The sequence below is a fragment of the Microbacterium sp. 2FI genome (assembly GCF_005502885.1).
Lineage (GTDB): Bacteria > Actinomycetota > Actinomycetes > Actinomycetales > Microbacteriaceae > Microbacterium.
Window position 1 is genome coordinate 1 of the sequence record NZ_SCMR01000007.1, and the last position, 56759, is coordinate 56759.

Consider the following 56759-nt stretch of genomic DNA (forward strand, 5'->3'; position numbering starts at 1 on the left):
CAGCTGGGTGCCGCCGAGGATGGAGTCCTCGCCGTTGGTCCAGCCTGCGGTGGTGCCGCCGGGTGTGCTCGCCGGGGCGGTGGCCGCGGCATCCGTCGACTCGCTGTCGCCGATGACTGAGATGGCGTTCCCGGTGATGGTGACGGGTGCGGTGACGGGTGCGATCAGCTGGGTGCCGCCGAGGATGGAGTCCTCGCCGTTGGTCCAGCCTGCGGTGGTGCCGCCGGGTGTGCTCGCCGGGGCGGTGGCCGCGGCATCCGTCGACTCGCTGTCGCCGACGACCGAGATGGCGTTCCCGGTGATGGTGACGGGTGCCGTGACCGGCGCGATCACCTGCGTTCCCGAGGCGACGCCGTCTTCGCCCGACGTCTCGGCCGCAGTCGCCGGTGCGGAAGCGGGCGCGGGTGCCGTGGCTGCGGCTCCCGTCGACTCGCTGTCGCCGACGACCGACACGGCGTTCCCGGTGACCGTGATCGGCACGTTCACCGTGACGATCGCCTGTGTGCCCGAGCCGACGGCGTCGTCTCCACTGGTGGCAACCGGGGCGGGCGCCGGCGCAGGCGCAGCGGCGGGCGCCGTGGCCTGCTCGCTCGTGGCGTCGCCGAGGACCGACAGTGCGTTGCCCGTGATCGTGATCGGAAGGTCGACGTCGAGGAGTGCCTGGGTGCCCGAGAGCAGCCCGTCCTCCCCGGATGTCTCGGCCGCGTTCGCGACCGTTGCGCCGAGCAGCGTGATGCCGCCGGCGAGAAGCGTGCCCAACAGGGCGCGCGTGACGAAAGTGCGCATGATCGTTCTCCTTGCTGACTGATGGATTCGAAACGCGCCGGAGCGCGGGGAAGCTCTGCCGCCTCGCGGGCGGCGTCGAGCCGATCAGTCGGGAGAGACGTCGGTGGACTGCGCGGGCGCCGGTGGCGCGTCGTCGTCCTCGGACTTCGCGCGACGCACCCAGGCACGGTGTGCGACGAGCGGACCGAGGGCGAGGAACGCCCAGGCGCCGGGACCCGCACCACCGGGTCCGGCTGTCGATGCGGCCGGAAGGCAGAGCCCGCCGGCCGGAATCGGGCCTCCGCCCGCGGAGCGCGGGTCGGAGGACACGATCGACGTCGGCGCGGAGGCGGGCTCCGATGCGCCGGAGGAAGACAGGAGATCGGATGCTGCCGCCCACGCGTCCGCATGTGCGGACGCGGAGTCTGCGGCAGTCTCGGCCTGAACGGGCTCAGCACGCGGCAGTGGCGCGAGTGCAACCGCAGGATTCTGCGGTGCTGCGGGCGGCAGCACGGCGGCGCCGCCTGTGTCGACCACAGCGTCGACGACATCGTCCAACGTGTCGTCGACCGTTTCGGAGACCTCATCGACGGTCTCGTCGAGACCGACGGCGGCCACGACGTCTCCGACGACGGGCACCTCTGCGACCACTGCGACGATCGGCTGCGTCATGCCGCCGACGGGACCGCCTGAGAAGACCTCTGCGATGGGCTCGACGACGGGTTCCGCGAGGGGCTCGACGACTGCGACGATCACCTCCACCGCGGGATCGGTTGTCGATGTGACCGCGGCGGTAACGGCACCCGCCGTGTCGTCGACCAGGTCTGTGACGGCACCCAGCAGCCCGCCATCGTCGCTCTCCTGCGCGTGTGCGTGCCCCGATCCGAGGCCGAGCAGCAGCGAGAGGACGATCCAGGCGAACGCGGTCGCGGCCCCGACAAGGGCCAGTCGCGCGATCCTCGACAGCGACTCCGAGGGTGCGTTCTCCACGTTCACCTCCAACGACGAACAGCGTCACGCGCTCCGAACGGATCGCGCTTGAGGGTGCCTGGATTTCCGACCGTAGCGCGCTCGCGGCCGACGGTCAAGGCCACGACGTGTCAAGCCTGCGGGAAGGCTGGTTGCGGCATCCCGGTGTGACATCGCCGGGATTACGCGCTTTCCGAGTCGCGGAATTGTGCACAGGTCGCGCGACGGAGCGCAACCTTCAACGCGGACTTCAAGCACATCGCCGTCCACAACCTGTGGGCGGAGGAAAACCTGGTAATTCAGTAAATCCGTCGATGTTCGGTGCATGAAGTCCCGAGTTGTCCACAGGGGTTGTGCACAGCTCTTGCGGCGTTTCTCGCAGTCTCTCCACAGAGTTATCCACAGGGTCTGTTGCAGGTGTCGGACCCCATGCCTAGCGTGGGGTGCGGCCACCCGGACGACGAGGAGATCCTGCACCAATGTCGATCGCAGACATCTCCGACGAAAGACTCGGGGGCGCACCGCGCCAGTACGAGCGCACCCCTCCCCACGACATCCTCGCCGAGCAGAGCGCCCTCGGCGGCATGCTGCTGTCGAAGGATGCCGTGGCCGATGTCATCGAGTCGCTGCGCGGGTCCGACTTCTACATCCCCAAGCACGAGCTCATCTTCGAGGCGATCCTCACGCTGTATTCGCACGGAGAGCCGACCGACGTCGTGGCGGTCACCGACGAGCTGATCAAGTCGGGAGAGCTGCAGCGCGCAGGCGGCGCCGACTACCTGCACACGCTCACCTCGATCGTGCCGACGGCTGCCAACGCGGGGTACTACGCGTCGATCGTTTCCGAGCGCGCGCTGCTGCGCCGACTCGTCGAGGCGGGCACCCGGATCGTGCAGATGGGGTACGCCGGCCAGGGCGACGCAGTCGACCTGGTCAACAATGCGCAGGCCGAGATCTACAGCGTCACGGGCGCCGAGACTGCCGAAGACTACGTTCCGCTCACGCAGGCGGTCGATGCGGCGGTCGACGAGATCGAGGCGGCTCGCGGGCGCGACGGCCAGATGACCGGCATCCCGACCGGCTTCCAGCAGTTCGACGAGCTCACCAACGGGCTGCACGGCGGGCAGATGATCGTGATCGCCGCGCGACCCGCCATGGGCAAGTCGACGTTGGCGCTCGACTTCGCGCGCTCCGCGGCGATCAAGCACAACATGCCCACGATCTTCTTCTCGCTCGAGATGGGTCGCAGTGAGATCGCGATGCGCCTCATGAGCGCCGAGGGCTCGGTGCCGCTGCAGAACATGCGCAAGGGCACGCTCGACTCGCGCGACTGGACGACGATCGCATCGACGCGCGGGCGCATCAACGACGCGCCCCTGTACATCGACGACAGCCCCAACATGACGCTCGTCGAGATCCGCGCGAAGTGCCGGCGCCTCAAGCAGCGTGTCGGACTCAAGATGGTGATCATCGACTACCTGCAGCTGATGACGAGCGGCAAGAAGGTCGAATCGCGTCAGCAAGAGGTCAGCGAGTTCTCGCGTGCCCTCAAGCTGCTCGCGAAGGAGCTGCAGGTTCCGGTGGTCGCTCTGTCGCAGCTGAACCGTGGCGCCGAGCAGCGTACCGACAAGCGCCCCCAGGTGAGCGATCTGCGCGAATCCGGCTCGATCGAGCAGGACGCCGACATGGTGGTGCTGCTGCACCGCGACTCGGTCTACGACCGCGAGACACGTCCGGGCGAGGCCGACCTCATCGTCGCCAAGCACCGCAACGGCCCGACGGCGACGCTCGAGATCGCCTTCCAGGGCCACTTCTCGCGCTTCGCCGACATGGCGCCGAACGACTTCGGGTAGTAGCAGGGGTTCGCCGGCCGCATCGGCGAGCCCGTGACCGCTCCGCAGCGGTGACATCTGTCACGACCAGGTCGTGACGTAGAGCCGAGGCAGCGAGGCATGGCCGGCGCGAGGCTGGGGACATGTCAAACACACACCCCTCGAAGCTCGCGCGGCCCACTCGCGCGGCATCCGAATCCCCGGGTCCTTTCGCCGCCGTCGAGGTGACGAACCTCGCCAAGTCGTACGGTGCCGTTCGCGCCGTCGACGACCTCACTCTGCGCATCGAGCCCGGTGAGATCGTCGCGGTTCTCGGCCCGAACGGCGCCGGCAAATCGACTCTCAATGAGATGATCCTCGGGCTGGCGAAGCCTGACACCGGATCCGTCTCCGTCTTCGGTCTCGACCCGCTCGCCGCCGTTCGTGCGGGACGGATCGGGGCGATGCTGCAGGGCGGCGCACTGCTTGCCGATGCCCGGGTGATCGACGTCCTGCAGCTGATGGCGGGTCTCCACTCCCGGCCGCTCGCTGTGGGAGAGGTCATCGAACGGGCCGACGTCGGCGGGTTCCTCAAGACGAAGACCGACCGACTCTCGGGCGGCCAGGCCCAGCGGCTGCGGTACGCACTCGCGCTCCTGCCCGACCCCGACCTGCTGATCCTCGACGAGCCCACCGTGGGTATGGACGTCGAGGCGCGCCGCGGCTTCTGGCGTTCGATGCGGGAGTTCGCCGATGCGGGGCGCACCGTGATGTTCGCGACCCACTACCTCGAAGAGGCCGACGACGTCGCCCACCGGATCATCGTGCTCTCCGCCGGCCGGGTCGTGGCGGAGGGGACAGGCGACCAGATCCGATCCCGCGTCGCCGGGCGCACGATCACCCTCCTCGCTGATCACCTCGACCCCGAAGGCCTCGGCCGTCTGCCCGGTGTCGTCGCGGTCGTGCGTGTGGGTGCGCGATTGCACCTGCACACCACCGACTCCGATCTCACACTGCGGGCGCTCCTCCGCGACGAGCGCGTCCACGATGTCGAGGTCACCGCAGCCACGCTCGAGGACGCCTTCCTCGCCCTCACCACGGCTCCCGCCCTCACCACTCCCGCCCTCACGCAAGGAACGCTCCGATGACCACCTTCACTGCCCCGCGGCCGACGCCCCGCTCGACCGGGCTTCCGCCGACCCTCCACTACGCGCTGAAGAGCGCGGCGCTCACGGCCAAGAACGTCAGCTTCGTGGTGTTCACCGTCGTCATGCCGGTGACCCTCTACCTCGTCTTCTCCGCCATTTACGGAGGCGAGTCCGATGACGGACTCGCCTCGGCGATGATCATGGTCTCGATGGCCGCGTACGGCAGCCTCGGAGCGGCGATGAGCGGAGGCGCTCAGCTGGCCCTCGAGCGCCGGTCGGGCTGGTTCCGCCAGCTGATGATCACGAGCGTGCCCCCGCGCGTGTTCCTGTGGGCGCGCGCAGCGGTGACCATGACCCTCGTCCTGCCTGCGTTGATCCTCGTCTTCGTCGCGGGCGCCTTCCTCGGCGGGGTCACCGCCACCGCCGGCCAGTGGCTCGCCTCGCTGGGGCTCCTCTGGATCGGGCTGCTGCCCATGACGGTGCTCGGCATGGTCGTCGGCGTGTGGGTGAAGGCCGAGGCGGTCCAGGGTGTCACCACCATGCTGCTGCTCGCCCTCTCGCTGCTCGGAGGCTTGTGGTTCCCGGTCGACAACATGCCTCCCGTCATGGCGACGATCGCCCCCGTCCTTCCCACGTACTGGCTGGGTGAGCTCGGCCGGTTCCCGTTCCTGCCCGGCGCGGATTTCCCCTGGGGTGGCATCGGGGTGCTGCTCGCCTGGTCTGTGGGCCTGACAGTCCTCGGTGCGCTCGGCTATCGTCGAGCCGCGGCCACCAGCAAGCGCTGAGCACGAGGAGGCACCATGACGCGATCACGCCTCGGGGGCCCGCTGCGCCCCGCGCCGTTCGGGCCGGGCGACGATCCCGCCGGCGCGCCGTGGGCAGCTCCCGGCAGCCCCACCGACCTGCCGTTCCGCTGGCGGGGGGTGCGGCCGAACCTGTTCCTCACCTACCTCGTCGGCCTCGTCTTCCTCGTCTTCGCGATCCCGACGATCGCCGAGGAGGTCGGCCCCGGCATCCTCGGTCTGCGGATCGCCTACCTGGTCGTGCTCGCTGCGGCATACGTCGGCGCGGCCTGGACAGCCGACGCGTCGCTCGGGGTGCGCTGGGGGTACGTCGCCGGCTTCACAGGTCTGGTGACCGGCGGGGCAGTGCTGTGGGGGTGGGAGTTCGCGAACTTCGGTGTGTACCCCGCCGTCCTGATGGCCAGCCTCATCCCGTGGCATCAGGCCCGCCTCGCGCTCGTCGGCTGGGCGCTGGTGCTCGCTGCGGCGGGCCTCCTCGGCGGCAACTGGATGCCGGTCCTCATCGCGGCGCTCTCGCTCGGCATCGGGCTGGGGCTCGCGGGCTGGATGGAGAGCAGCCGGATCAGGCGCATGCTCGAGCGCAGTCAGACGCGGGTCGAGGCGCTCACGGTGGCCGCTGAGCGGGCGCGGATCAGCCGCGACCTGCACGACATCCTCGGCCACTCGCTCACCGCCATCACGATCAAGTCGTCGCTCGCCGCGCGCCTCGTCGACACCGAGCCCGCTGCGGCGAAAGACGAGATGGCGGCGGTCGAGGCGATCGCGCGCCAGGCTCTGGCCGATGTCCGGGCGACCGTCTCGGGGTTGACCGAGATCCGGCTCGCCACCGAGATCGCGAGTGCCCGCTCGGTGCTCCTCGCTGCCGGCGTCGATGCTCGTACGCCGTCCGCGCTGCCGACCCTGCCCGACAGCGTCAGCGAGCTGTTCGGCTATGTGGTCCGCGAATCGGTGACCAATGTCGTCCGGCACGCGGAAGCCTCGACGTGCGTGATCGAGGTCGATGAGAACGCGGTCGTGGTGCGCGACGACGGCGTCGGTGTGGATGCCGACCGGCCGGGCCACGGACTGACAGGTCTCCGCGAACGCGTCGCCGCGGTCGGCGGGGTGCTCGAGGTCGCGGCCGTCCCCGGCGGCGGCACGTCGGTCCGCGCCGTCCTCGCCCCTTCGTCCCAGCCGACCCGGACTCGGCCATGATCCGGGTGCTCGTCGCCGACGATCAGGCGATCATCGCCGAGGCGCTTGCGGCACTGCTGCGCACCGAGTCCGACCTCGAGGTCGTCGCATTGGCAGGCACCGCGCCCGATGCGGTCCGCCAGGCCGCCGACGTCCTCCCCGACGTCGTGCTGATGGACGTGCAGATGCCCGGCACGGCCGACTGCAAGGACGGCATCCAAGCCGCCGCGGCGATCGTCACCGCTCGACCCGCCACGAAGGTCATCGTCTTGACGACCTTCGGGCGCCCCGGTTACCTGCGACGCGCCATGGAGGCGGGAGCGGCCGGGTTCATGGTGAAGGACGCCTCGGCAGATCGGCTGGTGGATGCCGTGCGGCGCGTTTCCGCGGGCTTCCGCGTGGTCGACCCGGAGCTTGCCGCCGCGAGCCTCAGCATCGGACCCTCCCCACTCTCGGAGCGGGAGACCGAGGTGCTGGCGGCCGCCGCCGGCGGAGGATCGACCACCGCCATCGCGGCGATGACCTTTTTGAGCGAGGGCACGGTACGCAACCACCTGTCCGCCGCGATCGGCAAGGTCGGGGCAGGTTCGCGGGCCGAGGCCGTGCGGATCGCCACCGAGAACGGGTGGCTGTGAGCCTTGGCGTGCCCCTGCTCGTTGCTAGCATTCGGGGATGACGAAACCGGCTCCGATCGAGGACGTCCCGATCGGCGGCGACATGATCCGTCTCGGTCAGTTCATGAAGTTCGCCGGCCTTCTCGACTCCGGTGGAGACGTGAAAGAGGCCATCATCGACGGCTTCGTGACCGTGAACGGCGAGGTCGATCGCCGCCGCGGACGGCAGCTGCAGATCGGCGACATCATCGCCTTCGAGGGGCGCCGCGTGCGCGTACGTCCGTGAGTTTCGCCGATGACCGACGCAGCATCCCCTGACCGCGCCGTCCCGAACCTGCCCGCGCGAGACCTCGGTGCCACCGAGGACTTCTATGCGCGCATCGGCTTCGTCACGGCGTTCCGCGATGGCGGATGGATGATTCTGCGGCGCGGCGACCTGCAGCTCGAGTTCTTCCCGTGGCCGGATCTCGACCCGGCGACGAGCTCGAGCCGGTGCACGATCCGCGTCGCTGACGTCGACGAACTGGTGGCGACGATCCGTGCGGCGGGAGTGCCGATCGCGGATCGGGGCTTCCCGCGCCTCCATGAGGTGCGGGAGCAGGACTGGGGGCTTCGGGCCGGCCATCTCGTCGATCCCGACGGCAACCTGCTCACGCTGATCGAGGAGCGGTAGGGCGTTCGCTGTGCCGGGTCAGGTGCTTGTCTCGAAGGTGGCCAACGCGCTGATGGAGGACGTCTCGGCGCCGACCATCGGCGCGATGCCGATCATCGGGTCGGTCCTCGGCATGTTTCGCGCGGCGCTGGGCGGGCTCTGGGTCGGCGGGCGAGTCACGCTCACAACCACCACGGTCGACTTCTCGCCCAACGCGCTGAACCGATCCGTGCAGTCGGGCAGTCTCGACGTCAGCATCCCGCTCGCAGCGATCGAAGACCTCCGGGTTGTTCCGGGGCTTGTCACGAACATCGTGGTGATCACGACGGCTGACTCGGTGTTCAAGGTGCGCTGCTACGGTGCCCGACGCTTTGCGGCCGCGATCGACAGCGCGCGTCGCGCGGCTGCTTAGGCCGGCGGTCAACCGGCCGCGCTGTTTCGCTCTGCGGGCATGGCGCGGCGCCCGATGGCGAGCCAGGCGACAGGCCCCGCGACCGGAACGAAGAGGATGACGAGCGTCCAGACGAGCGCGTGCGTCGCCGTGAGGCGCTTCGCGCTCCGGGCGAGGCTCACGAGCGCTGCGACGGCCAGCGCGATGACGAGCACCGCGACGATCGACCACGCGATGTCGTAGCCGGCCGGGATCAGGGGATTGCCTGCATCGATCACCCCTACAGCGTAGTGAGCGGCGAGCGGATGCCGACCTCACTCCATCCGGCGATAGCGAATGTGGGTCGCGAGCAGCGAATGCAGCACCTCGACGGGTTCGAACCCGAAGGCTTCGCCGCCGTCGAAGATCCCCTCGCCCGACCCGAGGAGCACTGGGGCGATGTCGAGGGTGAGTTCGTCGATCACTCCGGCAGCGAGTGCCTGGCGCACGGTCGAGGCGCCTCCGGCGATGTCGACGCCGCGGTCGCCGGCTGCCTCGCGTGCCCGTGCGTAGGCGGAGTCGAAGCCGTCGGTGATGAAGTGGAAGGTCGTGCCGCCCTCCATCTCGATCGGCTCGTGGGAGTGATGCGTGAGGACGAACACCGGTGCGTGGTACGGCGGCTCGGGCCCCCACCACCCGCGCCAGTCGTCGTCCCACTCGCCGCGGATCGGGCCGAACATGTTGCGGCCCATCACATACGCGCCGCGCGGGCGCATCAGCCAGCTCGCCGCGACCTCGTCGGCCTCGTTGGCGCGCGGGTCGCCGATGTGCCAGCGATGAACCTCGATGCCGCGCTTGCCGAGGGGGTCGTCGAGGCTCTGATCCGCTCCGGCGACGAAGCCGTCGAGCGAGATCGACATGTGGCAGGTGGTGTCGGGCATCCGCTGACCCCTTCGACGGTGGGTGGCAAGGCAGGCAGTGCCCGCAATCTACCCGAGGGTGGAGGATGGAGCGCGGCCGGCACCGCCCGGGTGCCCGCCGAACCCATCGCCGGAGAGCGAGCATCACCATGATCAGCAGGTTCGAAGAGCTCGACTGGCAGGAGACGCCGATGGGCGAGTTGACGCTCCGGCGGCGCGCCGACCCCGCGACGGGCGAGCTCATCTACGAGGTGAAGCTCAAGGACGAGTACCTCATGTCGAGCCTGTTCACCGTCGCCGAGGAGGCTCTCGCGACCCTGGGCCTCGCCGCAGCACCGGGCGATGCTCTCGACGTGGTCGTCGGAGGCTTGGGCCTCGGCTATACGGCAGTGACCGCGCTCCGAGACGACCGGGTTCGACGGCTCGACGTGATCGATGCCCTGCCCGCGGTGATCGGGTGGCATGAGCGAGAGCTGCTTCCGGTGTCGGCCGAGCTGGTGCGTGACACGCGCACGACCCTGATCCACGACGACTTCTTCGCCGTGATGCGGCGGGCACCGGCATCCGACCACGAGCGATATGACGCCATCCTGCTCGACGTCGATCACTCTCCGCGCCACACCCTCGATCCGAGCCACGCCGACCTGTATACGGTGGCCGGCCTCGAATCCCTCACACGGCATATGTCCGACCGTGGCGTCTTCGCGCTGTGGTCGGACGACCCGCCCGACGCCGAGTTCATGACCACGCTCGCTGCCGTCTTCACCGACACCACCGCGCACGTGGTCGACTTCGACAATCGCCTCACCGGCGGCACGTCGTCGAACACGGTGTACGTCGCGACGGGTTTGCCGGCGACACGGTGACCGCCGTGCGTGGATCGCGGCACACAGCGTCTCCGCAGTGAGTACCGCTACCGTCGTAATCGGTGCGCCTGGGGGTTGCACCCCTCCGATGCGGAGCACGCATCATTCCCAGCCTGGAGCGACGCTTGTCCACATCTCTTCGAGCGCGCATCGGCGCGCTCATTTCTGCCACCATCTTGGTCGGACTTTTCGCGCCGATGATCGTTGCGGCACCTGCGAATGCCGATGAGACCGAACTGGCCACGGGCGGAATCACCGGTAGCGTCAGCGACGTCATTGCAACGCCGCTCGCAGATGCCGAGGTCGAACTCTTCGTCCTGGTCGACGGCGCTTGGGCACCCGAGCCGACCGCCGAGGTCACGACCGATGCACACGGCGACTTCGTCTTCGCGGCCGTCGCCGACGGCACCTACGCGGTGCGCGCCGCCGAGGCCGACGAGTTCTCCGCCTTCGTTCCGACGTGGTACCCGTCCAGCGATGTGATGCCGGACGTGGACGCAGCCAGTCTCGTCGTCGTCGAGTCCGCGCCGGTCGACGGTATCGACATCGTGCTCGTTCCGAGCATGATCGAGGCGACGAGCGCCCCACAGGTCACCGGCTCAGCCCGGGTGGGCTCGAAACTGACCCACACCGACGGTGAGTGGAGCGTGACCGGCCTGTCGTTCACGCGGCAATGGTTCCGCGGCGCCGAGGTCATCGGCGGCGCGACCGGAGTCGACTATTCCATCGTCGCCGACGACCTCGGCCGTACCATCTCCGTTGCCGTCACTGCACACCGCGAAGGCTTCAGCTCAACCACCGCGTCATCCGCAGCCACGAGCGAAGTCGCCGTGGGCGAGATCGCAACCGCGGTCCCGACCATCAGCGGAACTCTCGCAGTGGGTGCGACTCTGACCGCGAAGCTCGGCATCTGGACCAGTGGCACGACGATTGCCTACGAGTGGCTGCGTGATGGCTCAGCGATCAGTGGCGCGACCGCCAGCGTGTACAAGCTCACCACATCCGACGTCGGCAAGGCGATCTCTGTCCGCGTGCGCGGAACGAAGGCCGGCTACGCCCCTGTGGTGAAGACCTCTGCGCCGTCTGCGAAGGTGGCGATCGCCGCGACTCCTAAGGTGACGGGAACGTACGCCGTCGGAGAGACGCTGACGGCGGCCGCCGGCACCTGGACGAGCGGGACCACGTTCAGGTACCAGTGGCTGCGCGATGGCAGCGCAATCGCCGGTGCCACGACGAGCACGTACCAGCTTGCATCCGCCGACAACGGCAAGACGATCACGGTTCAGGTCACCGGATCCAAGAGCGGTTACGCGACGATCGCGCGCGCATCCGCCGCGTCGGCCAAGGCGGTCACCGCCGCCACGCCGAAGGTCTCGGGAGTCGTCGCCGTCGGTCAGACGCTGACCGCAACATCAGGCACCTGGACCGCGGGCACGACGCTCGCCTACCAGTGGCTGCGCGATGGGCGGGCCATCTCGAGCGCGACGAAGAGCACCTACGCGATCGCGGCCACCGACGCCGGCACAGCGATCAGCGTGAAGGTCACTGGCACCCAACCGGGTTTCGCGACGATCACCAAGACATCCATCGCCACCGGCAAGGTGCAGATTGCACCGACGCCTACGATCTCGGGCTCGATGGTGGTCGGTACGACGCTCACGGCAAAGGCCGGCGCGTGGACTAGTGGCGCGACGCTCTCCTACGCCTGGCTGCGCGACGGCGCCGCAATCTCCGGGGCGACGAGCAGCACCTACGCATTGACGACGAGTGACTCGGGCAAGCTCATCACCGTCAAAGTCACGGGCAGGAAGTCGGGGTTCGCGACAGTCTGGCGAATCTCGGCGAACACGACGAAGACGATGCGCGCGTCGACACCGACCATCTCGGGTGTGGTCAAGGTCGCTTCGACTTTGACCGCGAATCCCGGCACGTGGACTACAGGCACGGAGTTCAGCTACACATGGCTGCGGAACGGAACCTCGATCACCGGCGCGACCGGCGCCACGTACAAGCTCACCGCGAGTGACCGCGGCGCGCAGATCACCGTCAAGGTCACGGGGAGGAAGTCCGGCCACACACCGGTGACCCGCACGTCCGCCAAGACGGCGGCTGTTGCGGCCGGCACCTTGACCGCCGCCACGCCGACCATCTCCGGCACGAAGCGAGTCGGAAACACCCTCACGGCGATTCCCGGCACTTGGGGACCATCAGTCGTCACGCTGAAGTACCAGTGGTATCGCAGCGGCGCAGCCATCAGTGGCGCCACGAGCACGACGCACAAGCTCGTCTCCGCTGATATCGGCAAGACGATGAGCGTGAAGGTCACGGGATCGAAGACCGGCTACACGACCACGAGCAAGACCAGCGCGGCAACCGGCCCGATCGCCGACGCCAGTTGGTACGCGAAGAAGTTCGGCACATTCACCGCCAAGACGTTCTCGGGCTACGGCGACGATGTCATCACTGTTCCGGCAAACATGTCGACGGGGATCATGTCGGCGAGCTTCGTGGGCGACGGCAACTTCATCGTGTGGTCCCTCGACGCCTCCTACGACAGCCAGAACCTGTTGTTCAACGAGATCTCCTATGGAACCGAGTTCACTGGCGCAACCGTCTACGGGAAGGCGGACGGGTACTACGGCGAGGCGACCTCGTACTTCGAGATCACCGCGGACGGTGCATGGACCGTGACCCTCTCGTCGATCGACTCGGCCGCACAGCTCCCTGCATCAGGGTCCGGATCTGGCGTATACAAGTACGACGGTGCTGCGACAAGCATCGAGCTCGGGTATTTCGGGGACAGCAACTTCATCGTTTGGCAGTACTTCGACGGCACCTACGGCTATGACGCGGACCTCATCGTGAACGAGATCGGCGCCGTGTCCGGCAGGTATGCGTTCAACCGCGGACCGTCGCTCGTCGTGATCACGGCTGACGGCGGTTGGTACGCCGTCCGCTGACGCATCGCTCGGGCGGATGCCGGGCGTAGACCCGGCGTCCGCTCCTTCGATCGCCACCGCATCACGGCTCGTTTAGTCTGTCGGCGTGAGTCAACCACTCGACGAGGGTCCCTTCTTTCACGGCACGAAGGCCGATCTGCGGGTCGGTGACCTGTTGAGGGCGGGGTTCAGGTCGAACTACCGTCCCGAAGTGGTGATGAACCACATTTATTTCACCGCCCTGCCCGACGGCGCCGGTCTGGCGGCCGAACTCGCGCCGGGCGACGCCGAGCCGCGGGTCTACCTGGTCGAGCCGACCGGTCCGTTCGAGAACGACCCCAACGTGACTGACAAGAAGTTCCCCGGCAACCCCACGCGCTCATACCGCAGCACGGCCCCGATCCGTGTCGTCGGAGAGAAGACCGACTGGACGCGACTGACGCCGGAGGCGCTGCAGGTGTGGCAGGACCGCCTGGCGGAACTCCGCGCCGATGACCGCGGCGAGATCATCAACTGAGTCAGTCGTCGGTTGGCGTCGACCGCTCCGCTGACCAGCCTGACCAGTCGCGCGCGTCGACGACACAGAAGCGATTGCCCTCGGGATCCTCCATGATCACGTAGTCGGCGTCCGCCGGCTGTTTGTCCCAGTGCACTTCGCGGGCGCCGAGCGCCGTGAGGCGGCTCACTTCTGCGGCCTGGTCGTCGGCGTACAGATCGAGGTGGATGCGCGGGGGCAGCATGCGCGGCGACGGGACCGCGTCGAGCGAGACCTGGGGCCCGACACCGTTGCGGGGCCGGAGCATCACGAAGTCGTCGCTGCCCGAAGGCCGGACGTCGTACCGGAGCGCCGCAGTCCAGAAGTCCGCCTGCCGCTGAAGGTCGTCGACGCGGATCACGATCGAGCCCACGATGAGCATGGCTGGACTCTACGTCGGCGGTGCCGCGCACACAATCGGTGCAGCTCAGAAGGGCGGCGGATCGCCGCCGTAGTCGGCAGGTGGGCGCGGCGTCGCGGACTCATATGCGTCCGACGGCACGAATTGCACGGCGGCGGGTGGCTTGTCGACATAGGGGCGCCCGGTTGGACTCGTCCATTCGAGGATGCCGTTCTCGAGCTGCCGCACCGTCCACGCGGTCGCGTGCTTGACGGTGTGATGGCGGCGGCAGAGGTGGGCGAGATTCTCGTGGCACGTGGGTCCGCCGTACGCGGCGTCGACCGTGTGATCGACGTCGCAGCGCCACGGGCGCTGGATGCACCCGGGGAATCGGCAGCGCTCGTCGCGCACTCCCAGGAACCGGCGCAGCTCGGCGCTCGGGTGGTAGCGGTCGACGGCGAGCGGCACCCCGGTGTGCGGGTGGGTCATCACGCGATCCCATCCGGGGGCGTCAGCAGCGAGTCGGGCGGCGGTCTCGCGATCGATCGGGCCGTAGCCGGCGAGCAATGCGGGCTCATCGCCGATGCCCGCCGCGGTGAGCACGGGCACGGTGATCTGCACGCGCCCCTGAATCGCGCCCAGCGCGTCGGCTCTGCCGTGACCGGTCGGAGCCGCCGTGAGAAGCATGTCGACCAGGATGTCGGCGCGGAGCTCGGCCAGCGTCCGCGGATCCTCGAGCCGCTCGGCTTCGGCGTCGGCATCCTGCTCATCGCCGCCATCGCGAACTTCGTACGCCATCTGGGTGAGGCGATCCAGGATCGCGTAGGCGTGAGCGGCCGGCACGTCGGCGAGAAGGCGCCCCATGCTGTCGCCCAGATCGATGACGCGCACCTGACGGCCGTCACGCGCCCGGCGCTGCAGCTCTGCGACGGTCTCGGGATCGAGGCGCGCCGCGACGATGCGCGCGATCGCGCGCAGCCGCGTAGGGGTCTCGAATCCGGCGGCCTCGAGCACCACATGCTCGTACTGCGCGCGCACGTCGGGGTCGCCGATGCTGATGCCGGCGTCGATGATCGCCGAGACGTGCGCGGCGTCGATCCGCCCGCCCTCGAACGCGGCGAGAGTCGCCGGAAACGATCGGGTGAGGGAGGATGCCGAGGCCATCCGGGCCTGCACGCTGCGATCGCTCAGCCGCATCGCAGCGCCGAGCTCGCTCGTGACCTCGCGCAGCGCGAGGTCGGTGTCCCACCGCTTACCCGATGCTCGTCGTGACGCGGTGCGCTCCAGCACCAGTTCGCCGGCCTCGGCGAGGAGCGCCGCTTCCTGCGCCTGCAGGCGGGCGATCTGAGCGCGCGTGTCGACGACACCGGTCACGACGCGATCGAGCGCGCTCCAGGTTCCTGGTGAGTCGATCGGCATGTGCCCCATGAGTGCTCCTGAGAGAACGACACCACGACGGGCGTCGACCGGTCTCGCGTGGGCACGTACGCGGGATCTGCTGAGGACTTCAGTCTAGCATGAACTAACGACACTGGAGTCATCAATCGCGCCGAGAACGGCATTCAGTTTAGAAACTAAATCCGCACCCGACCGACCGAAGAAGCGGAGAACTCGTCAACCCGCCGCCTTCTCGACGAGCTCGGTGATCCGCTTCTTCGTCGCCGGGGTGAACGCGACCAGCGCGAACGCGGTGCTCCACATGTCGCCGTCGTCGAGGGCAGCGGCGCCTTCGAACCCGAGCGTCGAATAGCGGGCCTTGAACTTCGTCGCGGGCTGGAAGAACAGCACGATCTTGCCGTCGGCGTTCGCCCACGCAGGCATGCTGTAGTAGGTCTTCGGGAAGAGTTCGGGGGCGACCTCGGAGACGATCGCGTGGATTCCCTCGGCCAGCTCCTTCTCGTCCGGAGTCATCGCGGCGATGGCCTCGAGGAGGGCCTTCTCGCCCGCTGCGCGACTCTTGCCGGCTTTCGCCTCGGCCCGCAGCTCCTTCGCGCGCTCCTTCACGGCATTCCGTTCGTCCTGAGACAGACCTTCGGATGCCGGGCTCTTCTTCGATTCGGTGCTCATGGTTCTCCTTCGACGTGTGGCGCGCGCCCGGAACCGGCCCGCTGCCCTCAACGCTACGCATCCATTCACGCCGATACTTCTCCGATCCTGACCGATCCGGCGGCTCTCCGACAGGGCTCATGCCACCTCGCGAATGCTCTTGTGCGGGTCGCGGGGCAGGTCTACAGTGACGCTCGCAAGTGGCTCGTTGTCCGCGCCGTTCGGGGGCGCGTCGAGCCACGAGGGGGACCGGTATGTCCGCGTCGAAGCAGGGTTTCAAGCTGGGGATCGTCGCTCTTCTCACCGGAGGGCTGTTGGCATCGGGGGTCGGCGGGCCTGCGCTCGCGGTCGCCGACGAAGACCCGCCACCTCGCGTGATGGTCGATGCGGCGAGCGGACGGGTCATCGCAGACCCGACCGTCGGTGCGCTCACCGAGGCGAGCGCCGCCGCTGCGGCGGACATCGCGCTGGGCTACCTGCGCGAGAACGCCGGCGATTTCGGGCTGACCGCCGAGGCGGCATCCGGTCTCTACGTCCATAAAGAGGTGAAGCTCTCCAACGGCTCGTCGGCCGTGCACGTCGGCCAGCGCATCGACGGCCTGCGCGTGCGCGGCGCCGTCATGACCGCTGTGGTGGCCGCCGACGGCCGGCTGCTGTCGGCCGCCGGATTCCTCGCGCCGGGTGACGGCACCGGAACGACCGCGAAGCTCACGGCGCAGGTCGCGATCGACGCCGCCGCCGACGCGCAGGATGCCGAGGCATCCCGGCCGCTGCGCGAAGCCGCGACGAAGGCGCCCGCGGCGAAGGAGTACCCGAACGTCTACGCCGAGGGCCTGACCCAGCCGGCGCCGATCACGGCCGAGCTCGTCTGGTACCCCGACGAGAACGGCACCGCCCTGCGGCTCGCGTGGCTCACCGACATCGAGTCGTCGGGTCAGGCGTGGTTCGAGTCGGTCGTCGACGCCAACACCGGCGAGGTGATCGAGCAGCAGAGCCGCTACGCGCACGCCGCCCCCGAGGGTGACGTCTTCCGCGAAGAGCACCCCGAGGCCGCCGGCGCGACCCGCCAGACCACGTCGTTCTCGGGCCCCGGCGGCCCATGGGTCGCCGACCGCACGACCAGCGGCAACAACGTCAACGCCTACCTCGATCGCGACGACGACGACGCCAACAACGAGTACCAGCCCGAGACGGCGGCGAACGGCGATCCGGGCTATCAGGAGTTCACCTACGCGTGGACGGATGCTTGGCGCACGACCGCCGACGTCGATTCGCTCGCGGCCCTCGATGCCGACCGCGATGCGGCCATCACGCAGCTCTTCTACTACACGAATGTGATGCACGACTGGCTCCACACCCACGGCTTCGACGAGGCCAGCGGCAACTTCCAGGTCGACAACTTCGGCCTCGGCGGCAGCGGCGGCGACCCCGTCCTCGCCGAGGCGCAGGACGGCTGGGACTTCGGCTGCGTCGACGACAAGGACACCGCCGACACCGGTGACGACGAAGACATCCGCTGCCTGAACAACGCCAACTTCGGCACTCCCGCCGAAGGTACGAGCCCGCGCATGCAGATGTACATGTGGGCACCGGGGCGTCCGTATCGCGACGGCGACATGGACGGCGACGTCATCGCCCACGAGTACGGGCACGGCGTCTCGAGCCGGCTCGTCGGCGGCGGCAACCTCGGCTACAACGACTTCGACCAGCGCGGCGCGCTCGGCGAAGGCTGGAGCGACGTGATCTCCATCCTCAAGTGGGACGACGCGACCGTCGGCGAGTACGTCACCGGCGACCAGATCAACGGCATCCGATCCGTCGGCTACGACATCTCCACCCGCACCTTCCAGTCGTACAACACCTCGTCCAACAGCGGCCACGGCAACGGCGAGATCTGGGCGGCGACGATCTACGACATCGGCCAGCTGTTCCCGGGCGGCGTCGAACCGCTCGCGACCCTCGTGCTCGACGGTATGAAGGCGACTCCGGCCGACCCGACGTACATCGATGCGCGCAACGCGCTGATCACCGCCGACGGCGGCGAGAACACGTGCCTCATCTGGTCGGCGTTCGCAGGCCGGGGCCTCGGCGTCGACTCGACGACGGGGCTCGACACGGTTCCGACCGCAAGCGACGCCGTCCCGCCCGAGTGCGAGCCGACGGCAGATGCCGGCGGCCCGTACGTCACGCCCGAGGGGACGGATGCCGCTCTCGACGGCACGGGGTCTGCCAGCGGCAGCGACCCGAGCGCCGGCGCGATCACAGCGTACGCGTGGGATCTCGACGACGACGGCCAGTACGACGACGCGACCGGTGCGACGCCCTCGTTCACCGCGGTGGGCCAGGACGGCGTGTACACGATCGGCCTCGAAGTCACCGATGAGTTCGGCAGAACCGCGACCGACACGAGCACCGTGACGGTCACGAACGTCGCGCCGACGGTCGCGATCGACGCGATCACGCCGATCGACGAGTTCGGCACCGTGACGGTGTCGGGCACGGTCACCGACCCGGGCTGGCTCGACGACCTGTCGGCGAGCATCTCGTTCGACGACGGTGAGGCGCCCGTGGCGCTCGCCGGGGTCGAGGAGAACGTGCGGCCCGACGCGACGCTCACCTTCTCGGTCGAGCATCAGTACGGCGACGACGGCGACTTCACCGTCGAAGTCTGCGCCGCCGACGACGACACGAGCGACAACTGCGACACCGAGGTCGCCGCGGTGGCGAACGTCGATCCCACCGCGACGATCGACACGTCGGGCGAGCAGGTGTACGACGGCGTCAGCGCCTTCATCCTCGAGGCAGGAGAAGAGCTCACGGTGCCGGCCACCTCGACCGATCCGGGCAGCGACGACATCGAGATCACGTGGGAGTGGGGGGACTCGGCATCCGATTCCCTGACCTCGCTCGTGAACCCGCCCGCTCTCGACCCGCTGAAGTCGCCGAGTGTGGAGCCGCGCGATGTGACGCTCGAGGCGAGCCACATCTACAGTGACGCGTGCCTGTATGAACTCGGCGTCACGGCGACCGACGACGACGGCGGGGTCTCTCCGACCGACACCGCGGCGGTCGTCATCACCGGCAACGCGACGGTGTCGAAGGGTCACGGCTGGTGGCTGAACCAGTACCGCCCGAAGCCGCCGAACGACTTCACGCCGGCCGAGCTCCAGTGCTACCTCGACATCGTCGGGTACTTCAGCCTGGTCTTCGACGAGGACACCGACGCGTCGACACGCGCGGCGGCGACGAAGGTGCTCAACGCTCCGGCCAAGTCACCGGGAGATGTGATCTTCGACCAGCATGCTCTCGGCGCCTGGCTGAACTTCGCCAACGGCTCGGTGAGTCTCGCGACCCCGGTCGACACCGACGGCAACGGCACACTCGACAGCACCTTCGGGGCCGTCATGCTCACCGCCGAGACGGTGCGGATGAACCCGGCGTCGACGACCGCGCAGATCAAGGCGCAGAAGAACCTCGTCGAGCGGATCGCCACGCAGAGCGGAGACTAGGGGGTCGACGTGAGACGGTGGCTCCCCGCCCTCGTCCTCGCAGCGATGCTGACGGGGTGCGCGAGCGCGGGGCCGTCGCCGTACGGAGTTCCGCAGCCGACACCCACCCCGACCGCGACGGAAGCAACGATGTCACCAGCGCCGACGTCGTCCGCAGCCGAGCCGGAGCCCGCACCCCGCTTCGTGGGTCCGTCCGACGACGGCCGCGCGTTCGCGATGACGGTCGATCAGACCACGACGCTGCGTGTGACGGAGGCCGAAGCCGATGACCCCGTGGTCGACGGCGGCGCAGTGCTCGTGATCGCGGTCGCGAACGTCTCGGGCAGCGGAGCGCGCGAGTGGGAGATCCGCGCGGTCGAGCCCGGCGAGGCGACCGTGCGGGGGTCGACGGGCGCGGGTGACTGGTCGATCGTGTTCGTCGTCTCGGGCTGAGTCGATCCTGAGCGGGTCAGCGCTCAGGCAGGAAGTACGTGCGCGCGAGCGGTGCGATCTCGAGCTCGTCGGCATCGGCGCGCGTGATCCAGCGGAGCTCGGCGATCTCAGCGGCGACGACCGGATGCTGCGCCCCGATGTCTGCGGCGAAGACATCCGCGACGACGACGAAGCCCGGCTCGTTGGCGGCGGCTGCGCGGAAGACCCCCAGCGACCGCAGCTGCTTCGGCGGGATCTTCAGCCCGAGCTCCTCGTCCAGCTCGCGGCTGAGCGTCTCGGCGGGCGACTCGCCGGGCTCGGGCTTGCCGCCCGGCTGCATGAGCGCGGTGGTGCCGGCCTTGCGCACGAGCAGCAGGCGCCCGACGGCGTCGAGGATGACCGCCGCCGACACCCGGATCTCGCGCACGGCATCGTCTGAGGTCACCGTCGCACGCTAACAGGTTCCACCGCGGTGCCCCGGCGTACAATCGCGTGTGCCCACCGACTCGCCCGTTCCCGCCGACCTGCCGCCGAGCGGCATCGACCCGGACGACCTCGCCGCCACCCTCCGGGTGCTCCACGGCATGGCGGGCCTCGACGAGACCCACCCCGACTTCGTCGCCGTTCGGCAGGCGACAGCGAAGATGTTCAAGGCCGTGAAGAAGGTCCGCCGGCGTGAGATCCGCGACGCGATCGCGCAGGCCGACCGCGACGTCGTCGCCGCCACCGCCACCGGAGCGCCCGACCGCATCGACGACGAGACGCGCGGCATCCCGATCTCGACGGCCACGACCGCGCCGATCGCAGGCACCCTGCTGAAGGCCCGCGCCTGCTACATCTGCAAGCAGCCGTACACGATCGTCGACGCGTTCTACCACCAGCTGTGCCCGACGTGTGCGGCGATGAGCCATGCCAAGCGCGACGCGCGCACCGACCTCACCGGCAAGCGGGCGCTGCTCACCGGCGGACGCGCCAAGATCGGCATGTACATCGCGCTGCGCCTGCTGCGCGACGGCGCCCACACCACCATCACGACCCGGTTCCCCCGCGACGCGGTGCGCCGGTTCTCGAGCCTGCCCGACGCCCCCGAATGGATCGACCGGCTCAAGATCGTCGGCATCGACCTGCGCGATCCCGCCCAGGTGATCGGCCTCGCCGAAGACGTCGCGGCGGCCGGCACCCTCGACATCCTGATCAACAACGCCACCCAGACCGTCCGGCGCTCGCCCGGCGCGTACCAGCCGCTCGTCGATGCCGAGCTCGCTCCCTTGCCGAACGGTCCGCTGCCCGAGCTCGTCACGTTCGGGCACACGAACGACCAGCATCCGCAGGCCCTCGAGCGCTCGGTGACAGCGCACCCGATCCTCGCAGCCGCCGCCGCGCGGGCGGACGAGCTGACCGAACAGGCGATGGCGGCCGGGTCGAGCTCGCTCGAGCGCCTGGCCGCGGGCACGGCGATCGACGCCGGTGGGCTCGTCCCCGATCTGCACCACGTCAACTCATGGACGCAGCGCGTCGACGAGGTCGACCCGCTCGAGATGCTCGAGGTGCAGCTGGCGAACACCACCGCACCGTTCCTGCTCATCTCGAAGCTGCGCCCCTCGATGGCGGCGAGCACCGCGCGCCGCACGTACGTCGTGAACGTCAGCGCCATGGAAGGCGTCTTCAACCGCGGCTACAAGGGCCCCGGCCACCCGCACACCAACATGGCCAAGGCGGCTGTCAACATGCTCACGCGCACGAGCGCGCGCGAGATGTTCGAGACCGACCGCATCCTGATGACGAGCGTCGACACCGGCTGGATCACCGACGAGCGCCCGCACCCGACCAAGGTGCGCCTCGCCGAAGAGGGCTTCCACGCCCCGCTCGACCTCGTCGACGGCGCGGCACGCGTGTACGACCCGATCGTGCGCGGCGAGGCGGGCGAAGATCTGTTCGGCGTCTTCCTCAAGGACTACACACCCGGCGCCTGGTGACTCTGTCGGCGCCCACCGGTACCGTGGCGCGCATGACTGTCGACACCGCAGTGCTCGCATGGCTTCTCGACACCGACCCGGCGCTTCGCTGGCAGGTTGAGCGCGATCTGGCAGGCTCTCCGCCCGAGGTGTGGCGGGCCACGCGTGCCCGGGTCGCGACCGAGGGCTTCGGCGCACGGCTCCTCGCCCTGCAGGACGACGACGGCCAGTGGGCGGGCGGCGCGTTCTTCCCGCGCGGGTACGACGGCTCCGAACCCGGCCAGCCGTGGAAGGCGACGACATGGTCGCTCAATTCGTTGCGCGAATGGGGTGTGGATGCCGACCGCCTCGCCGGAACCGCCGAGAAGCTCGCCGAGAACAGCCGCTGGGAGTACGACGACCTGCCCTACTGGGGCGGCGAGGTCGATGCATGCATCAACGGGTATACGCTCGCGAACGGCGCCTGGCTGGGCGTCGACGTCACCGAGAACGCCCGATGGTTCGTCGATCACCAGATGGACGAGGGCGGCTGGAACTGCGAATGGGTCGAAGGATCGACCCGGTCTTCGTTCCCCTCGACGTTGAATTCCCTCGAGGGCATCCTGGCCTACGAGAAGCTGGCCGGCGGCACCGACGAGCTGCGTGAAGCCCGCCATCGGGGCGAGGAGTACCTGCTGCAGCGCCACCTGCTGCGCCGCCAGACCACGGGCGAGGTCGTCGAGTCGTACATGCTGCGGTTCGCCTACCCGTTCCGCGCCTTTTACAGCGCGCTGCACGCGGTGGACTACTTCCGAGCGGCGTCGCTGCAGGACGGCACCGCCCCCGATCCCCGCATCGCGGAGGCGATCGAGGTGGTGCGCGCAGCCCGCACGCCCGAGGGGACGTGGATCCAGGAGCGCCGTCACCCCGGTGCGGTGTGGTTCGAGATCGACGTCGATGCCGGCGAGCCGTCGCCGTGGCTCACTTTCATCGCCACGCGCGTGCTCGAGTGGTGGGACGCCCGCGACGAGTCACCCGTGGCAGGCTGAGGCAGTGCTGACTGCTGCCGCTCTCGAGTTCCTCGCCGAGTACCACCTGGCCACGCTGGCGACGCTGGGTCGTCAGAACCGCGTCCACGCGGTGCCCGTCGGCTTCACGTACGAAGACGGCATCGTGCGCGTGATCGGATCGCGCGGTTCGCAGAAGTTCCTCAACGTCGAGCGTTCCGGCAGAGCGTCGGTGTGCTCGGTCGACCGCGGGCGGTGGATCAGCTTCGAGGGTCCGGCGCGCATCGACGAGGATCCGGATGCCGTCGCCCACGCCGTGGCGCTCTACGCCGGCCGCTATCGGCAGCCGCGCGTCAACCCCGAGCGGGTCGTGCTCGAGATGCAGGTCGAACGGGTGCTGGGCTCAGCCCCGTTCCGTGCAGGAAGATAGAGCCGCCCTCACCGCACCCCGGCGACGCGGGCCAGAACGCGAAGAGGACCCATGACCGACTCACCTCGTCCCGAGCGGATGCACGCCATCTCGGCCGAGACGCGCCACACCGTCGACGACGTGCTCGAGTACGCGCGCCGCCGCGCGCTGTACGAGGACATCCCGCTGGACAAGCCGATGCGCCCGCACGATCTCGCACGGCTCGCCTCCGGCTCCATCACAGACGACGGCATCGGGGCACGGCGCGCGATCGCGCTGTTCGAGAACGTGCTCGCGCCGGCGTGCCTGTCCACCGACCATCCCGGCTACCTCGCCTTCATTCCGTCGGCACCGAGCAAGGCCGCGCTCGCATTCGACGTCGTGGTGTCGGCATCAGCCATCTACGGAGGATCGTGGATGGAAGGAGCCGGTGCCGTCTTCGCCGAGAACGAGGTGCTGCACTGGCTCGCGCACGAGTTCGGCCTGCCGGCGACGGCGGGCGGGGTGTTCGTGCAGGGTGGCACGATCGGCAATCTCTCCGCGCTCGTGACGGCTCGGGATGCCGCGCGCCACCGCAGCCGTGAGGCCGGGCGCCCCGACCCGGCTCGCTGGGCCGTCGTGTGCAGCGCCGAGGCGCACTCGTCGATCGCGTCGGCGGCGGCGGTCATGGACGTCGACATCGTGACCGCTGCGCCCGACGCCGGCGGGCGCCTGCACGGCGACGCGGTCGCGGCGGCGCTCGACGAGCACGGCGACGCGGTGTTCGCGGTCGTGGCGACCGGCGGCACCACCAACTTCGGCATCGTCGATGACATCGCCTCGATCGCCGATGAGACCACCGCGCGCGGTGTGTGGCTGCACATCGACGGCGCCTACGGACTCGCAGCGATGCTCGCCCCGCGCATGCGGCCGACATTCGCGGGCGTCGAGCGCGCCGACTCGGTGATCGTCGACCCGCACAAGTGGCTGTTCGCACCATTCGACGCGTGCGCGCTGATCTACCGCGAACCCGCGCTCGCGCTCGGCGCGCACACGCAGAAGGCCGAGTACCTCGACACCCTCACCGAGACGCCCGACTGGAACCCGTCCGACCTCGCTGTGCAGCTCACCCGCCGGGCGCGCGGCCTGCCCTTGTGGTTCTCGCTCGCGACTCACGGCACCGAGCAGTACCGCGCCACCATCGAGCACGGCATCGATCTCGCGCAGCAGATCGCCGACGAGATCACCCGTCGTGACACCCTGTCGCTCGTGCGCGACCCGCAGCTCTCGGTGGTCGTCTTCCGCCGCGAGGGCTGGACGCTCGCCGACTACCAGGCATGGTCTGATCGCCTGCTCGAGGACCAGCGCGGGTTCGTCGTGCCGAGCTCGCACGCGGGTGAGCCGGTGCTGCGGTTCGCGATCATCAGCCCGCTCACGACCTACGAGCTGCTCACCGACATCCTCGACACGCTGGGCTGACGGATCGCGGGGCGGCGCTCACTGCTGCGTGGCGCCGGTCGCCTGCAGGTGGAAGATCACCTCGGTCGCGTCCGCGGGGGCCGGGTCGCCGTCGTCGTCGAGCACCGCCATGACTTCGAGCCCGGCGACGCGGGCGAGCGAGCGGAAGCGCTCCTGCTCGTACCAGTGCAGCACCCATTCCCGCTCGACGACCTCAGGGTCACCGGCGCCGCGTCGCTCGTACCGCAGCTTCGATCGCTGCAGGCGGGCCTCGGCATCCCGTTCCTGCGTGACGAAGGTGACGCTGATCTCGGCCCCGTGCTCGTCGACCCCGGTGCGACGGGCGCCGAGCTGATCGGCGTTCTCGGGAGTCGGCTCGAACAGCGGGATCACGGCCACGCCTCCTGGGTCCAGGTGCGCGCGGATTCCCCGGAGGGCGGCCACGGCCAGGTCGTCGCCGGGCAGCAGGTTGAAGGTCGCACCCGCCAGGTAGATCAGCGCGTACGAGCGCGGCAGATCGAGGGCTTCCATGCGCTGGTGATGCAGCACGACGTCGACGCCGGCGAGCGCGGCCCTGCGACGGCAGCGCTCGAGCATGTCGGCCGACGAGTCGACGCCTTCGATCTCGAAGCCCCGCTGTCGCAGCGGAACGAGCGGATCGCCTCCACCGCAGCCGAGCTCGAGAGCCGGTTCGCCGTAGCGGCGCAGCAGCGGCTCGTAGTCGTCGGGGTCGGAGTGACCGCCGCGCAGCGGCTCGTACAGGTCGGCGACGAGGCCGGTGTAGAAGTGGGCGGCGTCCTCCATGGGGATATTGTGCCGAGCCGGGCACGGCGACGGAAGGTCTCGGGCGGTCGGCTCCCGGCGGCTGCTCCCGAGGACCGCAACTAGACTGGGCGGCATCCGTTCCACTTCGCAGGAAACCCTTGTGACCTCAGCTTCTTCCGCTCGCGCCTTCGACGTGCGGCACGTGCAGCTCGCGCGCGCCGCCTTCGCGGCGATCGCGGCGGTCATGATCACGTTCTCGCCCGACCACTCCGCGTTCGTGGGGATGGCGGTCTTCAGCGGCTTCGCGATCGCCACCGGGCTCGTGTTCCTGCTCGCGGTGTGGCTCGTGTATCCGGCCGGTCGCCGCTGGCCTGCCGCGGCCCTCGGCGGCCTGACGCTCGTCGCCGGAATGGCCGGCGGACTCACGCCGATGCGCACCGTCACCGGGTTCTTCGCCGTCGTCATCGTGTGGGCGTTCGTGACCGGCCTGCTCGAGCTCCTCGCCGGCTGGCGCGAAATGCGTGCGCCGAGCGTGCGCCCCGAGATCTCGCCCGGCGTCGCCGACACGCGTCCGCTGCCGACGCCCGGACCCCGCTCCGAGAGCCGCGACGCCGTTGTGATCGGTGTGGTGACGCTGCTCCTCGGCGTCGCCCTGCTGTTCGTCAACCCGGGCTTCGCCCTCGACTACACGATCGAAGAGGCGCGACAGACCTTCACGCTCACCGGCATCACGATCGGTGTGGGCGTGTTCGGCGGCTACGCAGCGATCGTCGCCGTCTACCTCGGGATCGCCGGCTTCTCGCCGCGCGCGCCCCTCCCCGTCACGACCGAGGCACCGGGAGCGCCGACCGAGGCGCCCGTGGCCGAGAAAGAAGACTCCGCGTGAGCGACGACCGCCCCACCCGCCGCGACCTCATGAAGCCCGTGCAGCTGCTCGGGCTCGCCTTCGGCGCCGCCCTGTTCGCCGGCATCGTGACCCTCGTATCGATGGGGTTCTTCCAGCAGCGCACCGCCGAAGAGGCACAGGCCGCGGTCGTGCTCGCGCTCATCATCGCCGGCATCAGCTTCATCGCGGTGCTCGTGATCGTCTCGCTGCTGCTGCTCGCGGTCGACCCCGCCGAGGTCACCAAGACGATCGACAAGCCGGTGCTCGTGGACGACGACCCAGAGTCGGATGCCGCGGCGGAGTCGCCGAAGGGCTGACGCGCTTCGTCTCGGTCGCAAGCTCCCTCGCTCAGCGACCCGGGATCGTCGCCGCGTCAGGGGAGCTCGTCGACGAGCTGCGAGGCGAGACCGTCGTAGGTCGCGGGGGTGAGTGCGAGCAGGCGCTCCTTCGCGGCATCCCCGATATCGAGGCCGCGCACGAACTCCGCGAGCTCGGAAGCGCCGACCCGGCGACCGCGCGTGAGATCCTTCAGCAAAGCGTAGGGGTCGGTGATCTCCGAGCGACCGGCCGCGATCTCGGCACGTACGACCGTCTGGATCGCCTCGGCGAGAACCTCCCAGTTCGCGTCGAGGTCGGCCAGCAGCACGTGCTCCGAGAGCGAGATCTCGCCGAGCCCGCGCAGCAGGTTGTCGAGCGCGAGCAGCGAGTGCCCGAAGGCGACGCCGATGTTGCGCTGCGTCGTCGAGTCGGTGAGGTCGCGCTGCAGGCGTGAGGTGACGAGCGTCTGCGACAGGGTCGCGAACAGGCCGCCGGCGATCTCGAGGTTCGCCTCGGCGTTCTCGAAGCGGATCGGGTTGATCTTGTGCGGCATGGTCGACGATCCGGTCGCACCGGCGACCGGGATCTGCGCGAAGTAGCCCAGCGAGATGTAGGTCCAGACATCCGTCGCGAGATTGTGCAGGATGCCGCCGGCATGACGCACGCGGTCGTACAGCTCCACCTGCCAGTCGTGCGATTCGATTTGAGTGGTGAGCACGTTGAAGTGGATGCCGAGGCCCTCGATGAACGAGCGCGAGAGCTCGGGCCAATCCACGTCGGGCTCGGCGGCGAGGTGCGCCGACCACGTGCCCGTGGCGCCTGAGAACTTCGCCAGGTATTCGCCGCCCTCGATCTGGCGGGCGACGCGGTCGAGGCGCCACGCGAAGACGGCGATCTCCTTGCCCATGGTCGTCGGCGTCGCCGGCTGGCCGTGCGTGCGCGAGAGCATCGCGGCGTCGCGGTGCGCGACCGCGAGCGCTCCGAGGGCGTTCGTGACGGCGCGCAGCTTCGGCAGCCACACGCGCTCGACGGCACGCTGCACGGTGAGCGCGTACGAGGCGGAGTTGATGTCTTCGCTCGTGCACGCGAAGTGGGTGAGTTCGGCGAGACCTGCGAGGCCGAGCGAGTCGAGGCGATCGCGCACGAGATACTCGACGGCCTTGACGTCATGGCGGGTCACGGCCTCCTTATCGGCGAGCCAGTCGATCTCGGCCTGGCCGAATTCGAGGTACAGCGCCCGCAGGCGGGCCTTGTCGTCGTCCTGCAGGGGTGAGGCGCCGAAGAGAGATCGGTCGGTGAGAGCGATCAGCCACTCCACCTCGACTTCGACGCGCGCGCGGTTGAGACCGGCCTCGGAGAGGTAGTCGGCGAGCTCGGCGACGACGGCGCGATAGCGGCCGTCGAGCGGGCTCAAAGGCTGGGGAGGCAGAGAGGTCACGGGACTCCCGTCAAGGTCTGGGGCGACGAACGCGCCAGCGCACCCGCGTCAGGGCGACGGGCGGATGGCGGGTTCGAGCTGCCGGAAGAGCGCCCGGCTCGCGCTCTCGATCATACCGAGCACCTCGTCGAACATGCCGGGCCCGGCATAGTACGGGTCGGGCACGTCGAGAGTGTGGGCGCTCTGATCGAAGGTCATGAGCAGCGCGATCTTGTCGGCATCCGCTTCGCTTCGCGCCCACCCGCGCAGGATTCGCTCGTGGCTGCGGTCGAGTGCGATCACCAGGTCGCTGTGGGCGAAGTCGTCGTGGGTGAACTGCCGCGCGCGGTGCTTGGTGCCGTCGTAGCCCGCACGATCGAGCGCGTCGATCGTGCGCTGGTCGGCGCGCTCGCCGACGTGCCAGTCGCCTGTGCCCGCGCTCGTCGAGGCGACGCGGGGGCCGAGGCCCGAGGCGTCGGCGAACTCGCGGAAGACGACCTCGGCCATCGGCGAGCGGCAGATGTTTCCGGTGCACACGAAGACGACGCGGAAGGGCTCCACGGCGCTCGCAGTCATTGCCCCATTCTGGCCCGCGCGGCACCGCTCCCCAAGCCCTGAATCAGCCCACGTCTCGGAGGTTTCTCGTCATCGAACGTTAAGGAACTCTCCTCGTCAAGGGGTATCGGGCCAGAAGCGCCTCCCGTACGTTCGGATCGAAGGCCCGACCGGCCTTCTTTCGCGTCCAGGAGGATCTGTTGCGCCACACACGTCGAGTCGTCGCCATCGCCGCGGCCGGAGCGATCGCCCTGACCGGGCTCATCGCACCGGCCGCTTCCGCCGCTGAGGCCCCCACCGAGCTGTTCATCAGCGAGTACGTCGAAGGATCGTCGACCAACAAGGCGATCGAGATCTACAACGGCACGGGTGCCGCGGTCGATCTCGCTGCCGGCGGGTACGCGCTCCGGGTCCACTCCAACGGCAACGTCGCCCCCGGGCTGACAGTCGCGCTCACGGGGTCTGTCGCCGCCGGCGACGTTTACGTGTTCGCTGACAACCTCCTGGCGGACTATGCCGACCAGACGACGGGCGCCAGCCTCTTCAACGGAAACGACGCCGTCACTCTCGTGAAGGCCGGCACGGTCATCGACTCCCTCGGCCAGGTCGGGGTCGATCCCGGTGCCGAGTGGGGCACCGGACTCACCTCGACCGCCAACAACACGCTGCGGCGCAACGCCGACGCGTGCGCGGGCGACACGACCGCCACCGACGCCTTCGACCCGTCGCTCGAGTGGACGGGCTTCGCACAGGACACGTTCGACGGGCTCGGGTCGCACACCGTCCAGTGCGGTGACACCGAGCCGCCGACGGCGACGGTGAAGATCAACGAGTTCCTGGCCGACCATGACGGCACCGACACGATCGAGTACATCGAGTTTCTCGCAACCCCGGGGGCCGTCCTCACCGGTTACGCGGCTCTCAGCATCGAAGGCGACCTGAGCGGTACGGCGACCGGAACGGTCGACCGGGTCGTACCGGTGCCCGCGAGCGACGAGACGGGCCGCTCGCTCGCCACCCTTCCCGGCAACGCCCTCGAGAACGGCACGATGAGCCTGCTGCTGGTCACCGGAACGCTCCCGGTGGTCGGCACCGACATCGACACGAACGACGACGGCGTCATCGACGACGGACTCGGCTTCACGGTCGTGGATGCGGTCGCCGTGAACGACGGCGGACCCACCGACCTGGCCTACGGCGGGGTCGTGCTCGCACCCGGTTACGACGGCGTGGCATCGCGCCCGGGCGGGGCGTCGCGCATCCCCGACGGCGTCGACACCGACACCACCTCGGACTGGACCCGCAACGACTACCAACTCGCCGGCATCCCGACATACCCCGGAACACTCGTCGACGGCGAGGCCGTCAACACCCCGGGCGCCCCGAACACCACCGAGCTTCCCGTGCCCGAGGTCGAGGCCGGCTGCGAACTGCCCGTCGTGACGATCAGCTCGGTGCAGGGCGACGGGGCCGCGTCGGATGAGGTCGGCGAGGTCGTGCGCATCCAGGGCACGGTGGTCGGCGACTTCCAGACCGGCGGATTCAACGGCTACTACGTGCAGGATGCCGGTGACGGGCTCACCGCGACCTCCGACGGCATCTTCGTCTTCGCCCAGGCCGGCGTCGAGGTGAAGTCCGGCGACGTCGTGAACGTCGTCGGCACGGTCAGCGAGTACTTCGGCATGACGCAGATCACACAGACCGACATCGAGATCTGCGCCGAGGGCCAGGCGCTGCCTGCGGCGACCCCGCTCACCCTGCCCGCCACCGTCGAGCAGCGCGAGGCGCTCGAGGGCATGCGCGTGACGCTGCCGCAGCCGCTCGCGATCCTCGAGTTCTTCGAGTTCGGCCGGTTTGGCACGATCTCGCTGGGGATCGACCGTCAGTATCAGCCGACGGCGACCTACGCGCCCGGCTCGGATGCCGCGAAGCAGCTCGCCGCCGACAACATCCTCGAATCGATCACACTCGACGACGGCCGGGGCACGCAGAACCCGAACCCGGCGCTGCATCCGAACGGCCTGGAGTTCACGCTCGAGAACACGTTCCGCGGCGGCGACATCGTCGACGACGCGACGGGCGTGCTCGACTACCGCTTCGACACGTGGGCGATCCAGCCGACGCAGCCGGCGGTGTTCACCGCGGTGAACGAGCGGCCCGCCGTGCCCGAGTTCGGAGGCGATCTCGTCGTCTCGAGCTTCAACGTGCTGAACTACTTCACCACCATCGACCCGACTCCGGGCAACTCCGACGACGACGACCTCACGCGCGGCGCCGACACCGTCGAGGAGTTCGAGCGTCAAGAGGCGAAGATCGTCGCCGCCCTCGCCGCGATCGACGCCGACGTGTTCGGGCTCATCGAGATCGAGAACAACGACGACGTCGCTGTCGAGACGCTCACCGAAGCGCTCAACGACCACCTCGGCGCCGACGTCTACACCTACGTCCCGACCGGGGTCGTCGGCACCGACGCGATCACGACCGCACTGCTGTACAAGGCGAGCGTCGTGACGCCGGTGGGCGACTTCCAGCTGATGAACGAGTCGAAGGACACGCGCTGGCTCGACCGGTACAACCGGCCGGGGCTCACGCAGACCTTCGCGGATGCCGCCGGTGGCGAGTTCACCGTCGTCGTCAACCACCTGAAGTCGAAGGGCTCCGACTGCAACGCCGTGAACGACCCGGAGGACGCGGACGGTCAGGGCGACTGCAACGGCGTCCGCACCGCCGCCGCGAACGCGCTCGCCGACTGGCTCGCCACCGACCCGACGGGACAGGACACCGTCGGCCGCGAGCTCATCATCGGCGACCTCAACGCGTACGACAAGGAGGACCCGATCGCGGCGCTGAAGACAGCCGGGTACACCGACCTGCTGCTCGAGTACCAGGGCGAGGACGCCTACAGCTACGTCTTCGACGGCCAGCTCGGCTACCTCGACCACGCACTCGCAGGCCCCGACCTCGTCGCCGATGTGCGGGGTGCCTCGACCTGGTACATCAACGCCGACGAGCCGAGCCTCATCGACTATGACACGTCGTTCAAGCAGCCGGCGCAGGACGCCCTCTGGGCGCCCGACCCGTTCCGCTCGAGCGACCACGACCCGGTGCTCGTCGGCCTCGAGCTGACGCCGCCCGACACCACCCCGCCGACGATCGAGGTGACCGCCGACCCGTGGTTCATCCTCGCGCCGAACAACAAGCTGCGCGATGTTCAGGTCGACATCGTGGCCGCCGACGACCGTGGTGACGTGACGGTCGAGCTCACCGACATCTCGGCCGAGGGCCACCCTCGCGCCGAGATCACCGACCTCGGCGACGGGCTGTTCCAGGTGAAGGCGGTGAACGGCGCCGTGTACCGAATCACGTACACGGCGACGGATGCCGCGGGCAACAGTGCGTCCGACACGGCGATCGTGATCATCGGCGTCAAGGGGCTCATCGGGCTCCAGTGATGGTGCGGTGAGCCTTCCGCAGCCGGTTCCTGCACAGGGACCGGCTGCGGCGGTTTCATGCACAGACGGGCGCTCGTCGTGCCGGTCGCGGTTCGCGCCGCCGACGATGGGCGCATGTTCTTTCCCACCGACGCCGACTGCGCCGCAGCGGCATCCGCCACCCTCGCCCGGCTCGATGTCGTCGCGCGTGAGCTCGACCTGCTGAGCGAGCGACTGTTCGATCTCGCGGCCACGGCACGCGGGCTTGCGGCCTCCACCGACTGGCATGCGCGCGCGGCGACCGTCTTCCACGACCGGGCCGACGGGTGGGCAGGCGAGGTGTCGGGGCTCGGGTGCCTCGCCGAGACGGCCCGCATCCACGCCGAACAGGCGCGCTACCGCGTGGCGCTGCGCCCGGTCTGGAGCTGCGGATGAGCGATCTCGAGATCCGCGGCGGCGGCGCGATCGCCGTCGACACCGAGACGCTGCGGCAGGCGGCGGCCCGCTTCGCGCTCGCCCGCGGCGAGCTCGACGCCATCATGCGGCGCCTGGGTCACCTCCAGCTCACACTCTTCATCGAGCGCGACGAGGCGTGGGATGCCGCGAGCGCCGCGTCCGTGCTGGCGACGCGTCTGGGCGAGGTGTGCGCGGGCGCCGACCGGATCGCCGCGGCGCTGCGCGACACGGCGGCGGTGTACGAACTCGTCGAGCTGAACGCCGCGCACCACGCGGGAGTGCTGGCCGGCGACCGCGCCGAGGTCGCGCGCATCGACGCCCTCCGCGACTCCCTCATCGCGGCACACCGCGACGCCATCGTGCCCGCGCGGCTGGCCGACGTCGAGCGGGCCGTGATGCTGCCTGGCGAACTCGTCCGCCAGTCCACCGAGCTCGGGTGGGCGATCGGCAGCGAGCGCTCGGTTCCGGCGGGGGCGGGCATCGGCGTCGCCCTCGGGCTCACCGCGCTCGCCTACGGCGCGGGTGCCAACGTCGTCGGGCGGGGGCGGCTCGGGCGCGACGCCCGACTGTCGCCCGGGGGCGCCGCGGTCCACGTGATGCCGGTCGCACCGGTCCGTGCGACGACCGGGGCTCCGGCATCCCTCGCCGCAGCGGCCGCTCGGATCCCCGGCGCAGGCGCCGCACGCGTGCGTGTCGAGACCTACACGATGCGCGACGGATCGCGGCAGCACGCCGTGTACGTCGCCGGGACGCAGACGCTCACACCCGGCGGGAAGGACGCGTGGGATGCGGCATCGAACGTCGAGCTGTACACCGGGCAGGCGTCGGCCTCGTACGAGGCGACGAAGATGGCGCTGCAGGCGGCGGGGGTCGAGCCCGGTGACGTCGTGCACGCGTTCGGTCACTCGCAGGGCGCGATGATCACCGCGCACCTCGCGCTCGAGGGCGACTACGACACCCGAACACATGTGACGTTCGGGTCGCCTGTCGAGGCAGATGTCGGACCCCAGACGCTCAGCGTCGGACTGCGCCACACCGACGATCCGCTCGCCGCGCTCGCGGGCGGTGGGCATGTCGGCTCGGTCGGAGCGCCGGGGAGCTTCATCGCGGAGCGCTCGTACGATCCGGCATCGGGAATCCACGACACCGCGCTCAGCTCGCACTACATGTCGACGTACGCCGAGACCGCCGCACTCGTCGACACCTCGGGGGACCCGCGCGTCACCAGGTTGCACGATGCGCTGGCGGCGCTCGGCGAAGCGGCGTCGGTGGAGGTCTTCGAGTACGGAGCCGAGCGCGCCGAAGCCCGCGTCAGTCCTTCGTCTGGGGGCGCAGGATGATGCCGAACACCCAGTTGATGAGCGAGATGATGATCGCAGCGACCAGGCCCAGCCAGAAGTCCTCGACGCGCAGGCCCCAGTTCCAGAAGCTCGTGATCCAGGCGGTCAGCCACAGCAGGAACGCGTTGATGACCAACCCGATGAGGCCGAGCGTCAGGATGTACAGCGGGAACGCGAGCACCTTGATGACTGTTCCGATGATCGTGTTGACGATCGCGAAGATCGCGGCCACGAGCAGCAGCGTCAGGACGAGCTGGAGCGTCTCCCCGGGCGGGAAGGGGATGATCGTGACCTGCAGTGCGGTGATGAGCGTCACGACCCAGATCGCGAACGCGTTGACGACGACTCGGATGATGAAGCGCATAGTGCACCCAGTCTGCCACGGGCCTCGGCCGCCGCCGAAGGTGCCGCGCCTAGACTCGGCACGTGACCGACGCACCCCACATCCCCGTCCGCGTCCGCCCCGAGATCGCGGCTCTCCCCCCCTACAAGCAGGGCAAGCAGGCCGGAGCCGACGCGTTCAAGCTGTCGAGCAACGAGAACCCGTTCGATCCGCTCCCGGGCGTCGTGGAAGCCGTCCAGGCGGCGACCGCGCTCAACCGCTACCCCGATGCCTCGGCCGCCCGCCTGCGCGAGCGCCTGGCCGCCCGCTACGACGTCACATCCGACGAGGTGCACGTCGCGGCGGGAAGTGTCTCGATCCTCGCGCAGCTGGTGCTGGCGACAGCCGGCCCGGGTGACGAGGTCGTCTACGCGTGGCGATCGTTCGAGGCTTACCCCTGGCTCGCCGTCGTCGCCGGCGCGACGCCCGTCCAGGTGCCGCTCACTGCCGACGCCCGCCACGACCTCGCTGCGATGGCGGCCGCGGTCACCGACCGTACGCGGGCGATCATCGTGTGCAGCCCGAACAACCCGACCGGGCCGATCGTCACCCAGGACGAGTTCGACGCGTTCGCAGACGCGGTGCCGGCGGACGTGCTCGTGATCCTCGACGAGGCTTACGCCGAGTTCGTCACCGACCCCGCAGCCGTCGACGGGCTCCGCGAACCCGGCGGTCCCACCCGCCCGAACGTCGTCGTGCTGCGGACGTTCTCGAAGGCGTACGGCCTCGCGGGCCTGCGCGTCGGCTACGCCGTCGGCCACACCCGCATCCTCGATGCGGCGCGCAGCACCGGCATCCCCCTCTCCGTCACCGCGCAGGGAGAGGAGGCGGCGCTTGCGAGCCTCGACCACGACGACGAGCTCCTCGAGCGCGTGCGCGTGATCGCCGAGCGCCGCGACCGACTTGCGGCGGGGCTCCGCGAGGCCGGCTGGCGCGTGCCCGAGGCGCAGGGCAACTTCGTCTGGCTTCCCGCCGGTGACGAGTCGCTCACCGTGGCTGCGGCGTTCGACGCGGGCGGGCTCATCGTCCGGCCCTTCGCCGGCGACGGCGTGCGCATCTCGGTGGGCGAGGAGGAGTCTGTCGAGAAGGTCCTAGGGATCGCGGCATCCGTTGTGACAGACCTCCCAGAGGGCCACTCCGGCCGCGGGCTAGCGTAGAACGGTGACCCCGCCCGAAGAGTCGGAGACGACGAGCCCTCTCGTTCCCCCGGACGCCGACGGCCTCGTCCGCGTCCTGTCGGCGGACGGGTCGTTCGACCCCACCCCCGCCGCCGAGCCCTACCTCGACCTGATCGCGTCGCTGACCGACGCCGACCTCGAGGAGCTCTACCGCGACATGGCGGTGATCCGCGCGTTCGACGTGCAGGCGACCAATCTGCAGCGACAGGGGCAGCTTGCCCTGTGGCCGCCGAGTTTCGGGCAGGAGGCCGCCCAGGTCGGATCCGCGCGTGCGGCCCGCCCGCAGGACCACCTGTTCCCGTCGTATCGCGAGCACGTCGTCACCCGCATCCGCGGCGTCGACCCGATCGACATCATCCGCCTCATGCGCGGCCTCACCCACGGTGGCTGGAACCCGTTCGACCCCAAGAACGGCAACACCCACATCTACACGCTCGTGCTCGGGGCGCAGACGCTCCACGCGACCGGGTTCGGCATGGGACTCGTTCTCGACGGGCGCTGCGGGACGGGCGATCCCGAGCGCGACGAGGCCGTCATCGTCTACTACGGCGACGGAGCGTCGAGCCAGGGCGATGTGCACGAGGCGATGGTCTTCGCTGCGAGTTATCGCACCCCCGAGGTCTTCTTCCTGCAGAACAATCAGTGGGCGATCTCGGTGCCGGTGGCGACGCAGTCGCCCGCGCCGCTCTACCGACGCGGCGCGGGGTACGGCATGCCGAGCATCCCCGTCGACGGCAACGACGTGATCGCCAGCTGGGCGGTCACGCGCACGGCTCTCGAAGAGGCGCGCGCGGGCGCCGGCCCCCGTGCGATCGAGGCGATGACGTACCGGATGGGCGCGCACACGACCAGCGACGACCCCACGAAATACCGCACCTCGGCCGAAGAGGAGGCCTGGGCGCGGCGCGACCCGATCGTTCGCATGCGCACCTACCTCGAGGGTCGCGGCGCGTCTTCGGCGTTCTTCGCGGACGTGGATGCCGAGGCCGCCGCCGTCGCCGACGACGTGCGCGTGCGCACCAACGAGCTCGGCGGGCTCGGAACGGACGTGATGTTCGACCACGTGTACTCCGAGCAGCATCCGCTCATCGATGCGCAGAAGGCGTGGTTCACCGGCTACGAGGCATCGTTCGAAGAGGGGGCGTCATGACCACCATGCCGCTCAGCCGCGCGCTCAACGCGGGCCTGCGCGCCGCCCTCGCCGGCAGCGACCGGGTGCTCCTCATGGGAGAGGACATCGGCAAGCTCGGCGGGGTCTTCCGTGTCACCGAGGGGCTGCAGGCCGAGTTCGGCGACCGCCGCGTGCTCGACACGCCGCTCGCGGAGTCCGGCATCGTCGGCACCGCGATCGGACTCGCGATGGCGGGCTTCCGTCCGGTGCTCGAGATCCAGTTCGACGGTTTCGTCTTCCCCGCGTTCGATCAGATCACCTCCCAGCTGGCGAAGATCACGAACCGTCACGAGGGCGCCGTGCAGATGCCCATCGTCATCCGCATCCCCTACGGCGGGCACATCGGCGCAGTCGAGCACCACCAGGAGAGCCCCGAGGCGTACTTCACGCACACGCCCGGTCTGCGCGTGGTGAGTCCGTCCACGTCGAACGACGCGTACTGGATGATCCAGGACGCGATCGCCTCGCCCGACCCGGTGATCTTCCTCGAGCCGAAGGCCAAGTACTGGCAGAAGGGCCAGGTCGACACCGCTGCGCGCGCGCTGCCGCTGCATGCCAGCCGGGTCGTCCGCCGCGGCACCGACATCACGCTGGTCGGGCACGGGGCGATGGTGACGACGCTGCTCCAGGCGGCTGCGCTCGCCGAGTCGGAGGGCACCTCGTGCGAGGTGATCGATCTGCGCTCGCTGTCGCCCGTCGATTACGGCCCGGTGCTCGACTCGGTGCGTCGGACCGGCCGCATGGTCTACGCGCAGGAGGCGCCGGGATTCACGTCGCTGGGGTCCGAAGTCGCCGCGACTGTGATGGAACGCGCGTTCTACGCGCTCGAGGCCCCGGTTCTGCGCGTGTCGGCGTACGACGCGCCATTCCCCCCGGCCAAGCTCGAAGGCGCCTACCTGCCCGACGCCGACCGCATCCTCGAGGCCGTCGATCGGTCCCTCGCGTACTGACGTAAGGAGCTCGCCATGAGCACCCAGACATTCGTCCTCCCCGACGTCGGCGAAGGGCTCACCGAGGCCGAGATCGTCGCTTGGCGGGTCGCGCCCGGCGACGTGGTCGCCGTCAATGACGTGCTCGTCGAGATCGAGACCGCGAAGTCGCTCGTCGAGCTGCCTTCGCCGTTCGCGGGCACCGTCGGCGACCTGCTCGCCGCCGAGGGCGACACCGTGAACGTCGGCGCGGCGATCATCACGATCGCATCGGTGGCGAATGGTGCCGGACCCACCGTCGTCGGACAGAGCGAGCACGGCGAGCCCGCCGACGCCGAGGCGTCAGACGGAGGCGACGGCGCGGTGCTCGTCGGCTACGGCACCGGGGGTCACGTTCAGTCCCGCCGCCGGAAGCCCGCCGTCAGCGCACAGGAGCGCGTCGAGGCCTCGGTCGGCGTCGTCGCGAAGCCCCCGATCCGCAAACTCGCCCGCGATCTCGGCGTCGATCTCGCCGCCGTCACACCCAGCGGCGCCGCAGGAGAGGTCACGCGCGAGGACATCGTCCGCCATGCGTCGCAGGCGAGCGTGTTCCGCAACATCGAGACGCCGGAGTGGGGCGATGTCCGCGAGGAGCGGATCCCGGTCGCGCCGGCTGCGGCATCCGTCCCCCCGGTCACGGCACCGGCAGAGCCCGACGCGCGCGAGGAGACCATCGCCGTCAAGGGCGTGCGCAAGGCCACGTCGTCCGCGATGGTGCAGAGTGCGTACTCCGCTCCGCACGTGTCGGTGTGGACCGACGTCGACGCCAGCCGCACGATGGAGCTCGTCAAGCGGCTCAAGACCTCGCCGGACTTCGCCGACGTCAAGGTCTCGCCGCTGCTCATCATGGCGCGCGCCGTCATCTGGGCCGCACGCCGCACGCCCATGGTGAATGCCGCGTGGGTGGATCGCGACGGCGGCGCCGAGATCACGGTGCGCCGGTACGTCAACCTCGGCATCGCGGCGGCGACCCCCCGCGGACTCCTCGTGCCGAACATCAAGGACGCGCAGGACCTCTCGATGCGCGACCTCGCGCGCGCGCTCGAGAAGCTCACGCTCACAGCGCGCGAGGGCAAGACGACCCCCGCCGACCAGCAGGGCGGCACGATCACGATCACCAACATCGGCGTGTTCGGGATGGATGCCGGAACCCCCATCATCAACCCCGGCGAGGCCGGGATCGTCGCGCTGGGCACGATCCGCCAGAAGCCGTGGGTCGTCGACGGCGAGGTGCGCCCGCGCTGGGTCACCACCGTCGCGGGCTCGTTCGACCACCGCGTGATCGACGGCGACGGCATGTCGAGGTTCATCGCCGACGTGGCGTCGATCCTCGAAGAGCCGGCGCTGCTGCTCGACTAGAGCGAGTCAGCGCGAGGCCGCCGCGAACACGTCTGCGGCGGCATCCCAGAAGGCCCTGCGCACCGCGTGCGTGGCCGAATGGATCTCGACCGGGATCTCCGGATCCAAGCCGGGCACGCCGGGAGGGATGGAGACGAAGTGGCTGGCGCCGTCGCCGGGCACGGCGATGGTCTCGGCGCTCCCGCGCCGCGCCACGATGTCGTCCATGAGCGGGCACGAGGGCCAGAGCGCGTCTTCTCCGCCGCACGCGAGCACCACCGGCCCGTCGATCGCGGCGACGTCGATCAGTGAGCCGGCGGGCGGCTCGCGCCCGATCTCGCGCGCGCACGCGGCACTCAACGGCTCGCCGCCGAGGATCCACGCGGGGGCCGACAGGTCGGGAACCCCGCAGACGAGGTACCCCGAACCGACCGGGGCGAAGGCGCCGGCGACCCGGTCGGGGTGCTCGGCGGCGAGCCAGAGCGCGAGCTCGCCGCCGCGCGAGTAGCCGAAGGTGAAGAGCGCATCGGTGTCGACCTCGGGCTGCGCGTGCAGCCACTCGAGGGCGGTGAGCACCGGCTCGATCGGCACGTTCTCGAGCTCCGTCGGCTGGCCGGGCTCGTCGAAGTACGACACCGCGAGGGCCGGATAGCCGAGGCCGGCGATCCACTGCGCCGTCATCATCGCCGTCTCCAGGCCCCCCTCCGAGCCGCCCAGCACGAGCGCCGCGGGCAGCGGCTCGCCGCTGTGGTCTGCCGGCAGCGTGTAGGCGCCGATGACGCCGCTCGCCTCCATCGGCCGTGTCTCGACCCCCGGCGCGGTGCCGGGCCGATCCACCGTCACCTCAGCCAGAGTCTCACCGGACGCATCGACGACGGCGAGAGCGACGACGTAGGGCTCGTCGAAGACCGACCACCAGCGTCGCGAGACGCTCGACATCGACCAGAACGGGCCCATCGGGTCGGCCGTCGTCCACGAGCCGCTCGCCGGCGCCGTCGTCGCGAGGTCGATCCGTCCGTTCGCGTCCGCAGCGAAGGTGGCCCTCGAATCGAAGGGCATGTCGTCGACGCGGGTCGTCGCGGTGAGCGTGATCGTCGCCCCCGGTGCGAGTCCGGTCACGCGCACGTCGACCGGATCGAAGGGGCCATCGACCGGCGTGACCTCGATCGCGGGCGGGGCGCCGCCGCCGCAGGCGGTGAGCGCCAGCACGGCCGCCGCGAGGGCCGGTGCGACGGCGAGGCGGCGGCGAGAGGTCATGCCTGCGGCAGGGATGCAGCCTGCTCGCGGTGCGCCGATCGCAGCAGTGACGCAGGCGCGAGCGACCGCGGTCGCCCGAGTGTCAGCAGCAGGATGATCGCGAAGAGCCCGCCCGACGTTCCCGCCAGGATGTCGGCCATCGTGTCCTCGAGGCCGCTCTGCGAGACCGTCCCGATGAGCTGGTCGCTCGCGAACTCGCAGAGCTCCCACGCGGCGGCGAACGCCATCGCGGTCAGCAGGATCACAAGCAGCCCGAACCACCTCGGCAGCGACACGGCGAGGTGCTCCTCGACGCGGCGCACCCACAGCATCCCGAGCCACGCGATCATGACGCCCGAGTCGAAGTGGATGTATGTGTCCCACTCGGGGATCGCCGCGTACGCGTTCAGCGCACTCCCCGCGAACGGGCCGAGGGTGATGAAGATCAGGTAGTGCAGCTGCAGGGCGCGGGGCAGGCTGGTGCGGAAGACGAGCTCGGCGGCGGCGGGCGCCCACATCGACAGCGCGAGCAGTGCCGTGAGCACCACCTGCGAGTTGAATCCGGCCACGAGGAAGGCGACGGCGACGGCGAGGATGCTGGCCTGGAACGGCAACGCCAGCAGCAGTGAGCGACGGACGGCTTTCGGGAGCACGGCCCGAACATAGCAGTCACCCGGTCTGGGATCGCCGATTCGCTTTCGACACATTCGCTGAGCGCCATTGAACCTCCGGGTCACACGCATATCCGCCCCCGACGGTTCCGTGTGACCCGGGAGTTCAATGGGGCTTGAGCAAGGTCGAAATCCAGTTTGAGAACGATTCTCATTAGCGTTAGGGTGAACGCATGACCTCCCCTCGACGCACACGCACGATGACGCTGCTCGGCCTCGCGGCCGCTTCCTCGCTCGCCCTCGCCGGGTGCGCGAGCGGCAACGCCGCCGCCGGCGGCGCCGACGACGGCCGCATCGCCGTTGTCGCGTCGACGAGCGTCTACGGCCAGATCGCCGAAGCGATCGGCGGCGAGCTGGTCGAGGTGACCTCGATCGTCACCAGCGACTCGCAGGATCCGCACGCGTTCGAGCCCAGCGCGCGCGACCAGCTCACGGTCGCCGATGCCGACCTCATCATCGAGAACGGCGGCGGCTACGACTCGTTCATCGACGCGCTGATCGACGCGAGCGGCAGTCAGGCACCCGTGCTCACCGCGGTGGAGTTCTCCTCACTCTGGGAGGGCGGCGCCGCACACGATGACTCGGACGATGACGACGGTCACGACCACGACCACGTCGAGGGGTTCAACGAGCACGTCTGGTACGACCCCGCGACCATGGGTGCGCTCGCGCACGGCATCGCGTCGAAGCTCGAGTCGATCAGTCCCACCGACGCCGACTCGATCCAGACCGGCCTCGCGTCGTTCCTCGCCGAGGTCGAGACGCTCGAGGCCGACCTCGCGATCGTCGACGCCGACCACGCGGGCGCGGGCGTCTTCGTCACCGAGCCGGTCCCGGTCTATCTCGTCGAGGCCGCGGGACTCGACAACCTCACGCCCGACGCCTTCAGCGAAGCCGTCGAGGAGGGGCAGGATGTCGCGCCGGCGACGCTCCTCGCATCGCTCCAGCTCATCGAGGCGGGCGACGTGAGCGTCGTCATCACGAACGCGCAGACCGGCGGCGCCGAGACGAATCAGATCGTCGACGCGGCCGAGACCGCCGACATCCCCGTCATCGCATTCACAGAAACGCTCCCCGAGGGCCAGACTTACATCTCGTGGATGCAGGCGAACAACGAAGCCCTGAGCACGGCGCTGAACGGGTGACCGACGCCCCGGCGACTCCGGCGCTGCAGATCCGCGACGCCTCGCTGCGCCGCGGTGACCGCGAGCTGTGGTCGGGTCTGAATCTCGACGTCGCGCCCGGCGAGCTCATCGCCGTGCTCGGCCCGAGCGGCACCGGCAAGACCACGCTGCTGCGCGCGATCCTCGGGCTCGAGCAGTTGAGCGGCGGATCGATCACCGTCCTCGGCGGCGACGTCAGTGCCGCGGGCAACCGCCGCATCGGCTACATCCCGCAGTCGCGTCCGCTTCCGCCCGACACCGCGCTGCGCGGTCGCGACCTCGTCACGCTGGGAGTCGACGGGCATCGGTTCGGCCTCCCGTTCCCCCGCCGCGGGGACCGGCAGAAGGTCGACGCCCTCATCGAGGCGGTCGGGGCGGCGGAGTTCGCCAATCGTCCCGTCGGAGAACTGTCCGGCGGTGAGCAGCAGCGGCTGCGCGCCGGACAGGCCCTCGCCGGCGACCCCGGCCTGCTGCTGTGCGACGAGCCGCTGACGAGCCTCGATCTCGCGAACCAGCAGGCGGTCATCGGACTCATCGACCGCCATCGGCGCGAACACGACGCCGCGGTCCTGCTCGTCACCCACGACATCAACCCGGTGCTCAGCAAGGTCGATCGCATCCTCTACCTCGCCGGCGGCCGGTTCACGCTGGGCACCCCGGGCGAAGTGCTGCGCTCCGACGTGCTCACCGACCTCTACGGAGCGCACGTCTTCGTTCTCCGCGCGGGCGATCGGCTGGTCGTCGTCGGGGCGCCCGACGCCGAGGAGTCACACCACCACCACGACGAGGTGCACGGGTGAGCGAGGTGCACGGATGAACTGGGACGACGTCCAGGACGCGATGTTCGGCGGCCTCCCCGTCTACGGCGAGATCCTCGCGCTCGTGTCGAACTCGGTGTGGGCGGGCGCGGTGCTCGGCCTTGTGGGCGGGCTCATCGGCGTGTTCGTCATGCAGCGCGACATGGCGTTCGCCGTGCACGGCATCAGCGAACTGTCGTTCGCGGGCGCGGCGGCGGCGCTCCTCATCGGCGCCGACGTGGTCACCGGCTCGATCGTCGGATCGCTCATCGCTGCTGCTCTCATCGGCTGGCTCGGCGTGCGCGCGCGCGATCGGAATTCGATCATCGGCGTCCTCATGCCGTTCGGCCTGGGCCTCGGCATCCTGTTCCTCTCGCTCTACGACGGCCGCAGCGCCAACCGCTTCAGCCTGCTCACCGGGCAGATCGTGTCGGTGCAGAGCGATCAGCTCGGCTGGCTCATCGCGATCGGCGCGTTCGTGCTGCTCGCGCTGCTGCTCATCTGGCGGCCGCTGCGGTTCGACTCGCTCGATCCGCAGTCCGCAGCCGCGCGCGGCGTGCCGACGACGGCCGTATCGCTCGGGTTCATGCTGCTGCTCGGGCTCATCGTCGCCGTCGCTGTCCACATCATCGGCGCGCTGCTCGTGATGGCGCTGCTGGTGACGCCCGCAGCCGCCGCGATGCGCATCGCCGCAGGCCCCCTCTCGGTGCCCCTGCTCGCGGCGCTCTTCGGGTTCGTGTCGGCCGTGGGCGGCATCCTGCTCGCGATCGCCGGAACCCTCCCCGTGAGCCCGTACATCACCACCATCTCGTTCGCGATCTATGTCATCTGCCGCATCATCGGCACCCGTCGCGGCCGGGTCACGAGGGAGCCCGCCGGTCAGCTCCACAGCGCTCGCGGGTAGACTCCCCGCCATGGCCCAGCGGAACACGTGGCAGCGCGATCGCGTGCGCGAAGCCCTCGCAGACGCCCCCGGCTTCGTGAGCGCGCAGAGCCTGCACGCCACGCTCCGCGAGGAGAACACCGGCATCGGCCTGGCCACCGTCTACCGCGCGCTCGCCGGCCTCGCCGCGCAGGGCGACGCCGATTCGCTGCAGAGCCCCGACGGTGAGAACCTCTTCCGCGCATGCGCGTCGACCGGCCACCACCACCACCTCATCTGCCGTTCGTGCGGCGTGGCCGTCGAGATCGAGGCGTCCGACGTCGAGGAGTGGGCGCACCGCATCGCCGCCACCCACGGCTTCACGCGCGCCGAGCACGTCGTCGACATCTTCGGGCTCTGCGCGACCTGCACGAAGGCGCGGGAGACCGAGCGTGACGCGCACTGACACGCGCCCCGCGGGTGTCGCGCCCTCGGGCGTCGCCAAGACCCTCGTCGCGCTCGCGATCGGCATCGTGGTCGTCGGAGTCCTGTTCCTGATCGACGCCTTCGCGCCGACGCTCTTTCCGGCATCCCTCCCCACGCGCGCGCAGGACGGGCTCACCCTCGCGATCAGCGTGCTCATCGAGTCGCTGCCGTTCGTCGCCCTCGGCGTCGTGCTCTCGATCGTCGTGCAGGTGTGGGTGCCGCCAGGGGTCATCGAGCGATGGATGCCGAAACGCGCGTGGGCGCGGCGCGCCGTGCTGTCGCTGCTGGGCATGGTCGTGCCGGTGTGCGAGTGCGGCAACGTGCCGTTCGCCCGGGGACTGCTGATCCGCGGATTCTCGGTGCCCGAGACCCTCACGTTCCTCATCGCCGCGCCCATTGTGAACCCCATCGTGATCATCACGACGCACCAGGCGTTCGGGTTCAGCGACGGCATCCTCATCGCCCGTCTCGTCGGCGGCTATCTCGTCGCGAACCTCATCGGCTGGCTCTACAGCCGCCACCCGTCACCCGACGCGCTCCTCACCGACCGCTTCCGCGCCACGTGCGACCTCATCGCGCACGAGCCGGGAGGCAAGGGCAGGCGCAGCCTCGCCCAGTTCGTCGTCGAGCTGCGCGCGGTGATGCCCGCCCTCGTGATCGGCTCGGCGCTCGCCGGAGCGGTGCAGGTTCTCATCCCGCGCGAGATGCTCCTCGCGATCGGATCGAACCCCGCCCTCTCGATTGCCGCGATGATCGCGCTCGCGATGGTGGTTTCGATCTGCTCCAACGTCGACGCGTTCTTCGCGCTGTCGTTCGCGTCGACCTTCACACCCGGGTCGATCGTCGCGTTCCTGATCGTCGGGCCGATCGTCGACGTCAAGATGCTCGCGCTGCTGCGGACCACCTTCACGACGCGCACGCTCGTCGGCATCTCGACCGTCGTGATCCTGGCGGCCTTCGCCATCGGAGCGGTGGTGAACCTTGTCGCGTAGAGCGGAGTGGATCGGCACCCGGTGGCTCGGCGTGGGGCTCGCGTCGGTGCTCGCCGTCGTGACGCTGTCGCTCGCGCTCACGGGGCGTCTCGGGCTCTACATCAACCCCGATTCGACCTGGTTCGCGGTGTCGATGGCGGTCGTGGTGCTCGCGGGCGCCGTCGCTTCGTTCGCGCTGCCCCTCGGCGCCGAGTCCGACCACGGCCACGATCACGACGACGATCACGAACACTTCGTCGATCACCCCGCGGCGATCGCCGCCTCGGTCGTGGGCGGGGTCGCGGCATCCGGCGTCGTCGTCCTCACCCTCGTCCTGCCCCCCGCGTCGCTCTCGGCCGAGCTCGCGATGTCGCGCGACGTGGGTGCGCCGCCGCTGTTCGCGGGATCGGATGCCGTCACCCTCGCCGCGACCGGCGACACGGCCTCGTTCGGGGTCGGCGACTGGGCGACGGTGTTCGCGACGACGACCAACCCCGAAGCCTTCGACGGCGACCCCGTCGAGCTCGTCGGGTTCGTGACGCCCGGCGACCGCGGCGATTTCGGGCTCACGCGCCTCGTGATCACGCACTGCGTCATCGACGCGCAGCCGGCGAGCGTGCCGATCCTCGACGGGGGCGGCGTGCCCGACACCGGCCAATGGGTGTCGATCACCGGCACTGTGCGTTCGAGCTCGGACGGACGCCTCGCGATCGTCGCGGACGCGGTCGAGGAGATCCCCGAGCCCGAGGATCCGTATGAGTTCTGACGAGCCCGGCGCTCCGTCGCGGCGGACAGAGGGCCGCCGGCGCCGCGCCCGCGCGTTCGCCGTGTCGTTCGCCGCGGTCGTCGCGGCGCTCGCCGTCGTCGGCGTGGCCGGCGCGGCAGCCTCGGTCGCGCAGGGGCCCCGGGTCACCGACGTGCAGGTGGATCCGACAGCGGCGGTCGAGGCATCCGGTTCGCGGCTCATCGTCACCACGTCGCAGTCGCTCGCCGAGGTCGACCCCGCGCAGGTCACCGTCACGCCCGCGACGCCGTTCGCCGTCGACACGTCGGGCCGCAGCGTCGGCATCCGCTTCGCCCTGCCGCTGTGGGACGAGACCGAGTTCACCGTGCGGATCGACGGCGTGCAGGGATTCGGCGGGAGTCCTGAGACGACCATCACCGAGTCGTTCCGCACGCCGTCGCTGAGCGTGCATCTGCTGCAGCGCGGCGGCGGCGGCGAGGACGACACGATCTTCCTCACGGATCTGTCGGGCGACGAGGCCATGCCGGTGTTCACCCACCCGCACATCGAGGACTTCCGCGCGACGACGTCGCATCTGGTGATCTCGGTGCGCACCGACGACGATCAGGCGGGGCTCATCGTCACCGATCGCGGCGGCGTCGGCGCGCGCGAGCTGCCGCTTCCGGGCGACGGGTACATCTCGAACCTGCAGACCGCCGACCGCGGACAGCTCATCGGCTACACCTTCTCGGATGCCGACCTCGGCGCCACCGGCGGCCAGGAGAGCGTGCTCTACACCGCGTCACTGCAGAGCGAGGCGGCCGAGACCCCGCCGACGGCGGTCGAGATCGACGGCGCCGATCCCCGCGTCGCGGAGTGGCGGTTCGTGCCCGACACCGACAGCCTGCTGCTGCTGTCGTTCGACGGGTCGCTGCTGCTCACCGCGTCAGGTGGCGAAGGTGCGACGGCGCTCGGCGCGGCGGTGTCGATCGACGGCATCGCCCGCGGCTCGTCCGAGGCGGTCGTCGAGCGCGTCGACGAGGTCACCACGATCGACCTCACCGACGCGAGCGAAGAGCCGCTCGTCGAGCCTGTCCCGCCGCTCGGCGGCGTAAGCACGGTGACGCCCCTCCCCGACGGGTCGACGATCCGCACGGCCGCCGTGCTCGAAGCCGACGGCACCCCCACCGGTCGTACGTCGGTCACGCTCGTCGCGGCCGACGGAACGGCGAGTCTGCTGAGCGAGATCGCAGCGACCGACGCGGTGCTGCAGGTGTGCGCCTCGCCGAGCGCCCGGTACGTCGCGATCCTCGTTGCTCCGGATGCCGTCGCCAACCCCTACGACACCTACCTGCTGCCGCTGCCGGAGCGGGTCGAGACCCGCATCCTCGAGATCGGCGACGCAGCGGACGTCGTCTCGCTCGCCGGCTCGTCGATCTCGTGGTGTCAGGTGCCGCCGCTCTGACGCGCGTCCTCGGGATCGACCGGCTCGGCGGAGTCGTCCTCCGGACCGGCCGCGGGCGCGACCGTCGCCGGCAGCCCGCGCGAGAGCATGAGCGCCAGCACCGTCAGGACGAACACGAAGAAAAGCGACTGGCGGAGCGAATCGACCTGCGTGTCGGCGTAGGTCTGTGCGATCTCGGCGGCGACCTCTTCGCTGCCGCCGGCGTCGATCACGGCCTGCTCGGCCTGCTCCTGCGAGATGATCGGCGCCCCCTTCGAGGCGACCTCGACGACCTGCTGCTGCACGTCCGACGGCAGCGACGCGCTGTTCTGCACGGCGCTGGTGAAGCTCGAGGTGAGCAGCAGGATGAACACGGAGCCGACGATCGCGGTGCCGAACGACGAGCCCAGGTTCTGGAATGTCCCCTGGAGCCCGCCGACCTCCGACGTGTCGCCCTTGTCGACGGCAGACATGTTCACGTTGCCGAGCTGCGAGGCCAGCAGGCCGAAACCGGCGCCGACGATGAACATGCCGGTCGCGAACAGCCAGCCGGCAAGCTCGGGCTGCACGGCCGCGAACACGAGGAGAACGCCGATGCCGAGCGTGAGCTGCCCGATCGTGCTGAGGTTGCGCGCCGAGCGCACGGTCGACAGCCGCGATCCGACGACCGAGAACAGGATGAGCCCGAGCGACAGCGGCAGGATCTTCAGCCCGGTCTCGAGGGCGTCGTAGCCGAGCATCGTCTGCAGGTACACCGGCACGACGAAGAAGAGCGCGGCGATCGCGAAGTACTGCGCGAGGAACATCGTCAAGCCGCTGCGCAGCGCCGGGATCCGCAGCAGGCTCACCTTCAGCAGCGCCACGCGCCCGCTCTCCTCGAGATGGCGCTGGCGCACCATGAAGAGCCACAGCACCACGATCGCGATGACGATCATGTAGGCGACGGGCGAGATGCCCAGCGGGGCGAAGGGCGGATCCAGCGGCACGATCCAGCCCCAGTTCTTGGACTGCAGGATGCCGAAGACGAGGATCGCCATGCCGCTGGCCGACAGCACGACGCTCAGCAGGTCGATGCGCAGCGCCTTGTCACCGGGGACGTCCTTGATGCGGCCCGAGAAGATGAGCACGAAGATCATCACGACGGTCTCCGCCACGAAGACGTACCGCCAGGACGAGTACGTCGTCATGAAACCGCCGATGAGGGGGCCTGCCGCGGCGGCGAAGCCGGTGATCGCACCGAGGGCGGAGAAGGCGATGATGCGGTCGCGTCCGGTGTAGTTGATCGCCGCGAGCGCCGCGATCGCCGGAATGACCAGGATCGCGCCGAGACCCTCCACGAGAGACCATCCGAACATCAGCACCGTGAGGTTGGGACTCAGCGCCGTCGTGAGCGATCCGATGCCGTAGACGATCGAGCCGATGCGGAACGCCCTGCTGCGACCCCACTTGTCGCCGAGCTTGCCGCCCGTGAGCATGAACGCGGCCATCGTCAGCGCATAGAACGTGATGGCTGCCTGCATGCCCGAGATATCGGTGCCGAGGTCTTCGGCCACCGTCGAGATCGACACGTTCATCACGGTGCTGTCGAGCACCATCACGAACTGCGAGACGCCGAGCAGGATCAGGACGAACCATCGCTTCATGTCCGAATGCTAGTGGTGGCGACCACCCGGCGGATCGTTCGCCGCGGGTGACATCGGCGTGCATAGACTCGGCCCATGGCGGAGGCGACGTTTCTGCGGGCGCGTCGCAGCGACCTGGAAGGGCTGCCGGTCGAGGTCGCTCCGCGCCTTCTCGGGGCCATGCTGACGACCGTCGTCGACGGTGATACGGTCACGGTGCGCCTCACCGAGGTCGAGGCGTATCACGGGCAGGGCACGGGTCTCGTTCCCGATCCGGGCTCGCATGCGCGCAGCGGTGAGACCGCGCGCAACGCCACGATGTGGGGGGAGCCGGGGCACCTGTACGTCTACCTCAGCCACGGCATCCATTCGTGTGTGAACGTCGTGTGCGCTCCCGCGGGTGTCGCCGGCGGCGTGCTCCTGCGCGCGGGCGAGGTCGTGGTGGGGACGGATGCCGCGTCCCGGCGTCGACCGGCCACGCGAGGTGCGAGAGACCTCGCCCGGGGCCCCGGGCGCCTCGGCGCGGCGGTAGGGCTGCGGCATCCGCGCCATGACGGGATCGACGCGATCACCGGTGGCGAACTCGCCGGCGCCGTCGCGCGGCTCGACCTGCGGACGGATCCTCTCGGCGACGCCGCGATCGCCACCGGACCCCGGGTGGGCGTCGCGGGTGTCGCGGGGACGAATGACTTCCCGTGGCGCTTCTGGATCGACGGAGACCCGACGGTGTCGGCGTTCCGCTGGGGTCGAGGCGCGCTCAGCGCAGCGACGTCACCGCGGTGAACGATGTGCGCAGCGCCCGCATGTTCTTCTCGTAGCGCGCTGCGAGGAAGATGAGGAGGGCCCCGCCGATGCCCAGCCACAGCCACCACGGCACGAAGGTGTAGCCCGCCGAGATCCAGGGCCACAGCTGCGAGATCGCGTGGATGAGCAGCACCGCCGAGCCGAGCACGAGCGGCGCCTGGAGCCGCCATACCGCTCCGGCCACGACGATCGCGATCGACACGACGCCGAGCCCGACCACCCGCCACAGTTCGCTGGGGCCGAAGTCGTGCAGCAGCGACGGGACGAGCAGCATCGCGAGTCCGGGGCCGAGGGCCGGCCACGAGCGGGTCGCCGGGTCGCGCACCAGGGCGCGCGCGCCGAGCGCCAGCATCCCGATCGCCAGGGGGATCGTCACAAGCTCGACGGGACGCAGCGCGAACGCGGTCAAGGCGAGGATGCCGAAACTGCCCGCGAGCACTGCCGACGCCACCGCGAGTGCGAGCCCGAGGCGCTTTCGCCACACGACGCCGATGATTCCGAACGTGGTGAGAGCGGTCATCGTGAAGACGGTGCGGAGCTGGTCCGCGCCGGTTCCGGTGCCGGTGCCGGCACCGACCTGCAGGAGTTCCGCAGCGGTGAACAGCACCACCGCCGCGGCGAAGCCGAAGCCGACGATGAGTCCGGCGGGGGCTTCGCTCGGCGTGCCGGCGCTCGCGCGCAGCGCCATGATGCCGATCGCGGCCGTGATCGCGAGCCCCACGAGGGCCCAGAGATCGGGCTCGATCGCGACGACGTCTCCGACGAACCGGGCGAGCTCGAAGATCCGAGAGGCGATCGCGACGACGGCCCCGGCGAATCCGGCGACGGCCAGGACCGATCCCCAGTCTCTCCAGCGCTCGAGCCCGATCAGGGCGGCTCCGCCGACTCCGACGACCCCGGCGACGCTCACGGTGATGACGGTGCGCGCGAGGTCGCCGTCGCCGAACACGATCGCGGTCGCAATGAGGAGGGCGGCGCCGGCGGCCGCGATCACCGTCGACGGCGCGTTCCGGGCGAACGAGCGGCGCCAGACCATCGCGGCGGAGACGAGGAGCGCCCCGGCACCGGCAAGGCTCGCCGCGAGTTCGAGCAGCGGGAAGGTCGAGGGCTCGAGCGCGCGTACGCCCATGAGCACCGCGGCGGCGGTCAGCACGACGGCCGATGACGAACGCACGGCTCGAGCGCCGCTCCCCGGAGCCAGGACCGCCACGAGTGCGAGCACGAGCGCGACGCCGATGACGAGCCACAGTCGCAACGGCTCGACCGGTGAGATGATGCTCGGCAGCACGGCGAGGCCGAGGCCCGCGAGCCACACGAACTGCTCCGCGGGCGAGACGGCCTGCCCGTGACGATGCTGTCGCCACTGGGCGACCGCCGAACCCGCGAGGACGACGGCGGCGAGCGGCAGGGACACGACCTCGACCACGACGACCCCGTCGACGGTCGCGACACCGAAGAGCACGCCGGCGACGGCGAAGGCAGTTGCGCCGGCGAGGCTCGCCCACCGGGTCGCCGCATCGAACGGGGTGCGGTCGACCGCGGCTGCCGCGAGGTGGAGGGCCGCGAGCACTGTGAGCGCGATGCCGACGACCCACGGGTCGTCGGCGGCCGGGAGGGCCGCGATCACGGTGACGGCGAGGGCGACCGAGGGAACGAGACGTGCGTACAGCGCAGCCGTTCCGACGCGGGCGACACCCCACGCCGAGGCGTACGCGGTCGCGACCAGCAGGAGCAGCCACGCAACCGTGAGAGGCGCCTCGAAGGGGGCCGGATTCACCGCCCTTTCGACGCTCGCGAACGCCAGGGCGACCAGCGCGGTGGTTGCGCCGGCCAGGGCGGGGATGCGCGCGCGCAGCGCGGGCGTCAGGGTGAGGGCGAGGCACAGCACAGCGGCCACGAGAGCGATGACGACGCTGCGGATCGGCGCTGTGGACCACGTGACGGCGACGGGCACGATCAGGCCGAGGGTGAACGACAGGCACACCGCGACGGCGGACTCGACGTGGCGGCGAAGCCACACGAGCAGCGCGGCGAAGACGAGGAGTCCGGCCGCCGGCGGGATCACATACGCCTCGATGAGGAGCGACCCTGCGTCGGGGGACGCGGCGAGTCCCCACCACAGGGCAGCGGTGGCGCCGGCGAATGCTGGCCACACGAGCAGGCGCCGCGGCGCCTGTGCGGTGATGACGCCGTCGACGCGGGTCGACGGCACCCCGACCGTGTGGGCGGCCGCAGGCCCCGCCCATCCGCGCGTGATCGACGCGCCGACGAAGCCCGCCGCGATCACCAGCAGGATCGCCCAGCCGGGTTCGGTGGTCGCGTCCCACGCGAGAGCGAGCACCGCGGCGAGGGCGCCGAGATCGACGAAGGTGCGGATGCCGGGAAGCGCCCGTCGGTCCCCATCCGGCGCATGGAGCCGAGGATTTGCAGGGTGCCGCATCGACCAGAGGGCGGCGACCCAGACGACGACGACGGCGGCGCCGGTCGTCGCGAGCGGTCGCGCTCCGTGCTGCTCGGCGCCGAACGTGCAGGCGACCGCGAAGGCGAGGCTCGCCGCGAGCGGGGCGACCAGCAGTGCGGCGCCCGACGATGCCGTCGCATCGAGGCGGGTGCGGCCGAGTGCGATGAGGGCCACCAGCACCAGGAGCGCCGCCGATCGGACGATCCCCAGTGCGGGTTCGCCCGCAACCGGCGCGGTCGCGCCGACCACGACGTCGAAGGCGCCGCGGCCCAGAAGCCCGTCGATGGCGTGCGGCAGCAGGGAGGCGGCGAACAGCACATATCCCGACCAGGCCGCTGCCCGGCGGGTCGGCAGACCGCTCGGAACCACGACGGCGCACAGGACCGCGACAAGCGCGATCCACTGCAGCAGCACGAAGGCCACGAGCGGGTTCGGCGGCGTGCCGGTGGCGGCGCCGAACGCCGCCGGCGCGAGGAACGCCGAGATCGTGGCGACGGCCGCCGAGGTCACCGTCAGCGCTGCAGCGATGGTGCCGGTCGGCCGCACGATCGCCTGCGCGACGATCGGCACGCCGACGGCCACCGCGATGCCGACGAGCCACAACCCGGGCGTGGCCGTGCCGGCCGTGAATGCGGTTGCCGCAGCGATGCCCGCCGCGACCGCGGCGCCGATGCGTACCGACGGCCGCGTCAGTGCGGCCGCCGCTGCCACCGCGACGAGCGTCGCAGCGCCCACGAGGACGCTCGGGATCGCGACGACGGCGACGCCGGTGAGCACGACGACGGCCGCGGCGATCACCCGAACGTGCCGCAGGCGCGGGGCGCCCAGCGTGGGAGCCGCGAACAGCAGCGCGGCGATGACGATCCCGGCGAAGGCCGCCAGCAGCGCGCCGTCGGGCTGCGAGGCCGGGGTCGCGAAGGCGTCCGTCAGCCAGGTCGTCCACCCCGACGCGATCGCGATCGTGGCGAGTGCTCCCCACAGGAGGACCGCGGCGACGAGGCTCAGTGCGCCCAGTGCACCCGCTGCGATGCGGGCGACCGACAGGCCGGGGAGGCGCCGGTGTGCGCGGTCGAGGACGACCGGCACGGCCACGGCGACCACCGGCCCGAGAAGCAGCGTGTACACCGGCAGGTCGCCTCGGTAGGCCACCTGCCAGCCGACGAGTGTCGCGACCGTCGCAGCGGTGGCGGATGCGGTCGCCGCGAGTGCCGTCGCGGCCGGGAGAGCCTCTTCGTCGAGTCGAGGCCGCAGCATCCACGCATGGACCGCGCCGAGCACGACGATCGCCCCGCCGCTCCACAGCGGCACCGCGATGCTGTCGGGTGAGGCGATGAACGCCACGATCGCCGCCGCGACGAGCGCTGATACGCCGACGACCGCGAGTGCGGTCCGCTCGGGCACGGCGTCGGGGCGAGCACGAGCCGACGACCACGGAGCCGGCAGCGCGTGCAGGAGTCCGCCCGCCGCCGCGCCGAGGAGGCCCGCGGTGATCGCCTCAGCGGTCGGCAGCCCCGAGATGCCGCCGATGAGCAGTCCGATGCCGACCGGGAGTGCGAGCACGGCGGCGATGTCGGGGCTGCGCAGCCCCGAGAGCTTCGCCCACACGCGGCAGAGCACGCCGACGACGATCACGCCGATGCCGGCGTAGACGGGGCCTGAGACCTGGCCCGCGCCGAAGAAGTCGTTCGCACGGACGGCCCATGCGTCGAGTCCCAGCAGCAGCACGCCGAGCACCGCGATGCCCTCGGCCGTGGCGGTGAGCGAGCGGCGGCGCAGCAGCGATGCGATCCCGATGGTGGCGACCGTGATCGCGCCGATGATGAGCGCGCGCACCGCGATCCCCCACTGGAACCACGCGTACACGAGGAAGAAGATCGCCGCGATCCCGACGAGCGACACCCCGACGATCAGCAGCAGCACCGGAACGCTCAAGCGGCGTCGAGGGGCGGGTGCGACGACGGATGCCGCGGCCGGCGTCGCCGCGGCCGCCGGTGTCGGGGCGAGGTGTGGTTTCGTTTGCGATTCGACGGTGACGAGTGTGGGCACGGGAACGTGCTCGACCCGAAGTGGCTCCGGCGCCAGCTCCCAGGGCTCCGGCTCCGGTTCCGGCTCGGTTTCGGGTTCCGGCTCGGGTTCGGGTTCGGGTTCGACGTATGGCGGCGGCGCGGGCACGCTCGCCTCTCTGAGCGTCTCGATGACGACCTGCCGCTCCGCCTCGAGGGCGATCATCCTGCGGCCGATCTCGAGGAGCCTCGCCGCGCGCGGATCGCCGAGCTCGAGACCGCACGCGTCGCAGGTCGCGCGTGTGAGCGGCGTGAAGCAGGAGGGGCACATGTGCGCGTCGGCGAGATCCTGAGGTGATCCCGGCCACATCGTCGTGCCGTCGTCTGGGTGTGCCATCTTCACTCCCCGCAAGGTCGTGGTGACTCATGGTGGCACCACCCGCATGCCGCGACCCGCATAGACGCGTTCGGCTGTGGGCGACCCGGGCCCGCCGCGAGTCCGGGCGGCAGCTTCCCGCGTGCTAGACTGAATCTTTGTCTGCGCGCACTCCAGCACGCAGTTCGCATCCCACACCCTCCACAGGCCGGTCACGGTCCGCTGAGGCGCGGGGTGCAGACAAGGGATCTTGGGTGGGGCCGTCCGGCCTCACGGTACTAAGGAGACATCACTATGGCAGCAGTGTGCCAGGTGACTGGAGCAGTTCCCGGCTTCGGTCACAACATCTCGCACTCGCACCGCCGGACGAAGCGCCGCTTCGACCCGAACGTGCAGAAGAAGACCTACTTCGTTCCGTCGCTGGGTCGCAACATCAAGCTCAACGTCTCGGCGAAGGGCATCAAGGTCATTGACGCACGCGGCATCGAGTCCGTCGTCAAGGACATGCTCGCGAAGGGGGTGAAGCTCTGATGGCCAAGAAGGCTCAGGACGTTCGTCCGATCATCAAGCTGCGTTCTACCGCCGGCACGGGCTACACCTACGTGACGCGCAAGAACCGCCGCAACAACCCCGACCGCATCGTGCTGAAGAAGTACGACCCGGTCATCCGCAAGCACGTCGAATTCCGAGAGGAGCGCTGATCCATGGCTAAGAAGAGCAAGATCGCGCGCAACGAGCAGCGTCAGGTGATCGTCGATCGCTACGCCGCCAAGCGTGCGGAGCTGAAGAAGGCGCTCGTGTCGCCGACGTCCACCGACGAGGAGCGCGAAGCCGCTCGCATCGGCCTGCAGAAGCTTCCCAAGAACGCTTCGCCGGTTCGCGTGCGCTCGCGCGACGTCATCGACGGCCGCCCCCGCGGTGTCCTCACGAAGTTCGGCATCTCGCGTGTCCGCTTCCGTGACATGGCACACCGTGGCGAGCTGCCCGGCGTGACCAAGTCGAGCTGGTAAGCACCCACGGCATGTGAAGGGCCCGGAGTTCCTCGGAACTCCGGGCCCTTCCGCGTCCCACCACCCGGCGTCCCACAACCCGGCGCCGAGTGCACAGCTTGCCTGCGAGCGCGCGGGTTGCCCGCGCGGGCAGGTCGTGCACTCGCGGGTAAGTCGTTCACTCGCGTGCAGGCGAGGGTGGCGGTGGACGTCGGAGCCGGCCGCTACCATCACCAGCATGGTCGCCGCGCACGAGGTCAAGCCGCTCACTCCCGAGACCTTCCCGGCGTGGCTGGCGCTCGCCGAGAAGCACAACGGGGTCTGGGGCGGGTGCTACTGCTCGTACTTCCACGGCGACACCGAGGAGACCGTGAAGAGCGAGTACGACGGGCCGACATTCAAGCAGCGACTCGTCGAAGAGGGCGTCGCGCATGCGGCGCTCGTCTTCGACGGCGACGACGCGATCGCGTGGTGCGAGTACGGAAGTCCGATCGAGCTGCCGAACATCTATCACCGCAAGCAGTACGACGCGGGCGAGTCCAACCCGGCGCCCTGGCGCATCACGTGCTTCTTCGTCGACCGCGATCATCGGCGGTCGGGAGTGGCACGCGAGGCGCTGGACGGCGCACTCGACCTGATCGCCCAGGCCGGCGGAGGCGAAGTGGTCTCGTTCGCCAATGAGCTCGCCCCGGGCAAGAGGACGTCGTCCTCGTTCCTCCACAACGGCACGAGGGCCATGTTCGAGAAGGCGGGATTCACGTTCGAGCGTCACATCGGCAAGAGCAAGACCGTGATGCGCAAGACGGTCCCGTCGGCCCACAGCTGACGTGGAGAGCGGCATCCCCAGGGCATCGTGCTCGCCCGGCGCCGCTGAGCACTCACCGAGCGACACTGAGTCGGCGGCTCGGCGCGGTGCGTCCGAGCCGCCGACAGCAGTGCGGACTGGTTGAGTGCGTCAGTCGCCGCAGAGGCCTCGGGCGGTGGCGTTCTTGGCCGCGCCGCCGACGGCCTTGACGACCTCGCCGACCCCCGTGAATCCGAGGGCGCCCTCGGTGTTGATGGTCTTGTGGATCTGGCCGAAGCAGGCAGCGTCTGCGGGCGCGGCGTTGGCGGTGCCGGCGAAGCCGAACACGGCGAGAGCGACGATCGCTCCGGTGGCGAGAATGCGCTTCATTGGACTTTCCCCTCCTGGAAGGCAGGTGCGTTTCACCCGCTAAGACGTAGTTCTCTCCGGCACATCGTTTTGGATGCAGCTCGGATGATTCGTCCCTCGCGGATGCCGGGGTG

Annotated in this window: 55 protein-coding genes; 38 read left to right on the top strand and 17 right to left on the bottom strand. The window is 69.9% G+C overall.

All coding sequences use genetic code 11. The annotated features are described in order from the left end of the window. Together FFS15_RS07665 and FFS15_RS07670 are read right to left on the bottom strand one after the other, a co-directional pair. A partial coding sequence (locus FFS15_RS07665) for a chaplin family protein (RefSeq protein WP_137844435.1) occupies nt 1-786 on the bottom strand: 786 nt, incomplete at its 3' end. Between the two features lie 84 nt (nt 787-870). Beyond that, a complete protein-coding gene (locus tag FFS15_RS07670) occupies nt 871-1755 on the bottom strand; it encodes a hypothetical protein (protein WP_249353832.1) in 885 nt (294 codons plus the stop codon). A gap of 458 nt (nt 1756-2213) precedes the next feature. Between FFS15_RS07670 and dnaB the strand changes: the two genes are divergently transcribed. The 8 genes from dnaB (at nt 2214) to FFS15_RS07710 (ending at nt 8347) form a co-directional block, all read left to right on the top strand. Beyond that, nucleotides 2214-3587: a replicative DNA helicase gene (gene dnaB / locus FFS15_RS07675; RefSeq protein ID WP_137844436.1), complete on the top strand. Its 1374-nt coding sequence runs from the start codon at nt 2214-2216 to the stop codon at nt 3585-3587. 122 nt (nt 3588-3709) lie between these two features. Next, complete coding sequence (locus FFS15_RS07680; RefSeq protein WP_137844437.1) at nt 3710-4693, top strand: ABC transporter ATP-binding protein; 984 nt, start codon at nt 3710-3712, stop codon at nt 4691-4693. Further along, nucleotides 4690-5478 carry an ABC transporter permease gene (locus FFS15_RS07685; protein WP_137844438.1) on the top strand — a complete coding sequence of 263 codons (789 nt, stop codon included), beginning with the start codon at nt 4690-4692 and terminating at the stop codon, nt 5476-5478. The genes FFS15_RS07680 and FFS15_RS07685 overlap by 4 nt, the downstream gene beginning before the upstream one ends. Nucleotides 5479-5493: 15 nt before the next feature. Then, complete coding sequence (locus FFS15_RS07690) at nt 5494-6690, top strand: histidine kinase (protein ID WP_137844439.1); 1197 nt, start codon at nt 5494-5496, stop codon at nt 6688-6690. Further along, on the top strand, nt 6687-7304 hold the full coding sequence (locus FFS15_RS07695; RefSeq protein WP_137844440.1) for a response regulator transcription factor: 618 nt from the start codon (nt 6687-6689) through the stop codon (nt 7302-7304). The genes FFS15_RS07690 and FFS15_RS07695 overlap by 4 nt, the downstream gene beginning before the upstream one ends. A 37-nt stretch (nt 7305-7341) precedes the next feature. Then, a complete protein-coding gene (locus FFS15_RS07700) occupies nt 7342-7569 on the top strand; it encodes an RNA-binding S4 domain-containing protein (RefSeq protein ID WP_137844441.1) in 228 nt (75 codons plus the stop codon). A 9-nt stretch (nt 7570-7578) separates the two neighbouring features. After that, nucleotides 7579-7956: a bleomycin resistance protein gene (locus FFS15_RS07705; RefSeq protein ID WP_137844442.1), complete on the top strand. Its 378-nt coding sequence runs from the start codon at nt 7579-7581 to the stop codon at nt 7954-7956. A gap of 10 nt (nt 7957-7966) precedes the next feature. Continuing rightward, complete coding sequence (locus FFS15_RS07710; RefSeq protein WP_137844443.1) at nt 7967-8347, top strand: hypothetical protein; 381 nt, start codon at nt 7967-7969, stop codon at nt 8345-8347. 8 nt (nt 8348-8355) lie between these two features. Here the strand turns inward: FFS15_RS07710 and FFS15_RS07715 are convergent, their stop codons facing one another. Together FFS15_RS07715 and FFS15_RS07720 are read right to left on the bottom strand one after the other, a co-directional pair. Beyond that, entirely contained in the window at nt 8356-8604 is a 249-nt protein-coding gene (locus FFS15_RS07715) for a PLD nuclease N-terminal domain-containing protein (protein ID WP_249353834.1), read from the bottom strand. 36 nt (nt 8605-8640) lie between these two features. Then, nucleotides 8641-9246 carry a dihydrofolate reductase family protein gene (locus tag FFS15_RS07720; protein ID WP_137844444.1) on the bottom strand — a complete coding sequence of 202 codons (606 nt, stop codon included), beginning with the start codon at nt 9244-9246 and terminating at the stop codon, nt 8641-8643. Nucleotides 9247-9374: 128 nt separating this feature from the next. Between FFS15_RS07720 and FFS15_RS07725 the strand changes: the two genes are divergently transcribed. The 3 genes from FFS15_RS07725 (at nt 9375) to arr (ending at nt 13547) form a co-directional block, all read left to right on the top strand. Continuing rightward, on the top strand, nt 9375-10091 hold the full coding sequence (locus tag FFS15_RS07725; protein ID WP_137844445.1) for a spermidine synthase: 717 nt from the start codon (nt 9375-9377) through the stop codon (nt 10089-10091). Between the two features lie 197 nt (nt 10092-10288). After that, on the top strand, nt 10289-13051 hold the full coding sequence (locus tag FFS15_RS07730; RefSeq protein ID WP_137844446.1) for a carboxypeptidase-like regulatory domain-containing protein: 2763 nt from the start codon (nt 10289-10291) through the stop codon (nt 13049-13051). Between the two features lie 85 nt (nt 13052-13136). Beyond that, complete coding sequence (arr, locus tag FFS15_RS07735; protein ID WP_137844447.1) at nt 13137-13547, top strand: NAD(+)--rifampin ADP-ribosyltransferase; 411 nt, start codon at nt 13137-13139, stop codon at nt 13545-13547. 1 nt (nt 13548) lies between these two features. Here the strand turns inward: arr and FFS15_RS07740 are convergent, their stop codons facing one another. The 3 genes from FFS15_RS07740 to FFS15_RS07750 form a co-directional block, all read right to left on the bottom strand. After that, nucleotides 13549-13947 (bottom strand): VOC family protein, encoded by a 399-nt coding sequence (locus tag FFS15_RS07740; protein WP_137844448.1) that lies wholly within the window; start codon nt 13945-13947, stop codon nt 13549-13551. 45 nt (nt 13948-13992) lie between these two features. Further along, on the bottom strand, nt 13993-15333 hold the full coding sequence (locus tag FFS15_RS07745) for an HNH endonuclease signature motif containing protein (protein ID WP_137844449.1): 1341 nt from the start codon (nt 15331-15333) through the stop codon (nt 13993-13995). A gap of 186 nt (nt 15334-15519) precedes the next feature. Next, nucleotides 15520-15972, bottom strand: coding sequence for a hypothetical protein (locus FFS15_RS07750; RefSeq protein ID WP_137844450.1), 453 nt, complete (start codon nt 15970-15972; stop codon nt 15520-15522). A 233-nt stretch (nt 15973-16205) separates the two neighbouring features. On the opposite strand from FFS15_RS07750, the gene FFS15_RS07755 reads away from it, so the two are divergent. Together FFS15_RS07755 and FFS15_RS07760 are read left to right on the top strand one after the other, a co-directional pair. Then, nucleotides 16206-19460, top strand: coding sequence for a M36 family metallopeptidase (locus tag FFS15_RS07755; RefSeq protein WP_137844451.1), 3255 nt, complete (start codon nt 16206-16208; stop codon nt 19458-19460). Nucleotides 19461-19469: 9 nt separating this feature from the next. Continuing rightward, nucleotides 19470-19892, top strand: a complete 423-nt coding sequence (locus FFS15_RS07760; protein WP_137844452.1) for a hypothetical protein — start codon at nt 19470-19472, stop codon at nt 19890-19892. Nucleotides 19893-19908: 16 nt separating this feature from the next. On the opposite strand, the gene FFS15_RS07765 is transcribed toward FFS15_RS07760, so the two are convergent. Further along, nucleotides 19909-20316 (bottom strand): NUDIX domain-containing protein, encoded by a 408-nt coding sequence (locus FFS15_RS07765; RefSeq protein ID WP_249353836.1) that lies wholly within the window; start codon nt 20314-20316, stop codon nt 19909-19911. Nucleotides 20317-20365: 49 nt separating this feature from the next. Between FFS15_RS07765 and FFS15_RS07770 the strand changes: the two genes are divergently transcribed. From FFS15_RS07770 to FFS15_RS07785, 4 genes are read left to right on the top strand one after another with little or no spacing between them, the layout of a single operon-like run. Next, complete coding sequence (locus FFS15_RS07770; RefSeq protein WP_171013124.1) at nt 20366-21847, top strand: SDR family NAD(P)-dependent oxidoreductase; 1482 nt, start codon at nt 20366-20368, stop codon at nt 21845-21847. Between the two features lie 32 nt (nt 21848-21879). Continuing rightward, the gene (locus tag FFS15_RS07775; RefSeq protein WP_137844453.1) at nt 21880-22854 is read left to right on the top strand and encodes a squalene cyclase; all 975 of its coding nucleotides are present in this window, start codon (nt 21880-21882) and stop codon (nt 22852-22854) included. Between the two features lie 4 nt (nt 22855-22858). Continuing rightward, nucleotides 22859-23242 carry a PPOX class F420-dependent oxidoreductase gene (locus FFS15_RS07780; protein ID WP_249353838.1) on the top strand — a complete coding sequence of 128 codons (384 nt, stop codon included), beginning with the start codon at nt 22859-22861 and terminating at the stop codon, nt 23240-23242. Between the two features lie 51 nt (nt 23243-23293). Continuing rightward, nucleotides 23294-24679, top strand: a complete 1386-nt coding sequence (locus FFS15_RS07785; RefSeq protein WP_137844455.1) for an aminotransferase class V-fold PLP-dependent enzyme — start codon at nt 23294-23296, stop codon at nt 24677-24679. A gap of 18 nt (nt 24680-24697) precedes the next feature. On the opposite strand, the gene FFS15_RS07790 is transcribed toward FFS15_RS07785, so the two are convergent. Beyond that, nucleotides 24698-25462 carry a class I SAM-dependent methyltransferase gene (locus FFS15_RS07790; protein ID WP_137844456.1) on the bottom strand — a complete coding sequence of 255 codons (765 nt, stop codon included), beginning with the start codon at nt 25460-25462 and terminating at the stop codon, nt 24698-24700. A 121-nt stretch (nt 25463-25583) separates the two neighbouring features. Between FFS15_RS07790 and FFS15_RS07795 the strand changes: the two genes are divergently transcribed. After that, the gene (locus FFS15_RS07795; RefSeq protein ID WP_137844457.1) at nt 25584-26309 is read left to right on the top strand and encodes an acyl-CoA synthetase; all 726 of its coding nucleotides are present in this window, start codon (nt 25584-25586) and stop codon (nt 26307-26309) included. Then, entirely contained in the window at nt 26306-26626 is a 321-nt protein-coding gene (locus FFS15_RS07800; RefSeq protein WP_137844458.1) for an amino acid transporter, read from the top strand. Before FFS15_RS07795 ends, FFS15_RS07800 begins: the two co-directional genes overlap by 4 nt. Before the next feature lie 56 nt (nt 26627-26682). Here the strand turns inward: FFS15_RS07800 and purB are convergent, their stop codons facing one another. Both purB and FFS15_RS07810 read right to left on the bottom strand, forming a co-directional pair. Beyond that, nucleotides 26683-28065, bottom strand: coding sequence for an adenylosuccinate lyase (gene purB / locus FFS15_RS07805; RefSeq protein WP_137844459.1), 1383 nt, complete (start codon nt 28063-28065; stop codon nt 26683-26685). Between the two features lie 48 nt (nt 28066-28113). Next, the gene (locus FFS15_RS07810) at nt 28114-28620 is read right to left on the bottom strand and encodes a low molecular weight protein-tyrosine-phosphatase (RefSeq protein ID WP_137844460.1); all 507 of its coding nucleotides are present in this window, start codon (nt 28618-28620) and stop codon (nt 28114-28116) included. Nucleotides 28621-28799: 179 nt separating this feature from the next. On the opposite strand from FFS15_RS07810, the gene FFS15_RS07820 reads away from it, so the two are divergent. From FFS15_RS07820 to FFS15_RS07830, 3 genes are all read left to right on the top strand, one after another. Continuing rightward, a complete protein-coding gene (locus FFS15_RS07820) occupies nt 28800-32051 on the top strand; it encodes an ExeM/NucH family extracellular endonuclease (RefSeq protein ID WP_249353840.1) in 3252 nt (1083 codons plus the stop codon). Between the two features lie 114 nt (nt 32052-32165). Next, the gene (locus FFS15_RS07825) at nt 32166-32465 is read left to right on the top strand and encodes a hypothetical protein (RefSeq protein WP_137844461.1); all 300 of its coding nucleotides are present in this window, start codon (nt 32166-32168) and stop codon (nt 32463-32465) included. Further along, nucleotides 32462-33826 carry a hypothetical protein gene (locus FFS15_RS07830; RefSeq protein WP_137844462.1) on the top strand — a complete coding sequence of 455 codons (1365 nt, stop codon included), beginning with the start codon at nt 32462-32464 and terminating at the stop codon, nt 33824-33826. Before FFS15_RS07825 ends, FFS15_RS07830 begins: the two co-directional genes overlap by 4 nt. On the opposite strand, the gene FFS15_RS07835 is transcribed toward FFS15_RS07830, so the two are convergent. Next, nucleotides 33798-34190 (bottom strand): phage holin family protein, encoded by a 393-nt coding sequence (locus FFS15_RS07835; protein WP_137844463.1) that lies wholly within the window; start codon nt 34188-34190, stop codon nt 33798-33800. The two genes, FFS15_RS07830 and FFS15_RS07835, sit on opposite strands and share 29 nt — an antisense overlap. A 62-nt stretch (nt 34191-34252) precedes the next feature. Here FFS15_RS07835 and FFS15_RS07840 point away from each other — a divergent pair, with 62 nt between their 5' ends. From FFS15_RS07840 to FFS15_RS07855, 4 genes are read left to right on the top strand one after another with little or no spacing between them, the layout of a single operon-like run. Then, on the top strand, nt 34253-35365 hold the full coding sequence (locus FFS15_RS07840) for a histidinol-phosphate transaminase (protein ID WP_137844464.1): 1113 nt from the start codon (nt 34253-34255) through the stop codon (nt 35363-35365). 4 nt (nt 35366-35369) lie between these two features. After that, nucleotides 35370-36536: a thiamine pyrophosphate-dependent enzyme gene (locus FFS15_RS07845; protein WP_137844465.1), complete on the top strand. Its 1167-nt coding sequence runs from the start codon at nt 35370-35372 to the stop codon at nt 36534-36536. Continuing rightward, a complete protein-coding gene (locus FFS15_RS07850) occupies nt 36533-37507 on the top strand; it encodes an alpha-ketoacid dehydrogenase subunit beta (protein ID WP_137844466.1) in 975 nt (324 codons plus the stop codon). The genes FFS15_RS07845 and FFS15_RS07850 overlap by 4 nt, the downstream gene beginning before the upstream one ends. 15 nt (nt 37508-37522) lie before the next feature. Then, nucleotides 37523-38884, top strand: coding sequence for a dihydrolipoamide acetyltransferase family protein (locus FFS15_RS07855; protein WP_137844467.1), 1362 nt, complete (start codon nt 37523-37525; stop codon nt 38882-38884). A 6-nt stretch (nt 38885-38890) separates the two neighbouring features. On the opposite strand, the gene FFS15_RS07860 is transcribed toward FFS15_RS07855, so the two are convergent. Both FFS15_RS07860 and FFS15_RS07865 read right to left on the bottom strand, forming a co-directional pair. Next, complete coding sequence (locus FFS15_RS07860; protein ID WP_137844468.1) at nt 38891-40120, bottom strand: acyl-CoA thioesterase/BAAT N-terminal domain-containing protein; 1230 nt, start codon at nt 40118-40120, stop codon at nt 38891-38893. Continuing rightward, entirely contained in the window at nt 40117-40752 is a 636-nt protein-coding gene (locus FFS15_RS07865) for a hypothetical protein (protein WP_137844469.1), read from the bottom strand. Before FFS15_RS07865 ends, FFS15_RS07860 begins: the two co-directional genes overlap by 4 nt. A gap of 191 nt (nt 40753-40943) precedes the next feature. Between FFS15_RS07865 and FFS15_RS07870 the strand changes: the two genes are divergently transcribed. The 7 genes from FFS15_RS07870 to FFS15_RS07900 all read left to right on the top strand — a co-directional run bounded on the left by FFS15_RS07870 (nt 40944) and on the right by FFS15_RS07900 (nt 47238). Continuing rightward, nucleotides 40944-41915: a zinc ABC transporter substrate-binding protein gene (locus FFS15_RS07870; RefSeq protein ID WP_137844470.1), complete on the top strand. Its 972-nt coding sequence runs from the start codon at nt 40944-40946 to the stop codon at nt 41913-41915. Then, nucleotides 41912-42733, top strand: a complete 822-nt coding sequence (locus tag FFS15_RS07875; RefSeq protein ID WP_137844471.1) for a metal ABC transporter ATP-binding protein — start codon at nt 41912-41914, stop codon at nt 42731-42733. Before FFS15_RS07870 ends, FFS15_RS07875 begins: the two co-directional genes overlap by 4 nt. Before the next feature lie 13 nt (nt 42734-42746). Beyond that, nucleotides 42747-43634 carry a metal ABC transporter permease gene (locus FFS15_RS07880; protein WP_137844472.1) on the top strand — a complete coding sequence of 296 codons (888 nt, stop codon included), beginning with the start codon at nt 42747-42749 and terminating at the stop codon, nt 43632-43634. Nucleotides 43635-43644: 10 nt separating this feature from the next. After that, nucleotides 43645-44058 carry a Fur family transcriptional regulator gene (locus FFS15_RS07885; RefSeq protein WP_137844473.1) on the top strand — a complete coding sequence of 138 codons (414 nt, stop codon included), beginning with the start codon at nt 43645-43647 and terminating at the stop codon, nt 44056-44058. A 67-nt stretch (nt 44059-44125) separates the two neighbouring features. Beyond that, nucleotides 44126-45070, top strand: coding sequence for a permease (locus FFS15_RS07890; protein ID WP_249353865.1), 945 nt, complete (start codon nt 44126-44128; stop codon nt 45068-45070). Then, the gene (locus FFS15_RS07895) at nt 45060-45815 is read left to right on the top strand and encodes a TIGR03943 family protein (RefSeq protein WP_249353842.1); all 756 of its coding nucleotides are present in this window, start codon (nt 45060-45062) and stop codon (nt 45813-45815) included. Before FFS15_RS07890 ends, FFS15_RS07895 begins: the two co-directional genes overlap by 11 nt. Further along, nucleotides 45805-47238: a hypothetical protein gene (locus FFS15_RS07900; protein ID WP_137844475.1), complete on the top strand. Its 1434-nt coding sequence runs from the start codon at nt 45805-45807 to the stop codon at nt 47236-47238. Before FFS15_RS07895 ends, FFS15_RS07900 begins: the two co-directional genes overlap by 11 nt. On the opposite strand, the gene FFS15_RS07905 is transcribed toward FFS15_RS07900, so the two are convergent. Further along, a complete protein-coding gene (locus FFS15_RS07905) occupies nt 47220-48860 on the bottom strand; it encodes an MFS transporter (RefSeq protein ID WP_137844476.1) in 1641 nt (546 codons plus the stop codon). The genes FFS15_RS07900 and FFS15_RS07905 overlap by 19 nt on opposite strands. A gap of 75 nt (nt 48861-48935) precedes the next feature. Here FFS15_RS07905 and FFS15_RS07910 point away from each other — a divergent pair, with 75 nt between their 5' ends. Beyond that, on the top strand, nt 48936-49622 hold the full coding sequence (locus tag FFS15_RS07910; RefSeq protein ID WP_137844477.1) for a DNA-3-methyladenine glycosylase: 687 nt from the start codon (nt 48936-48938) through the stop codon (nt 49620-49622). Here FFS15_RS07910 and FFS15_RS07915 read toward each other — a convergent pair. Then, the gene (locus tag FFS15_RS07915) at nt 49597-54504 is read right to left on the bottom strand and encodes a hypothetical protein (RefSeq protein ID WP_171013123.1); all 4908 of its coding nucleotides are present in this window, start codon (nt 54502-54504) and stop codon (nt 49597-49599) included. The genes FFS15_RS07910 and FFS15_RS07915 overlap by 26 nt on opposite strands. 273 nt (nt 54505-54777) lie before the next feature. Between FFS15_RS07915 and rpmB the strand changes: the two genes are divergently transcribed. From rpmB to FFS15_RS07935, 4 genes are all read left to right on the top strand, one after another. Next, entirely contained in the window at nt 54778-55014 is a 237-nt protein-coding gene (rpmB, locus tag FFS15_RS07920) for a 50S ribosomal protein L28 (protein WP_127473561.1), read from the top strand. Then, nucleotides 55014-55184, top strand: a complete 171-nt coding sequence (rpmG, locus tag FFS15_RS07925; protein WP_005051772.1) for a 50S ribosomal protein L33 — start codon at nt 55014-55016, stop codon at nt 55182-55184. Before rpmB ends, rpmG begins: the two co-directional genes overlap by 1 nt. 3 nt (nt 55185-55187) lie before the next feature. Next, nucleotides 55188-55493 carry a 30S ribosomal protein S14 gene (gene rpsN, locus FFS15_RS07930; RefSeq protein WP_137844479.1) on the top strand — a complete coding sequence of 102 codons (306 nt, stop codon included), beginning with the start codon at nt 55188-55190 and terminating at the stop codon, nt 55491-55493. 217 nt (nt 55494-55710) lie between these two features. Beyond that, nucleotides 55711-56298, top strand: a complete 588-nt coding sequence (locus FFS15_RS07935) for a GNAT family N-acetyltransferase (protein ID WP_137844480.1) — start codon at nt 55711-55713, stop codon at nt 56296-56298. A 129-nt stretch (nt 56299-56427) separates the two neighbouring features. Here the strand turns inward: FFS15_RS07935 and FFS15_RS07940 are convergent, their stop codons facing one another. Further along, the gene (locus FFS15_RS07940; protein ID WP_137844481.1) at nt 56428-56646 is read right to left on the bottom strand and encodes a hypothetical protein; all 219 of its coding nucleotides are present in this window, start codon (nt 56644-56646) and stop codon (nt 56428-56430) included. Between the last annotated feature and the right edge of the window lie 113 nt (nt 56647-56759).

Bases quoted from the DNA above. Each gene is read 5' to 3' on its own strand.
- dnaB (WP_137844436.1), top strand. From the start codon at position 2,214: ATGTCGATCGCAGACATCTCCGACGAAAGACTCGGGGGCGCACCGCGC.
- FFS15_RS07680 (WP_137844437.1), top strand. From the start codon at position 3,710: ATGTCAAACACACACCCCTCGAAGCTCGCGCGGCCCACTCGCGCGGCA.
- FFS15_RS07685 (WP_137844438.1), top strand. From the start codon at position 4,690: ATGACCACCTTCACTGCCCCGCGGCCGACGCCCCGCTCGACCGGGCTT.
- FFS15_RS07690 (WP_137844439.1), top strand. From the start codon at position 5,494: ATGACGCGATCACGCCTCGGGGGCCCGCTGCGCCCCGCGCCGTTCGGG.
- FFS15_RS07695 (WP_137844440.1), top strand. From the start codon at position 6,687: ATGATCCGGGTGCTCGTCGCCGACGATCAGGCGATCATCGCCGAGGCG.
- FFS15_RS07700 (WP_137844441.1), top strand. From the start codon at position 7,342: ATGACGAAACCGGCTCCGATCGAGGACGTCCCGATCGGCGGCGACATG.
- FFS15_RS07705 (WP_137844442.1), top strand. From the start codon at position 7,579: ATGACCGACGCAGCATCCCCTGACCGCGCCGTCCCGAACCTGCCCGCG.
- FFS15_RS07720 (WP_137844444.1), bottom strand. From the start codon at position 9,246: ATGCCCGACACCACCTGCCACATGTCGATCTCGCTCGACGGCTTCGTC.
- FFS15_RS07725 (WP_137844445.1), top strand. From the start codon at position 9,375: ATGATCAGCAGGTTCGAAGAGCTCGACTGGCAGGAGACGCCGATGGGC.
- FFS15_RS07730 (WP_137844446.1), top strand. From the start codon at position 10,289: ATGATCGTTGCGGCACCTGCGAATGCCGATGAGACCGAACTGGCCACG.
- FFS15_RS07740 (WP_137844448.1), bottom strand. From the start codon at position 13,947: ATGCTCATCGTGGGCTCGATCGTGATCCGCGTCGACGACCTTCAGCGG.
- FFS15_RS07745 (WP_137844449.1), bottom strand. From the start codon at position 15,333: ATGGGGCACATGCCGATCGACTCACCAGGAACCTGGAGCGCGCTCGAT.
- FFS15_RS07750 (WP_137844450.1), bottom strand. From the start codon at position 15,972: ATGAGCACCGAATCGAAGAAGAGCCCGGCATCCGAAGGTCTGTCTCAG.
- FFS15_RS07755 (WP_137844451.1), top strand. From the start codon at position 16,206: ATGTCCGCGTCGAAGCAGGGTTTCAAGCTGGGGATCGTCGCTCTTCTC.
- FFS15_RS07775 (WP_137844453.1), top strand. From the start codon at position 21,880: ATGACTGTCGACACCGCAGTGCTCGCATGGCTTCTCGACACCGACCCG.
- FFS15_RS07785 (WP_137844455.1), top strand. From the start codon at position 23,294: ATGACCGACTCACCTCGTCCCGAGCGGATGCACGCCATCTCGGCCGAG.
- FFS15_RS07790 (WP_137844456.1), bottom strand. From the start codon at position 25,462: ATGGAGGACGCCGCCCACTTCTACACCGGCCTCGTCGCCGACCTGTAC.
- FFS15_RS07810 (WP_137844460.1), bottom strand. From the start codon at position 28,620: ATGACTGCGAGCGCCGTGGAGCCCTTCCGCGTCGTCTTCGTGTGCACC.
- FFS15_RS07825 (WP_137844461.1), top strand. From the start codon at position 32,166: ATGTTCTTTCCCACCGACGCCGACTGCGCCGCAGCGGCATCCGCCACC.
- FFS15_RS07830 (WP_137844462.1), top strand. From the start codon at position 32,462: ATGAGCGATCTCGAGATCCGCGGCGGCGGCGCGATCGCCGTCGACACC.
- FFS15_RS07835 (WP_137844463.1), bottom strand. From the start codon at position 34,190: ATGCGCTTCATCATCCGAGTCGTCGTCAACGCGTTCGCGATCTGGGTC.
- FFS15_RS07850 (WP_137844466.1), top strand. From the start codon at position 36,533: ATGACCACCATGCCGCTCAGCCGCGCGCTCAACGCGGGCCTGCGCGCC.
- FFS15_RS07855 (WP_137844467.1), top strand. From the start codon at position 37,523: ATGAGCACCCAGACATTCGTCCTCCCCGACGTCGGCGAAGGGCTCACC.
- FFS15_RS07860 (WP_137844468.1), bottom strand. From the start codon at position 40,120: ATGACCTCTCGCCGCCGCCTCGCCGTCGCACCGGCCCTCGCGGCGGCC.
- FFS15_RS07870 (WP_137844470.1), top strand. From the start codon at position 40,944: ATGACCTCCCCTCGACGCACACGCACGATGACGCTGCTCGGCCTCGCG.
- FFS15_RS07880 (WP_137844472.1), top strand. From the start codon at position 42,747: ATGAACTGGGACGACGTCCAGGACGCGATGTTCGGCGGCCTCCCCGTC.
- FFS15_RS07885 (WP_137844473.1), top strand. From the start codon at position 43,645: ATGGCCCAGCGGAACACGTGGCAGCGCGATCGCGTGCGCGAAGCCCTC.
- FFS15_RS07900 (WP_137844475.1), top strand. From the start codon at position 45,805: ATGAGTTCTGACGAGCCCGGCGCTCCGTCGCGGCGGACAGAGGGCCGC.
- FFS15_RS07905 (WP_137844476.1), bottom strand. From the start codon at position 48,860: ATGAAGCGATGGTTCGTCCTGATCCTGCTCGGCGTCTCGCAGTTCGTG.
- FFS15_RS07910 (WP_137844477.1), top strand. From the start codon at position 48,936: ATGGCGGAGGCGACGTTTCTGCGGGCGCGTCGCAGCGACCTGGAAGGG.
- FFS15_RS07915 (WP_171013123.1), bottom strand. From the start codon at position 54,504: ATGGCACACCCAGACGACGGCACGACGATGTGGCCGGGATCACCTCAG.
- rpmB (WP_127473561.1), top strand. From the start codon at position 54,778: ATGGCAGCAGTGTGCCAGGTGACTGGAGCAGTTCCCGGCTTCGGTCAC.
- rpmG (WP_005051772.1), top strand. From the start codon at position 55,014: ATGGCCAAGAAGGCTCAGGACGTTCGTCCGATCATCAAGCTGCGTTCT.
- rpsN (WP_137844479.1), top strand. From the start codon at position 55,188: ATGGCTAAGAAGAGCAAGATCGCGCGCAACGAGCAGCGTCAGGTGATC.
- FFS15_RS07935 (WP_137844480.1), top strand. From the start codon at position 55,711: ATGGTCGCCGCGCACGAGGTCAAGCCGCTCACTCCCGAGACCTTCCCG.
- FFS15_RS07940 (WP_137844481.1), bottom strand. From the start codon at position 56,646: ATGAAGCGCATTCTCGCCACCGGAGCGATCGTCGCTCTCGCCGTGTTC.